Source organism: Amycolatopsis alba DSM 44262, from assembly GCF_000384215.1.
GTDB classification, from domain to species: Bacteria; Actinomycetota; Actinomycetes; order Mycobacteriales; family Pseudonocardiaceae; genus Amycolatopsis; species Amycolatopsis alba.
In genome coordinates this window covers 519,045-575,183 of record NZ_KB913032.1, presented here as the reverse complement: position 1 = coordinate 575,183, position 56,139 = coordinate 519,045, and the positions used below count along the sequence as shown (strand labels likewise).

The window sequence follows — 56,139 nt, the reverse complement described above, 5'->3', positions numbered from 1 at the left end:
GTTCACCATGCCGAGCCGGAGCGCGTCCGACGGCAGGTGGGTCTCGCCGAGGAACGCGAGCTCGGCGAGGAGGTCGGCGCCGAACCCGGAACGCAGGATCTCCAGCGCCGCCAACGGGAACGGCACGCCGACGAGCAGTTCGGTGATCCCGATCCGGCTCGGGCCGTCGGCGAGGACACGGCGGTCGCAGGCGGCGGCCAGCACCGCCCCGCCCGCGATCGCGTGCCCGTTGACGGCCGCGACCACCGGACCGGGGAAACCGAACACCGACAGGAAGGCGTCCGACAGCGCGGGCAGGAAGTCCTCGATGTAGCCCGCGCCGCCGTCGTGCACCCGCCGCAGGTCGACGCCCGCCGAGAAGATGCCGCCGGTACCGGTCAGCACGACGCCGCGGAAACCGCCGAGCTGGACGTCTTCGAGCCGGACGGCCAGTTCTTGACAGAACTCCGTGTCGAGGGTGTTCGCTTTGCCGTGCTGGAGGGTGACGACGGCGATCCCGCCTTCGTCGTCCACGCGGATCGAGGAGGTGGCCATGCGCCCGACCGTACCCGAGCCCGCGAAGATCTACAGTGGACCGCTAATCGTCGAGGCGCACGGTGATCGTCGGGCTGAAGGACCGCTTGCGGTTCCAGCCGGACTCGGCGCCGATGCTCAGCTGGATGGCCTTGTCGGCGGGCGCCCAGTAGCCGGTGCGGACGAAGTAGGCGTCCATCGCGCACAGCCTGCTGCAGGACTTGCGGTTGCAGATGGTCTCCCAGCCCCACTGCCTGCCGCTCTCCTCGACGCCGTTGCGGCGGACGAACAGATGCGGGTTGCCGATGTCACGGCAGTAGGCGCTGCCCTCGGAGATGTAGAGGACACCGTCGATCTTGTAGAAGCGCTTGTTGTCGAGAAGCGTCACCTGGCCCGAGGCGGCGAACCCCACCCTGCCGCCTTTGGCCGCGGTCATCGTCCAAGCAAGGGAGAATTCCTGCACCGGGATCTCGAGTGACTGGGTCATGGTCACGTCCCCGCTTTCTGCTCGATGCGGCTTCTTTCCCCTGAAGATAAGGATTTCTCAGGGAGTCCCGAAGGTGAATGCGAACTTTTCACCCAATGAGTCGATGATCGGAAAAATCAATGGTCGCATGCGCATGAAACACCGATTACCGGCGCTAATGGGTGAAGGTCGCCACGGCCAGTGAAAACCGGTGCCCACCAAGGAAGAAGTTTTCGTCTTCCCGGTGGACCCCGGTGATTTTCCGGTGCGGAAACGCTCTCAGCTGGTGATGTCCTTCGTCGCGAACCGGCGGCCGGCCAGCAGGAAGAACACCGTGCCGTATAACGCCGCAGACAGCATGCCGTTGGCCATGTTCGTCCAGTCGATGTCGGTGGAGATGAGATCCATCCACGAGAACGCGAAATGCGTCGGCAGATAGTCGCGGAGCCCTTCCAGCGCGGTGATCTGGTCGAGGATCTGCGAAACGATCGCGACGATCACCGCGCCGCCGACGGCACCCAGCGGGGCGTCGGTGGCGACCGAGAGCAACATCGCGAGCCCGGCCACCCACGCCAGCTGCAGGATGATGTAGATCGTCGCCAGCCCCATCGCCACGAGGCTGTCGCTGAACGACACCGCGTCCCCGGTCGGGCTGATCGCGTCGCCCGCGCCGTACCAGATGACGCCCACCAGCAGCGCCACCAGCGGTAACAGGATCAGCGCGGCCGCGGACAGGATGCCGGAGACGATCGCCTTCTGCCGCAGCACCCGATGCCGGGGGACCGGCATCGCGAGCAGGTATTTCAGGCTCGACCACGACGCCTCGCTCGCGATCGTGTCGCCGTAGAACAGCGCCACGATCATCGGGAGCAGGAACGTCCCGGAGACGAACAGCGCGAGCACCACGAAGTTCGGCGCGCTCGCGGTGGCGAGGTCGACGAACCCGCCGCTGCGGCGGTTCGGGTTGGCCTGCCCGATCTCGAAGGCGATCACCAGGATGAACGGCAGCAGCGCGACGAACCCCAGCATGAGCTGGGTCCGCCGTCGTTTGAGCTGCCGTTTCAGCTCGACGCCGAGCCGCAGCGTCCGGTCGGCGCGGTAGCCTGCCACCGCCCCGTCCGGGCCGACCTCGGTCCGTTCGTGCGACGCGACCTCGGTCAGCTCCAGCAGTGCCGCCGGATCGGTGTGCACGCCGTGATCCGCCCGTGTCACCGGGCCGGAACCATTGGTCTTACTCACCCTTCGAGTCCTCTCCGACCAGCTGCAGGAACGCGTCTTCCAGACGGCGCCGCGGCCCGGCCTGCTCGACCGCGACCCCGGCCCGCACGAGAGCGGCGACCGCCTCGGCGCGCGCGAGACCGTCGAGATCCGCGTGGACCAGTTCACCGTCGACGTCGACGCCGGAAACGCCGCCGACCTTCCGCAGCGCTTCGGCCGCTTCGGCGGGCTTGTCGACCCGGAAGGTCGCCTCGCCGCTGGACGCGGCCAGTTCGCTGACCTCACCCGAGGCGACCAGCATGCCGCGGTGCATCACGACCACGTGCGTACAGGTCTGCTCGACCTCGGCCAGCAGGTGGCTCGACACCACCACGGTGCGCCCGGTCGCCGCGTAGCGCTGGAGCACCTCGCGCATCTGATGGATCTGTGGCGGGTCGAGCCCGTTGGTCGGTTCGTCGAGCACCATGAGCTCCGGCAGGCCGAGCATCGCCTGCGCGATCGCGAGCCGCTGCCGCATGCCCTGGCTGTAGGTGCGGACCCGCCGGTTCACCGCGTCGCCGAGACCGGCGATCTCCAGCGCCTCGGCGAAATGCGCCTTGTCGTCCGGGCGGCCCGTGCTCGCCCAGTACAGTTCCAGGTTTTCCTTGCCGGACAAGTGCGGCAGGAAACCCGAACCCTCCACAAAGGACCCGATCCTGGACAGCACCGGCGCGCCGGGCGCGATCAGGTGGCCGAAGACGCGGATGTGGCCCGCCGTCGGCGTGATGAGGCCCATCAGCATGCGCAGGGTCGTCGTCTTGCCCGCGCCGTTCGGCCCGAGCAGCCCGAGGACCTGACCGGGTTCGACCCGGAACGACAGGTCCTTCACGGCGACGAAACCGCCCGCGTAGGCCTTGCGCAGTCCTTCGATCACCAGCGGCGTCTTCGCCAGGCTCTCGTCGACGTCGTGCGCGCGGCGGCGGCGGAACGCGGCGATCACCGTGATCGCGATGCCCGCGAGGAGCGTCCCGCTGATCCCGAGCAGCTGCGCGATGGGCGCGCCCGCGCCGACCGAGGTGCCGTGGACGACCGGGACGCCGAGCCGTCCGCCGTCCGCCAGCTCGATGCGGAACACCGCGGGTTCCACCGGCGTCGCGAACGACTGGTCCGTCGTGCCGACGACCAGCCGGAGCGTGTGCCCGGCGTCCAGCGGCCGCACGATGCCCGGCAGGGTCACCGTCACCTCGACCGGGCTGCCGTCGGCGGGCAGGCCGGAAACGCGGAAGGGCGCGACGGCGTTGGCCGGAAGCGTGCGGACGCCTTCCGAGTTGACGTCGTAGAGCTTTGCGAAGAGAACGGCTTCCTTCTGCGGGGCAGCGGCGGCCGGATCCGCGGAGATCCGCAGGCGGACCGTGGACGAACCGGTCACGACCGTCTGCGCGTCGAGCGGCCGCGTCGCGAACTGCGCCGCCTGACCCGGTGGGTCCACACTGAACAGTCCGGACAGCCGGGACGAGCCCGCCACCGCGCCGTTCAGTCCGGGGATGCCGCTCACCGCGGCGGGGTTGCCGCCCGCTGGCCGGACGACCAGCTGAGCCGGACCCTCCAGAGTGAACTGCTTCCGTTCGGTGGGGTCCCCGGTGGCTCCCGGATACGCCGGTGTGGTGACGGTCCGGACCGAAGGGGCGCCGTTGGCCCGCAGCGTGCCCTGGATGTCGTAGCTGAAGCCGGTGCCGGGGTCGGTGCCCTGGCCGGTGAGGGAGAACTTGAGGAAGTCGGCGATCTGCGCCCGAAGTTTCTGCCCTGGCTTTCCGCCGTCGTGGCCGCCGGTGTACCAGATCGTGCGGACCTTGCCACCCGCCGCGGCGATCTGCCGGGCTGTCGCGTCGGACTGGTCCAAGCCGAACAGGGTGTCGCTTTCGCCCTGCACCAGCAGGGTCGGCACGGTGATCTTGTCCGTCACGGACGCGGGGGAGACGCGGCGGAGCAGGTCGACGGTCTTCTGGCTCGCCTTGCCGGTGGTGGCGAGTTCGGTGTACGCCTGGCAGACGTCGGCGGTGAACCGTCCACAAGGGTCGGCCGGACCGGACGGCGGCCGCTGTCCGTTCGGGCCGCCGGTCGGCAGGGACTGCGCCGCCGCGCCCGTGCCCTGCGACGCACCGGATTCACTCGTCTGGTCACCGGCTTCGGGCGCGTCGTTGGCGGGGGAGCCGCCCTGCGCCGCGCCGGAACCGGCGGAGAAGAAGATGCCTGCCCACGACCTTTTGAAAACGCCGTCCGCGGCGAACGCGCCGGCCGCCGGAGTGGTGGCGTCCGGCGCGGCCGGGGTGGCGGCGTTCGGGAAAAGACCCTGCGCGAGGTCGTTGTAGGTGATCACCGGCGCGATCGCGTCGACCCGTTTGTCGGTCCCGGCCAGCAGCAGGGAGAGAGCGCCGCCGTACGAAGCGCCGGACACGGCCACCTTCGGGTCGCCGTTCTCGCTGAGCACCTCGGGCCGCGAGGCCAGGTTGTCGATCAGCTTGCGGGCGTCGGCGACTTCGCGGTCGGGGTCGTTCAGCGCGATCTTCCCGGTGCTGCGGCCGAAACCGCGCGCGGACCAGGTGAGCACGACGAAACCCTTTTCGGCGAGTTCGCGGGCTTCCGTGGCGACACTGTTCTTGTCGCCGCCGAAACCGTGGGCGAGCAGGACGGCAGGAGCGGGGGTCTGCTCGGGGAGGTACGTGGTCGTGTCGATCTTGACGACCTCGGAGGAGCCCGTGGATTCGGGCAGGTCGAGGGTCGCTTCCTGGGTTTTGACCGCGGACGGGGCGGGTTCGCTGTTCGTCCACACGACGGCCGCGGCGGCCAGGACCACCACGACCGCGGCGAGCGCGGTGAGCTTCGCGCCTCGCGTGCGAGGGAGCGGGATTCGGGGCACGGAATGACCGTATTTCACTGAACCTGAGAGTCGCTCGTCCAGTTCACGTGGACCACACAAGGGTGGGGTTGTCCCGCCATCAGAACGGGTACTCAAAGAGCGGAAAGAGGTCAGTGTGACGGGAGTTACGCGACCATCTTGGTGACAAGGGCAACCTTAACTGGCGTCATGCGTACAGACAGGTCAAACTGGACCGGCTGTGAGGGGAGTATTCCTTCGCGGCGGTGTCGTCAGCACGGTGGTCTTCGCGGGCCCCCGGCACCGTCGGCCGGTTTCGCACCGGCGGAAGAGACCTCCGGTTAGTTGCTGCTGTGCACTATCCGGAGGGTTGGTTACATGTCTGTTCCCCTGTGGCTATGGATCGCCACGATCGGTGGTCTGCTCGCGCTGATCGCACTCGACCTGATCATCGTCGATCGCAAGCCGCATGAGGTCACCACCGGTGAAGCCGCCCGGTGGGTCATCTTCTACGTCGCCGTGGCGGTCGCCTTCGGCATCGGTGTCTGGGTCTTCGGGGGACACGATCCCGGCGTCGAGTTCTTCACCGGCTACATCACCGAGTACTCGCTGAGCGTCGACAACCTGTTCATCTTCATGATCATCATGACGTCGTTCAAGGTGCCCGCGATCCACCAGCACCGCGTGCTGCTGATCGGCATCCTGCTCGCGCTCGCCATGCGCAGCGTGTTCATCGCCGTGGGCGCCGCGCTGATCGCGCAGTTCGTCTGGGTCTTCTTCCTCTTCGGCGCCATCCTCATCTGGACCGCGGTCAGCATGATCCGCAACAAGGACGAAGACGAGGAATACGAAGAGAACGCGCTCACCCGCTGGGTGCGCAAGCTCTTCCCGGTCACCAACGAGTGGCACGGGCACAAGTCCTTCGTGAAGAAGGACGGCAAGCGCTGGATCACCCCGATGTTCCTGGTGATCGTCGCGATCGGCAGCGCGGACCTGCTGTTCGCCGTCGACTCGATCCCGGCGATCTTCGGTATCACGCAGGAGGCCTTCCTGGTCTTCACCGCCAACGCCTTCGCGCTGATGGGTCTGCGCCAGCTGTACTTCCTGCTCGGTGGCCTCGTCACCAAGCTGGTGTACCTGTCCTACGGCCTCGCGGTGATCCTCGCCTTCATCGGCGCCAAGCTGTTCCTGCACGCGCTGCACGAGTACGGCGCTGTGCCGGACTGGCTGGACATCAACAACTGGGTCTCCCTGGGCGTCATCATCGTGGTCCTGACCGTGACGACGGTGGCCAGCCTCGCGAAGGCGAAGAAGCTGGAAGCCGCTGAGCAGGACTCTTCGGTCAGTAGTTAGAACTGCTAAGGATCGGGTACCGTCGGGGCCGTGCGCCCTGTTGACATCGAAGCCCTGACGGTCCCCGGCAGCCCCGCGCTGCGCGGCGACCTGCTGCTCACCGCGGTGAGCAGGCCTGATCTGAAGACGAACAGCTACCGCGGTGGCCTGCGCAGGGTCAGCCTGGACGGGGGCGGCGAAGCGCCTTGGACCCACGGGACCAAGGACTCCGCCCCCGTCATCTCTCCGGACGGCAGGTGGGTCGCCTTCCTCCGCGCGGGGGAAGGCGCCGGTAGCCAGGCCAAGCCGCAGGTGCACGTGATCGCGGCGGCCGGGGGCGACGCGAAACGGATCACCGACCTGCCCCTCGGTGCAGGAGCCCCGGTCTGGGCGCCCGATTCCCGCCGGATCGCCTTCGTCGCCCGCGTGCCCGAGCCGGGCCGCTACGGCACGGAGAACGCGGACGGCGAAACCCCGGAGCCGAGCGAAGAAGCTCCGCGGCACATCACGAACCTCTTCTACCGGGTCGACGACGCAGGTTTCCTCAACGATCGCCCACAGCGTCTGTTCGTCGTGGACGCCGTCGCCGCGCTGGACGAGGACGGACCCGCCGATCTCACGCCGTTGACCGACGACCGGGCCGACGTCGAGCATCCTTCGTGGACTCTCGACGGTGAGTCCGTCCTGTTCGTCGCACCCCGTGACTGGGCCGTCGAGGACACTGTCCGTTCGGACGTCTACGCCGTGCCCGCCGCGGGCGGCGAGCCCCGCACGCTGGTCCGCACCCAGGGCACCGCGGCCAAACCGGTCGCCGCCCCGGACGGTTCGATCCTGTTCTACGGAACCGAATTCCCCGGCCTGGAGGAGATCGCCCGCAACACCGGCCTCTGGCGGGCGCCGTGGCCCTCCGGCGACGAGCCTTCGTCCGCGCGGCGGCTGACCGACGTCGAAACGGTCGACTGCGACATCGCGGCCGGCTCTCCGGTCGTCCTCGGTGACGAGGTGCTCGTCGTGGTCCGCACCCGCGGCGCCGCCGAACTGCGCGCCGTCCCGCTCGACGCCGAACTGTCCGAGCTGAAGTCGTTGCGGTACCTGGCAGGCGAGTTCGCCGCGGTGAAGTCGTTCGTCGCCGACGGCGCGCGGATCGCCGCGGTGATCGGGACGCCCGAGAGCTCCGGCGAAGTCGTCCTGCTGTCGGACGAGGAACCCCGCACCCTCACCGACTACTCGAAGCCGTTGCGGGACATCGGGATCCGGCCGCTGGAAGAGCTGGAAGCGACCGCGCCCGACGGCTACCCGGTGCACGGCTGGATCGTCCGGCCCGAGGGCGAGGGGCCGCATCCGGTGGTCCTGATGATCCACGGCGGACCGTTCGCGCCCTACGAATGGAAGGTCTTCGACGAGGCGCAGGTGCTCGCCGACGCGGGCTACGCCGTCGTCCTGGGGAACCCGCGCGGTTCCGCGGGCTACGGCGAAAGCCACGGCCGCAGCATCGTCGGCGGTCTCGGCACCGTGGACGCGGACGATCTGCTGGCACTGCTGGACGAAGCGCTCAAACTGTCCGATTTGGATGGTGACCGGGTCGGCGTCATGGGCGGCTCGTACGGCGGCTTCATGACCAGCTGGCTCGCCGCGCACCACGGCGGCCGGTTCCGCGCCGCGTGGAGCGAGCGCGCGGTCAACGCCTGGGACTCGTTCCTCGGCAGCTCCGACATCGGCTGGTTCTTCACCGGGGGTTACGTCGGCGACGATCACGACGAGCTTCGCAAGCGCAGCCCGCTGTACCACGCGGGGAAGATCGACATCCCGTTCATGGTCGTGCATTCCGAGCAGGACTGGCGATGCCCGCTGGAGCAGGCGCAGCGGATGTACGTGGCACTGCGGCAGAACGGTGTCGCGGCGGAGTTGCTGCTGTTCCCCGGCGAAGGGCACGAACTCACCCGTTCAGGGCAGCCGCGGCACCGGGTGCAGCGGTTCGACGCCGTGCTGGAGTGGTGGGGGCGCCACCTCGGATCCTCGTGAGTGATGAGGCCGGTTAGCGCTGGTACTCACTGTGGTGCGCGGGTGGCGGTGTCGTGTCCGGCGGGACGTCTCGCGTGTCCCAGCTCGGCCGCGTGAGTCGTCCGTTCAATCACGCGTGTCGTCCGTTGGCTCACGCGTGTCGTCCGGCCAGTCACGCGAGATGGCCGGTCCGGCATTGGGGTCGTGAGTGGCGATTCCGCGGTCGTCGGGCTCGACGGTGAAGGATTTGGGACGTTGAACGTCCTGATTCCTTCACCGTCGCGGGCTCACGCCGGTCTCGGTTCTTGATCAACTGGAGTTGCCCCCTGGGAGCGGACACCCTGATTCCAGACGTTGGTCTGGAGGGAGGATGTCCTGGTGTCTCGCAGGTCGAAGTATCCGGAGCAGTTCCGTCGTGACGCGATCGAGCTGGTCAACACGAGTGACAGGCCGTTGCGTCAGATCGCTCGTGAGCTGGGGGTCAATCACGAGACCCTGCGGTCGTGGGTGAATGCCGCCAAGCAAGCCGCTGAAGCCGGGCCGGCGGAGGATCCCGCAGTCACCGACGAGGTCCAACGACTGCGGAAACAGGTCGCTGAACTGCAGAAAGAGAAGGAGATCCTGCGCAAAGCAGCCGCCTATTTTGCCAAAGAGATGGATCGATGATCTACCGCTACCGGTTCATCTCCGAGCATCGCGCCGAGTTCGGCGTGAAGCGGCTGTGCCAGGTTTTGGGTCTGCGCCGGCAGGGCTTCCACGAATGGGCCGCCGCCGAAGCCGTCCGGGAGGCCGCCGCGGAACAGGAGCGGGAACTGATAGCGGTGATCGCCTCGATCCACGCGCAGCACCGAGGCGCCTATGGGCAGCCCCGCATCACCGCGGAACTGCGCCGCCGCGGACACGTGGTGAACCACAAGCGAGTCGAGCGGTTGATGCGGGAGCAGGGCCTGACCGGGATCACCCGCCGCAAACGCCGGAGCCTGACCAGACCCGCCGCCGCTGCGGTGACGGCGGTGGCGGATGTGATCCGCCGCGATTTCACCGCGCGGGAGCCGGGGCAGAGGTTTGTCGGGGACATCACCTACCTGCCCACGTTCCAGGGCTGGCTTTACCTGGCCACGGTGATCGATCTGCACAACCGTGAGGTCGTCGGGCACGCGATGGGCGATCACCTGCGCGCCGATCTGGTCTGTGACGCGATCACCCTCGCCGGCGCACGCGGCCTGATCGGCCCCGGCGCGGTGTTCCACTCCGACCGCGGCGTCCAGTACACCTCCGGCCAATTCCGGGCCGCGCTCACCGAGCACCGGATCAGGCCGTCGATCGGACGGACCGGATCCTGCTACGACAACGCCGTCGCCGAAGCGTTCTTCGCCACCCTCAAAACCGAGATCGGCACCACCATCTGGCGCACCCGCGACCAGGCACGACACGACCTATACCGCTACCTCCACTACTACAACCACAACCGTCTACATTCGACACTCAACCACCGAACACCCCACGAAACCCGAACCAGCTACCATCAGCAACAAGCCGCGTGAAAACCCCGTGTCCGGCAACCGGGGGCAACTCCACAACGGAGGATCCGGGGCACTCACCGTCCCCCGTCACGCCGCCATCCGGTACAGGCTTCACTCGGCACCGAGACCGAGTGTGGAGGATTCAGGACGTTGAACGTCCCAAATCCTCCACACTCGACCACCAGTCGCACCAGTGGGTAGGTAAAGGACCCGTCCGACCGAAGGTCGTGCCCGTGACCGATGGCTCTGCGCGACGCCGGACCCGGCGGCACCGACCGTGTGGATTTTGTTGCGTTGGATGAGCAGAAATCCGCACAGTCCCGCGAGACCGGTCCCGTCGAGACGGGCTTAGCGTGACACCGCTTCTCTCATGCTGGTGTTCCTGGGGCGATCACGCGAGATCGCCGCCTGAGCACGAGTGATCGCCCATCTCGCCCGAACACGACACCTTGACCTGCTCCTCAAGAAGAGCCGGCGTCACGACAGAAGCGTGTAGTTCAGTTCCTCGCACACCCGGCCCAGCGGGACGTCGAGCCCTGGGTGGTCCAGTGGGAGAAGGACGTCCGGCGCGACCGGCAGCGAGTTCCCGGCGGGCGGGTCCCACAACGCGAGCGCGGGGCCGCCGGAGTCCATGGACGATCGGTACCAGACACCGTCGAGGTCGCCGAAGGCGGCGCGGATGGCGCGCGCCCAGGCTTGGGTGATCTTCTTCGGGCCGCTGGAGATCTCCTGCGAGGCGCCGACGCGGGTCGGCCAGAGGCCGGCGAGGTCGAGCAGCCGCAGGGTGCGGGTCGGCCGGACGACGACCAGCCGCGGGCCGCGGGATTTGCGGTCGACCGTCGACGTGGTCTGGAAGACCTCCGCGATGCTCGTGCGCACGGTGAGACCGAAGTAGAGGACGCCGTTTCCGGGGTCGGTGACCGGGCGCCCGCCGCGACCTGGGGTCTGCGGGTCGAAACGGCCGTGCGGGAGCGGGCCGCTGTAGCGGAACGTGTTCCACTGCTGGGGGTGGTTGCCGTGCGCGGTGAAGATCCTGACCAGCCTGGTGCCGGGGTGCACCGTCACCACGTCGTTGGTGCGGTGCAGCTCCTTGACCAGGACAGAGCGCGCGGGCGGCAGGGGAAGCCGGGCCATACCTCGGGAGTCGTCCGTCCTTGTCGGGTGATCTTGCTCGTTGGGGTCAGCCTACGGCCTACCCCCGACTGAAATTTTCCGTCGTCGGGCAGAACACCTTAGAACGGCGAACCAAGAGTGGCTACCAGTCTTGCAACATGTTCGGGGTCTCCGCCGGAGAGCAGCCACTGGCGGGGAGTGGCGGGGTGGTCGTTGATCACCAGATCGGACTGCGGGGTGCTCATGAACGCGGCGACGACGAGCGCGGGCTGGTCCTCGGGCACGGCCCGCAGTACGACCTCCAGGCCGGGCAGCACGCCCGAGCCGGTGAACTGCCAGGAGGGCAGCCGCCAGCCTTGGTCCTTCCAGCCGGTGAGCCTGCCTTCCTTCAGGCGGTGGCGGATGCGGCTGTCGTCCACGCCGAGGGCTTTCGCCGCCTCCAGCACGCTCAGCGCGGAGTCGGCGAGCACGGCGTGCGCGGCGACCGTGCGGGCACGGAAGTCCGGTTCGTCCTCGCTGCGGGGGGAGAGGTCGAGGCCGACGTCGGTCAGCGCGGCCCGCTGATCCGCCGAGAAGTAGTGCGACGGGTCGGGGTTCGGCGGGGAAAGCCTCCGCGCGGCGTCCTCGACGAGGGTCAGGAACTCGTCGGCGTCGACCTTGAGGCCCGCCTTGGCGAGGACGTTCTCGAGCGCTATCGACATAGCGCCTAGGGTAACTCGTCTGTGCGGGTTCGTGCGGTCTCATCTCGGTTTCGTGGGGGAATTCACCAGAGATGAACACAGAGTGCACGGAATCACACACGCGCAGTAGGCAATATCGCAACAGTGTGCCCGGATCGAGCGAGCTTGTCCAGGAACTCGGCTTGACAGGTCGTAAGAGGGAATTTACCTTCCGAAAGGTAATCGATTTCTTACCACCGCTTCGGAGAACCCGGCTGGTGTGGGGCCGGCTTGGGGGAACAAGGGGGTGGGGCGTTCCTGGGCGGCCGGTGCGGACCGGCCGCCCAGGCACGTCGTGCGCCAGGGATCTCCGAGGTCAGTCGCGCCGTGAGCTCCGGCGCACGATCAGCTTCGCCTGGAGCGTGGTCGTCGTGGCCTTGCGGGTGCTGTCGCCGATCCGGGCCAGCAGCAGTTCGGCGGCCACCCTGCCCACCTCGTTCGCGGGCTGGGCGACCACGGTCAGCGGCGGATCGATCAGCGTCGTCCACGGGGCGTCGTCGAACGACACGATCCCGACGTCCTGTCCCGACCGCAGCCCCCGCGAAGCCAGCGCCTCCAGGACGCCGATCGCCATCGTGCTGTTGCCGACCAGCAGGGCGTCCGGCGGTTCGGGCTCGTCGAGCAGGCTGAGCGCGGCGAGCCTGCCGCCCTCGGCGCGGAACTCGGCGCGCCGGGTCAGCGCGTTCCCGGCGCCGACGGCGTCGGTGTAACCGGCCAGCCGGTCTTCGGCCGTGCGCACCCCCGGCGGCCCGCTGACGCAGGCGACCCGCCGGTATCCGCCGTCGAGCAGGTGCCGGGTCGCGTCGCGGGCGGCGAGCCGGGTGTCGACCAGCACCTGGTCCCCGGTGTTCTCCAGCAGCGGCCGGTCGACCGCGACCACGGGTGTGCCGCGTTCGGTCAGCCTGTCGACGTTGGTGGCCCGGCCGGTGGGGGAGAGCACCACTCCGGCGACCCTCTCCTGGAGGGCGACGTCGATGTAGCGCCGCTCCTTCTCCTCGTTGTCGTCGGCGTTGCACAGCACCACCGAGTAGCCCGCGGTCTGCGCGATGTCCTCCACGCCGCGGGCGATCGCGGTGAAGAACGGGTTCTCGACGTCGGAGATGATGAGCGCGAGAACCGCGGTTTCCTGACGGCGCAGATTTCGCGCCAGCCCGTTCGGGTGATATCCCAATTCCGTGGCGGCCGCCTGCACCCGTGCCGCGAGCACCGGGTCCACAGTGGACTTACCGTTGAGTGTTCTCGACACGGTCGCCGTCGAAACCCCGGCCTTCGCCGCCACGTCGTTGATGGTGGCCACCGTGACCTCCCCTTCTGCAGGTGTCTTGACACCTTCGCACGGGAAGAATAGCTTGACCGACAATCGTTACCATCCGCTGATCGCGCTACTCGTGTGGGAAAGTTCGGGGGTGTCGTGGGCGAACCGGGCCTGGTGCTCGGCATCGACATCGGCACATCGAGTTCCAAAGGTGTCCTCGTCGATTCCCACGGCACCGTGGTGGCGCGAGCATCTCGCCGACACGATACCGCACGGCCCCGTCCCGGCTGGTTCGAGCATGACGCCGAAACCGTGTGGTGGCAGGACTTCCTCGTACTGGCAAGGGAACTTTCGGCGGGTGCCGGGGATCATCCCATCATCGGAGTGGCGGTCAGCGGGATCGGGCCGGTACTCCTGCCCGCCGACGCTTCCGGGAAACCGTTGCGCCCGGCGATCCTTTACGGTGTCGACACCCGCGCGTATGACGAAATCCGCGAACTGAACCGGGAATTCGGCGAAGAATCCATTGTGGAGCGTGGCGGGAGCGCGCTCGGCTCGCAGGCCGTCGGGCCGAAATGGCGGTGGCTGGCCAAGAACGAGCCGGACGTGTTCGAACGCGCGAAGCTGTTCTTGATGGCGAGTTCGTTCCTTGTACTGAGGCTGACCGGCGAGTACGTTCTCGACCACCATTCCGCGAGCCAATGCGACCCGATGTACGACCTGCGCGAAGCCCGGTGGGCACCGGACCGGGCCGCCGCGATCGCCCCCGGCGTCGAGCTGCCCAGGCTCGCGTGGCCGACCGAGGTAGTCGGCTCGGTCACCGCCTGGGCGGCCGCGGAAACCGGCTTGCCGCAAGGGATCCCGGTGACGGCGGGTACGGTGGACGCCTGGGCCGAAGCGACCGGCGCCGGCGTCACCTCGCCCGGCGACACGATGCTCATGTACGGCACCACGATGTTCCTGATCCAGGTGCTTTCCGATCCCCGTCCCGGACCGGGGCTGTGGACGACCCGCGGCGCGTTCCCCGGCACCTATTCACTCGCGGCGGGGATGGCCACGTCCGGCGCGATCACCGACTGGTTGCGGGAGCTCGTCGGCGGCGAGTTCGCGGAGCTGACCGCGGCGGCGGGCAAGATCCCGGCGGGGAGCCGTGGCTTGCTGATGCTGCCGTATTTCGCCGGAGAACGGACACCGGTACCGGATCCGGACGCGCGGGGTGTCATCGCCGGGCTCACCACTTCCCATGACAGCGCCGATCTGTACCGCGCGGCGCTGGAAGGGACGGCGTACGGAGTGCGGCACAACCTCGAAGCCATGCGCGAAGCCGGTGGCGGCGCCCGGCGCTTCGTCGCCGTCGGAGGCGGGACACAGGGCGGCGTGTGGACGCGGATCGTCAGCGACGTCGCGCGGATCGAGCAGGAGATCCCGGCGGAAACCATCGGCGCGGCGTTCGGTAACGCCGTTCTCGCGTCCGTGGCACTGGGGCGGGAGCCGGATGTCGAAGCCTGGAACCCGGTCGCCGAGATCGTCCGCCCCGGTGCGGACGCCGACGTCTACGACGAGTTCTATCCGCACTACCGCGCCCTCTACAGGTCCACAATGGACATAGCTCACTTCTTGGCGCGGAAGAACTCCCTCGCCTGAACACCGGCGAACTCCCGGCAATCCCGGCTCAGGTGGGCCTGATCGGCGTAGCCCGCCGAGAACGCCAGCGAGGCGAGATCCGGCGCTGTCGCCGCGAGCCTGACGGCGCGCTGGAACCGGGTGACCCGCAGGTACGTCGCCGGGCCGTAGCCGACAGCGAGGGTGAACCGCCGCCGCAACTGCCGTTCCCCGGTCGTGAACCGCTCCAGTGCGGCGGAAACCCGCGAGACGCCGCCGTCGAGCCTGGTGATCAGCTCCGAGACCTCCCGGTCCGCGCCTCCTGCCCGGCGTTCCGCGACGATGTCGGTCAGCGAAGCGGCACCGCCGAGCACCCGCTCGGCGAGCAGTTCGCCTTCCTTACCCCAAAGGTCGCCGAGAGGGACACGCTGATCGCGCAGTTCGTCGGCACCCAGCCCCAGGACGGAACCGGCCCTGCCAGGGGCGAACCGGACGCCGGACGCCCGGACGCCCGGCGGTGTCTCCCAGGTCCAGGCCGTGGTGTCCGGCCCGGCGACGAACACCTCGCCGCCGCATCTCACCAGGTCGACGCAGCCGTCGGGCACGATCCGCTTCGGCGCCTCGCCCGTGTCCTCCCACTGGCAGCGCACCACGTCCCGCAGGAGGCCGGGTGCCGTCGTCTCCCGATACACGGTTGCCATGATGCCCCCGTGCCACGACAGAATCAGGCCGTGCCCGAAGCCGAGATCGATTCACTGGCCTGGATCCACGTCCGCGACCGCCGCCTGCTGTCGGTGCGGACCGAGGGGAAGACCAAGTTCTACCTGCCAGGAGGCAAGCGCGAGCCGGGGGAGGGCGACGTCGGCGGGCTGTGCCGGGAGATCAGGGAGGAACTCGGCGTCGAGCTCGACCCGCGGAGCTTCCGCTTCTTCGCGCTGCTGAACGAGCAGGCCGACGGCTACGCGGACGGCCGCCGTGTGCGCATGACCTGTTACACCGCCGACCACCGTGGCGATCCGGTGCCCGGCCGGGAGATCGCGGAGTCCGCCTGGCTTTCTTCGGCCGATGCCCATCTCTGCCCGCCGGCGGGCAGGCGGATGCTCGGCATGCTTGCCGACGCGGGTCTCGTCGACTAAGGCTGTATCACTCAAAGTGAGCTGTTCGGCTCACTCTGTTTACGCCGATCGCCCCATGACCAGGCGCTCTGCACTCAGCGGGACACCCAAAAGGGTGAATATCGGGTTTCTTCCCGATAACGGCTAACGCGGAGTCACCTTCGAACGAGAAGTAGTCGACGCACTCGACGGAAGTGCGCTCGGACGAGAGAAGACCTCTCCATGGGTGTTCCCACCGCGACCCCTCCGGCATCGGCGCCGGGGCAGGGTGCCCCTGGCAGGCTGAAGCCGCTCGGGACCGTCGTGGTCGTGCTGGGCGTGATGGCCGTCGCCGTCACCCTGACCAGTTACGTGCTGCCGAAGGCCGCCAAACCGGTGCAGAGCCCGCCCGTGCCGCAGGCCGAACAGGTCGAGCAGGCCGCGGCCGCCGTGCGCACCGTGACGCACCTCGTCGTCTACGAGCTTTCCGGCGCGAAGGGCGCTCAGAACGTCACCTATGTCGCGCAGGGCTCGGAACTCATGCAGAAGACCGAAGTCGCCGCGCCGTGGAGCACCACGTTCGAGCGCGCTAGCCAGGAAGGCCGCGACGAGTTCTACAGCCTCTCCGCGCAGGGTTCGGGCAGCGGAGCGTTGCGCTGTCGGATCCTCGTCGACGGCGAGGTCGTCAGCGACCACGCGGCCCCCGCGCCGGGCGCGCCGGTGACCTGTACGTCCTAGACGGCAGGATCATCCGCATGACGGATGGTGCGATCGAGTTCGGCCCGGTGCTCGCCGTGGTCCTGGCCGTGCTGGCGATCTTCGGCGCCGTGGTGGTGCAGTTCGGGCGGCTGGGGCAGGGCAAGGCGGTGCTGTTCGCGGCCGCGCGCGCCGTGGTGCAGCTCGCCGCCGTCTCGCTGGTGATCGTCGGGATCCTGAAATCGGGCTGGCTGACCGGCGGGTTCGTCCTGCTGATGTTCGCGATCGCGGCCATCACTTCCGCACGCCGGATCGGCGTCGCGAAAGACCTTGCGTGGGTCGCGCTCGCCATCGCGTCCGGCGTCGTGCCGGTGCTGACGCTCGTGCTCGCGACCGGGGTCATCCCGTGGCGGCCCATCGCGATCGTGCCGATCGCCGGGATCGTCATCGGCGGCGCGATGTCCGCGACCTCGCAGGCGGCGCGGCGGGCCCTGGACGAACTCGTGTCCCGGCACGGCGAGTACGAAGCCGCTCTGGCGCTGGGTTTCCTCCGCCGCCCGGCCGCGCTGGAGATCTGCCGCCCCTCCGCCGGGCAAGCGCTGATCCCCGCGCTCGACCAGACACGCACGGTCGGCCTGGTGACCCTGCCCGGCGCCTACGTCGGAGTCCTCCTCGGCGGCGCCGGGCCACTGCAAGCCGGAGTGACCCAAGTACTCGTGCTCATCGGACTACTGGCCGCGGAAGCCGTCGCCGTCCTGGTCGCCGTGCACCTGGTCGCGGCAGGCCGGATCAGCCGAAAGGCGACTGAAGATGCGACGTGTCGTTGAACCGCCGCACCATCCAGTTGTCGCCCGACACCACCAGGTGCGAGATCGAGCCGTTGTCCGCGCCGAGGAACGCGAACCGGTTCTTCGCGGCACTGGCCTGAGCGAAGACTTCGCCGATGACACCGCCATGAGTGAACACGGCGATCCGCCGGTCCGGGTTGGCGGCCGCGAGCCTGCCGATGGCCGCCTTGATCCGGCCGCCGAACGACTCCATCGACTCCGCGCTCGGGATGACGTCCCAGCGCTGTTCCCGCCACAACTCCTCGACGATCGGGTGGCCTTCGTGGGTGTAGCGCCGGAAGAGCCCGTTCTCCCAGTCACCGAGGTGGATCTCCCGGAGGTCCGCTTCGACCTCCGGCGTGAGCCCGAGCTTCGCCGCCAGCGGTGCCGCGGTCTGCGACGTCCGGCGCAGCGTCGTCACGTACAGCGCGGCGATCCGCTCGTCCGCCAGACGGCGGCCGACCCGCTCGGCGTGGTCCCGGCCGTCCGGCGCGAGGTCCGGGTCGGCCTGCCCGTCGACGAGGTCGAACGGATCGTCGCCCTTCGCCGGGGCCGATTCGCCGTGGCGGACAAGGAAGATCTCGGTCGCGCCCGGAGGGGGTGAAAACCGGTGCTGGCGGTACTCGACTTCCTGCTCAGGGGTGCTCATACCCGGACCCTACCGAGCTAGCCCAGCTGTTTGTCGACGAAGCACCAGCGCCAGGTCTCGCCGGGCTCGTGGCTGCGCATCACCGGATGCAAGGTCTCGTGGAAGTGCTCGGTCGCGTGTTTGCCCGGCGAAGAGTCGCAGCAGGCGACGTTCCCGCATTTGACGCATTGCCGCAGGTGGACCCAGGTCATCCCGCTCTCGACGCAGATGGCGCATACGTCAGGCGAGCTGGGTTCGACGGCGGGCCACTCCTTGGTGAGATGTTTGCACGATCCCGCCGTCGCGGCGGGGGTGCGCAGTTCCCGATCGGAGTCCGGCACGGTCTCCTCCTCCCTGTCCAGCATGGATTCTTCGATGTCGAGGCGTTCGAGGATCCGGCGCAGGACATCATCATCCGCCATCCCGGAGTCCCGCGCCTCCAGGAACGTCTCCCGTTCGACTTCGAGCAGCCTCAGCCGCAGGCGGCGATAGGCGTCGCTCGGCGTTTCGGTCAGCGTGCTTTGCCTGCCGAGCTCCTCCCAGGCCGAGTCCGAGCGGTGCTGGAGCCGGCTGCGCAGACGTTCGACGATGTCGTCCGGGTCGTCGGCGGTCCGGATCTTCTCCAGTTCGTCGAGCGCGGCCCTGGTCATGTTGTTGAGCACGGCCGCCTCCTGCAGCGCGTCCTCGGCCGGGTCGGGCGGCGGCAGTTTCAGGCGCCGGACCAGCACCGGCAGCGTCGTCCCGTGCAGCAGCAGCGTCCCGGCCACGACGACGAACGCGACCAGCACCAGCACGGCCCGCTGCGGCGTGTCGGCGGGCAGCACGAATGCGGCCGCGAGCGTGACGACCCCGCGCATCCCCGCCCAGGCGATCACCGCCGAGTACCGCCAGGGCCAGGCGTGACGGCGGAACGTCCGCCGCGCCAGGCCGATGCCCACCATCCAGATGATCCGGGCGACGATGGTCGCGGCCAGGGTGGCGGCGCAGATCAGGATCAGTTCCGGTGCGCTCAGCCCGCTTTCGCCGACCTCGGTCATGATCCGGCGGACCTGCAGGCCGATCAGCAGGAAGACGATGTTCTCCAGCAGGAACTGGATGGTCTGCCAGTTCAGCCTGCTGGCCAGCCGGGAACGGCCCGAAAGCATGCTCGGCGCCTTGTGCCCGAGGATCAGTCCCGCGACGACCACGGCGATCACGCCGGAGCCGTGGATCGCCTCGGCGGCGATGTAGGCGACGAACGGGACCACCAGCGAAAGCGCGGTGTCGGTGACCGGATCCTCGAGGCGGGTGCGGATCAGCGCGGCGAGCGCGCCGACCGCGAAGCCGATCACCAGCCCGCCGCCCATCGCCAGCAGGAAGTCCCCGCCCGCCTGCAGCAGGCTGACCGAGCCCGCGATGGCCGCGATGGCGGTTCGCAACGCGACCAGCGCGGCCGCGTCGTTGAACAGGCTCTCGCCCTCCAGCAGCCGGGTCAGCTTGCGGGGCATCCCGACCTTGCGGGCGACGGCGGTGGCCGCGACCGCGTCGGGCGGGGCGACCACCGCGCCGATCGCGAGCCCGGCGGCGAGCGGCAGTCCGGGGATCACCAGCCACGCCACGACCCCTACCGCGGCCGTGGTGAAGATGACGAGCCCCACCGACAGCAGCAGGATCGGCCCGCGATTGCGGCGGAAGTCGATCAGCGACGTGCGGATCGCGGTCGCGTACAGCAGCGGGGGCAGCAGCCCCAGCAGGACGACCTCCGGGTCCAGTTCGTATTCCGGGATGCCAGGGACGTACGAGGCGACGACCCCGACAGCGATCAGGCACAGCGGTGCCGACCAGTCGAGTTTCCGCGCCGCGGCGGTGACCAGGAGGACGGCCACCACCAGTGCCACGAGTTCTACCGCGATCTCCACGCCGCTCATCATCACCCGGAAGCCCCGGTGCGCGCGCACCGAGGGGGCGGCTACCGCTGTTCGATACGCACCAGGTTCCCCGCCGGGTCGCGGAAAGCGCAGTCGCGTACGCCGTAGGGGTGCTCCAGCGGTTCCTGGACGACGTCGGCACCGGTCGCCTGGATCCGGTCGAAGGTCTCGATCAGGTCCGAAGTGGACAGCACGATGGTCCCGTACGTCCCTTTGGCCATCAGTTCGGCGACCGTGGCGCGTTCCTCGCCGGTGAGCTCCGGATCAGCGGCCGGGGACCGGAGCACGATCGACGTCCGCGGCTGTCCCGGCGGGCCGACGGCGACCCGGTGCGGACCGTCGTCCCGCACTTCGAAGCCCAGGATGTCGCGATAAAAGGAGAGCGAAGCTTCGAGATCGTCGGCGGGGAGGAAGGACGCGTGAATCGACAGGATCATGCGACTCAAGGTAGGTCGGGGCGCGGCGATGCCGCTTCTCTATTCCTGATCGGCCGCATGACCTGTTTGACGACGCAGCCGGGCATGCCGCGGCCCTCTTCCGCCGCTTGCTTGCGGTAGGCGCTTGGCGAGATCCCGACCAGCTCGGAGAACCGCGTGCTGAAGGTGCCCAGCGACGAGAAACCGACGTCGAAGCAGACCTCGGTGACCGACATGTCCCCGCGCCGCAGCAGCATCATGGCCCGCTCGATCCGGCGGGTCATCAGGTAGCTGTAGGGCGATTCACCGTAAGCGGCGCGGAATTCCCGGCTCAGGTGCCCGGCCGAGACGTGCACGCCGCGCGCCAGCGCCTCGACGTCCAGCGGCTGCGCGTAGTCGCGGTCGATCCGGTCGCGGACGCGCCGCAGCATCGCGAGGTCTCGCAGGCGCGGGCCTGGGTCACGCTGTCCGGTCACCCGGAAAGCGTAACCCACGCCTGAACGCGGAAAGGCCCCCTTCGCCGGGCGGCGAAGGGGGCCTTGGACAGCGTCTAGACGGTGATCTTGTCGACGTTGGGACCGCCGTTCGCCGTGGTGGCGACCGCCTTGATCTTGTTGGTCCCCGCCGCCAAGGTCATCTTGACGGTTCTCGTCGTCCAGTTCGGCCAGGCCCCGGTGCCGCCGAAGCCGACACCGGACGCGCCGATCGAGCCGTTGACGGAGAAGTCCAGCGGCCGGTCCGCCGCCGTCCCGTTGGCGTACCGGACGACGACGTCGTAGGTGCCCGCGGCCGGTACGTTCACCGTCCACTCGACCGAGCTGCCCGCCACGTTGTCGTAGTTGACGAACCCGCTGCCGGTGAACCCGGCGTGGTTGGACTCCACCGCGCCCTGGACGACCGTGGCGTCCTCGGCCTGGTAGTCCACCGGGTTGTTCGGACCGGGGCCCGAACCGTCGGCCGGAACGGTCTGCGTGCCGGTGTTCCAGCCCGAGACCCGCACCGAAGGCTTGGAGCCCTTGAGGTCGGCCGTGCGGTACTTCGCGGTCAGCGTGGTCGTTTCACCCGGCCACAGGCTCACCGCGTTGTCGTTCCACTCGACCGGGAGCACCGGCTTGCCCGAGGCGTCCACGACCTTCGAATCGACGTAGAACGCCGGGAGCTTGCCGCCCGAGGTGTTCTTCAGCGTCACCGTCGTCGTGGTGGTGCCGTCGGCACCGGCGACCGACTTCGCCGTCGCGCTGACGGCGGACTGGCCGAGGTTCTTCAGCCCGGACAGATCGGCGTAGGCCGACTGCGGCGTGTAGTACCAGTCGCTGCCGCCCCAGTTCAGCGTGTCCGCCTTGGTGGAGAGCCAGTACACGTTCCGGCTCACCTCCTTTCCGGACGAGTCGGTGAGCACCAGCTTCGCCAGATAGGTCGACGAAAGGCCGCTCACCGCCGGGACGGTGACCGCGGTGGCCTTGGCGCCCAGCGCGCCGACCGACAGCCCGGTCTTGGTGTTGCTGTACTTCTCGGTGCCGTCGAGGTTGTACAGCTTCGTGGTCGCCGTCAGCCCGCTCGCCGCGTTCGACGTCTGGTTGATCACCACGACCGAGCGGTTGTCGTGCGAATACTGGATGTGCAGCGGCTCGTTGGCCTTCTTCGCCCCGTAGTACGCGCCGTTCTGGTCCATGTAGGCGTCGAACAGCTGCCAGTGCAGCGAAGTCCACGGGCTGTTGAGCATCCAGTAGATCAACCCGGTCGACGGGTTGGACGAGTCCGTGTAGTTGCGCGAGTGCGACTCGAACTCGGCCCGGACGTTCTCGTACTGCGAGAGCTGCGCCTTCCGCACGAAGTCGTTCAGGTCCGCGGGCGCGCCGTAGCGCTTGGTGAGCGCGTTGCCGAACAGCTTCAGGTTCCCGAAGGTCGCCGAGGACGAGCGGTGGTACTGCGCGGCCGACGGGTTCTTCCACATCGTTTCGAGCTCACTGGCCGACATCATCCGCTTCAGGGTGTCCATCGTCGGGATGTCGACGCCCGCACTGGTCTCGGAGTTGAAGCTCCACGCGCCGCCGCGGTCCTTCTGCGACTTGTCGTACCAGTACACCGGCGGCACGTAGTCGTACGGGCCGTTCATCTTCATGCCGGAAGCGCCGGTGATGGGGGACGGCCTCGCGGACGCCGCCGGGATCACCGGGGGAGCGAAGTCGGCCGCCTTCATCGCGTCGAGGTAGCCCTGCTCGATCCGCTTGTCCGGCGCGAAGTCGCTGCCGATGTGGAAGGAGATGACGCTCGGGTGGTCACGCAGGCGCTCGGCCTCGGAGAACATCGACGCCTTGGCGATCGGGTAGTCCGACTCGACCCACGGCTCGCCCTTCTCCTCGCCGTTGACCTGGCCTTCCCACTTGTCGCAGCATTCCCAGCCGGGCATCGTCAGCACGCCGAGGTCGTCGGCGATGTCGAAGAACTCGTCCGGTTCGATGTGGCCTTCCAGCCGGACCGTGTTGAGCCCGAGGTTCAGCACGTACTTGAGCTTGTCGGCCGCCGCGGTCTCGTTCCAGCGGAGGAACAGGTCCGGCGTGTAGCCGCCGCCGCGGATCAGCAGCGGCTTGCCGTTGACGCTGTACTGCCGTCCGCCGCTGGAGTTCAGCGTCGCCTTGACGTCACGGACACCGAACTTCGACTTCGCGGCGTCGGACGCGGCGCCGCCGACACTCGCCGTCAGGTCGAGGTCGTACCGGTGCTGGCTGCCCATCCCGGCGGGCCACCACACGTTCGGGTTGTCCAGGCCGACGACCGGGAAGGTGACGGTCTTGCGTTCCTTCGCGGCCAGCGAAACGGTCTGGCTGACCGGCTTGCCCGCGACCGTGCCGGCGACGGTGGCCTGCACCGCGTTCGCCGAGTCGTTGCGGACGTCGGCCTTCGCCGTGAGATCCGCGTGGTCGAGCGCCGAGTTCAGCTTCTGGATCACGTGCGCGCTGCGCAGCGCGACCGGGCCGCTGCGCCGGACGAGGACGTCCCGCACGATGCCCATGTTCTGGTCCGGCGGGGTCTGCGCCCAGTCGATCCAGCCCATCGAGAGGTCGTTGTTGGGATCGTTGGGGTAGACCTTGAACGCGATGCTGTTGGCGCCCTGGCGGACGTTAGCGGTGATGTCGAGGTCGTGGCGGGTGTAGGCGCCGTTGACCTGGTCCTTCGTCGCGATCTTGGTGCCGTTGACCCAGACGTCGGCCTTCGAGAGCACGCCGCTGAAGTCGAGGTACGTCCGCTGCGAGGTGTCCTCGACGGTCAGGTCGGTGCGGTACCACCACGGCACGGAGAACTGCGCCGTCGGGACGTTCTTCATGTTCGTCGAGTAGAACGGGTCGGCGTACTTGCCGTTCTGCAGCAGTCCGGCGTAGACGGTCGAGCGCGACGACACCGGGTACCAGCCGGTGGTGGGGAAGCCCGGCTTCGACACCGCCGAGTCATCGCTGACCTGTGCCGAGGACTGGATCACGTAGCCGGGGATCGGGGTGGCGTTGCCCGCGGCGGCGCCGACGGACAGCGGCACGGCCACTTCCGCGCCGGTCGCGGCGGGAGCGGTGGTCACCCCGCAGACCGCGGCGGCCAGCGCGGTGACGGTCAAGGCCAGTAACGGGATCCGGGTTCTCTTCTGCCGAAAACTCACGAGCGCGCCTCCTTGGGCACACGGCGGCGGACCTGGGCGGAAATTGTTAAGAAAGTTCCCTAACAATGTTGGAGGAGATAGTAGCCGCCACTTCGCGCGGGGAACAGACCCTTACACCGGGTTCGTCAGTGGTCAGCCGACAGGCGCGACGTAGCTCCACTGGCCGTCGACGCGGACAAAGCCGCTGTTCTCGTGCATGCTGCCGGCCCGGCGGTCCTGCCGGTAGTGCGCCCGGAACTCGACGGTGCCCTCGTGCTCCAGCAGGCCGCCGCCGGTCTTGCCGAGGATCTCCAGGAACGTCCAGCGCTGCCCTGGGTCGAGTTCGAGATCCGCGGGCCTGGTCTTCGGATGCCAGGTCCCGGTGAGGTACGCGGTGTCGCCGACGGCGAACGCGCTGAACCGCGACCGCATCAGGAGTTCGGCGGTCGGCGCCGTCGCGGTTCCCCGGTGGAACCGGCCGCAGCAAGCGCCGTAGGGCTCGCCGAGGCCGCACGGGCAACGGGATTCGTCAGTGATCACAGGCACGTCGCTGATTGTGTCACCGCTGTTCGGGTCATCGCGCCGTCGCGGGGACTTCGAGGTCTCGTGCCTGCTTGAGCCAGCCGGTGAACAAGTCGGCGTCGATGTCGTCGACCGAACGCAGCTTGACGTGCGCCATCTCCCGCGCGCTCGCTTCGAGCCTGCCGGACTCGTCGTCGACGAGCTGCCCCTTCCACAGGGCGAAAGTGACGTACGACGAGTACGCCTTCACCAGGCAGACGAGGTTTTTGCCCACGGCTTCGCCCGCGCTCCAGGTGGGGGAGGCGTGGTACATCGTCTCGATGGAGCCGGGGAGGGCGGCGTTGACGATCGGGCGCAGCGCGGTGGCGACCTCGCGCAGGCCCTCGGGCAGGGCGGCGAGGTAGTCGTCGACGTTCGCGAACTTGGCCATGAGTGGATCCCTTCGGTCGGTGTGCGCTCAGCTAACCGTCCGAAGGTTCAAGTTGTCAAGACAAAAAAATTATTCGGTGACTGATGACTCGCTGTCGAGCACGCCCCACCAGAGGAAGTCACGGGCACGGGTCGCCGCGACCAGGTGCTGCCTGCCGCGCAGCTCGCGGCGTTCCTCTTCGGCCTGCGGCCCGGCGCCGTTCTCGTGCGCGTTCTCCAGTACGAGCACAGTCTGGAAGTCGAGCCCCTTGGCGCGGTGCACGGTGCCGATCTTGAGCTTGCCGTCGGCTTCGCCGGTGTATTTCTCCAACGTCAGCGTGGGAATCCCCGCCGCGCGCAGGATTTCGGTGCACCGGGGCAGATCCTTGTGCTGGAAGACGATCAGCGCCGAGTGATCCCGGCGGCCCGGCAGCCCGCGGACGGCGTCGACCAGCGCGCCGGGAAGATCGCGCGAGGTGCCGCGCCAGGTGCCGGTGGTTCCTCCGGCGCTGGCCGACTCGGCCGCGCGCAGGGCGACACCGTCCGCGCCGTCGAGGTCGTCCACCCGGTTCTTCGCGTCGAAGCGCTGCGCGAAGCCCAGCACCTCGGCGCGGTTGCGGTAGTTGACCTTCAGGATCTCGCCGCGGCCCTGGACCGGGGATGCCGGCGTCGGACAGCCGCCAGCCGCCGGGATAGACCTCCGGTGAAGGTGCGCTCGATCAGCTGCCTCGCTTGGGTTTCGAGCCGCCTTCTGACGTGTTCGCTCCTGCTCGCAGGTGGTCCGTTCCGTTCGGTGGCGGGATCAAGGTGCGGGGAACTCGACGGCGACTTCGACGGCGGTCTCCAACGTCGCTTCGCTCGGCCGTCCGGTGACGGGAGCGGACTCGGCGATCACGACCAGCTTCTTGGTCAAGCGGGAGTCGTAGTTCTTGCCGGTGAACCGGGCTCCGTGCCGTGCTTCGCCATAGAGCGCGACATTGCCGCTACCGTCCTTGTCGATGAGCCGTTTCAGCTCGCTCGCCTCACCCGCTTTCGGCATCTTCACCCACGCGACGGACACGGCGATGGTGTTTCCCGCCCCGTCGGCGACGGTGACGATCATGCGATCGAGATCGATACACGGATGGCGCAGGAAGAATCGCTGGACTTCGCCGAAGGAATGCGGTCCGCATTTCAGTTCCCGCTTCGCTGTTTTTCTGAGCTGGCGCCAGCCCAGCCGTCGCCATGCTTCGGAATGACGGCCCTGCTGTGCGGATTTCTTGCTGGAACTCTTGCCTTTGAAGGCCTGGCCCGCCGCGGAATCCAGAGAAGCAGCGCTTCCTCCGCCTATTCCGCTGGTGGCGGCCACGACCACTCCCGCCGTGGCCAGCGCACCCGCACCGTACTTGTATTTGACCCAGCGGCCGTCCGGGCCACGTGGCTGATTCACCATGATGCGTTCCGTCCCCTCCCAAGTCCGGAACGGAGGATCTTGCTCCGGAGGGGGAGAGAGAAACGAGGGCTTCTGCGCGAATACGCCCGAATGGCGCAGTGGATCTTCGGGTTTCCGCCGGTGCTGAACAGTTCCGGGCATGGTGAGGGGCCCGTCGCCGGTGTGGCTGACGGGCTCCTCGGGGTCGTGCAAGGTCAGACGCGGTGGAGGGTGTTGCGCCGAGATCTTCGGAGCGGGTCCAGATACTGGGGCGGGATGAACTCCGGTAACCCGTCGACCGCCATCCGAACTTGCCAATCACCATGATGAATCAACCGATGATGAAAACCGCACAGCAGCACCAGATTGCGGAGGTCGGTGGGTCCGCCGTCTGCCCAGTGATCAATATGGTGGGCATGGCAGTTCTTGGGTCTTCGATGACAACCGGGGAACGCGCAGCCTCCGTCGCGGATGTTCAACGCCCGCCGCTGTCCCGGCGTGACGAACCGCCGTAGACGCCCCACATCCAGCGGCTCGCCCGCGGCACTCAGCACGACGGGGAGCATGAGGCAGTCGCAGGCGGCCATCCGGGCGTCGCGGGCGGTCATCGTCCCGACAAAATCCAGGCACGCGGTCCCGAGACCGGACTTCAACTCATCCAGGCCGATGGTGACGTGCACCAAGGTGCGATACCCGCTGGTGCCGGGCTGGTCCGGGCACGCGATCGCCAGATCCAGAAGTTCGGCCCACGCGTCACCCTGGCGTTCGGCCTTGGTCCGCAGATCCGCCTGACCGAACTCGTCCACCGGGCGCGGTGTCGCGTACGCCTCCAGCGCGGCCGCCGTCCGGGCCCCGAGCTCGTCATCCAGCAACCCGTTCAGCTTCCAGAACCCGTCTTTGCGGCGTTCCAGGGTGACCTCGCGGCGAGGCTCGGCAGGTTCGGGCTCTTTGGGCTCGTTGCCGTCGGGGTCGAGCCAGCCGAGCAGGTCCTGCTCGGCCTTCGCCAGCTGCCGAGGCCCGGCGTCACGAGCGAGGGTCGCGAGGATCTTCTCCGCACACTCCCGATCCTCGACCGACGTGTCCGCAAAGATCCTTCTCAGGATGTCCAGGATCTGCTGGATCCGCTCGTGCCCGACCAGCCCCTCCGCCGCCACAGCGGCAGTGGCGGGCGCGAACGCCGCAACCTCACTGCCATCCAACGCCCGCGTGGGGTTCAACGCGATCGCCTGATTCACCACCGACCGCGCCTCACCAAACGACAACCCCGCCACATCAGCAAACCACGTAATCGTGGACCCATAGCCGTATAAGTCTTTCGCGCCCCGAGACTCCACCTCCGCCAGATACCGCCCCAGGCCGGCGCAGGCGACCCGCATCACCTGCAAGAACTGCCGCACACCATGCGCAAGCTCCAGCTTGCCGGCACGCCACAACTCCTGCGGCAACTCGGGAAGAAAGGTCTCGGACACACCTCCATCATAGCAGAAACTATCGAACATGTGTTCGTATAGAACTGTTCCAAAATCAGTGTTTCCGACCCGACACGCTGGGCTGAGGTCTGGCGGGATGGGCGCTGTGAGTGATGGCATCGGACCTTGCGATTCCACGCAAGAGTAAGTCCAAGCCGGCGCGGGGCTGTCGCCGAAGCGAAGGCGCGGAGGCTGGCGTTGACCGGCCCGGACGACCTGCTGAAGCTGTTCACCAAGGCCGAGCCGGACCGTGAGTCGACGAATGTCCGGAACGGTAGTCGACCTAAAACGGTGGTGTCGGATGTCGCGGGCGAGGTCGATATCAACGTGCCACGGGGAGCGGAAAAGCACGTTCGAGCCGCAGGTCGTGAAGAAGCAGCAATTACGGCTTACCGAGGTGGATGATATCGTGTTTTCGTTGTATGCGAAGGGAATGACAACCGAGGACATTTCGGCACATTTGCCGAGATCTACGGATCCTCGGTCGGCAAAGAGACGATCTCGCGGATCACCGACAAGGCCGTCGTCGAGATGCAGGACTGGGCCGGTCGGCAGCCGTCGAAGAAGTGGCCGGTCAAGTTCGATGGCATGTTCGCACGGATCCGACGCCGCCAAGCAGAACCAGTCGGCCGCGGTCGAGAAGCCAGTGAAGATGATCGGCGAGTTCGCCGTCCGGCGGCAAGTCCGACGACAGCAGCCACAGTGACATCCGGCGGATGGCTCCTGGACGGCGGCCTACCGGATCCCCGACCTCGAACGCACGTGATGGCCTTAGGTCAAGTAGCCGAGTCACAAACGCGGCGCTTCCACCGTGATCGCCGGAGAGCCGAAACCCGCACCTGCTCGCACCAGCGCATCATCGCGCAGCGCACACCTCACCGCGAGGCAAGTACGCGCGTGCCGAGCACGCTGTCACCGGTGTGAGCGTGTGTTGTCCCACTGCCATGGGGCTGGTGCCCGATTTGAGGCAGAAGGTCTGTCGCGGCCGTATCTGCGCTACTCCCAGGACACCATTGCCTCTCCCCGGATTCCGATGAAGACTCCCGGATGTCGGGCTCGGAACTGTCCTGACTAGGTCTTCCTGGCCCGCGCCACGAGGTGGTCGCGGAGGCGGGCGTGCCGGAACTGGTAGGTGGTACCGGACTGGCGGAGGATGCCCAGGCGGTGGGCGTCCTTGAGAAAGGCGGTCAGCCTCCACGGGAGATCGTCGGTCGCGGCGAGCCGGCGGCGGGTACGGAAATAGCCGCCGAACGCTGACTGTGAGTACGACATCAGTCCGAGCGTCGCCGCAATGATCACCATGACACCAAGCCCGAACCGGCTGAAGTCGAATAGCAGACCGAGCCCGACCAGCGGTAGTGCGAAGAGCGCGCTGACGAGCACCATCGTGACGATGGCGCTTCGACGGCCTGCCGCAGCACCGCCTTCCCTGGTCTGCCGGTGGTTACGCCGGGCACGGCCGCCAGCTCGTGGTTGAAGAACATGAGCATCACGAGGCCGGTGATGCTCACCATGATGCATAGCTGCCCGAGGACGAAGTCCCAGGTGTAGCCGACCTTGACTATCAGGTCCTCGCCAGGCGGCGGTATCGCTATCCCGCCGGGCCTGCCGGGACCATGTCGCCGCCAAGCGCCAGGCCGAGGAGCAGGATGAAGGCCCAGCCGCCGACACCGCCGACGACAGCCCACAGCACGATGTGCCACGACTTGGCGTACTCGAGTACATCCTCGGACAAGCTGCCGGTCAGCTTTCGCGGATGTCCCTTCGGCAGGATCGGCCTGGTCACGATCACAGCTGCGGGAACGACCAGCAGCACACCGAGAACGGCGAGACCCACCTGGGATCTTGTGTCGGCGCCGGTGAGCCACCGGAAGCGAGGACCGCGGCAGTCCACCAGAACAGGGCGACGACACCGCTCCACGCGCTGAGTCTCGCCGGTGTGTTCTCTCTCGGTAACTGCCACCACGCGAAGTCCTGAGTGCGCATCGTGGTCAGCGTGCCGGCGAGGAACGTGAGCCAGCGCTCGGCCTTCTCCCGCGGCCATCGCCGGGTTGGCGGTCGCTGCGGATCGTGGAAGCCGGGGCCGTCCTCGAACGCGGTGGGGATGACCGCGTCCAGCAGGTGGTTTTCGATCGCGTCCTGGTCGGGGAACCTCCTGGTGTCCAGGAGCTCATCTGGGTCGCGGCCGGGGTTCGCGTACACGGCTCGCATGAGCGACACCATGAGCGGGGTGCTCGACGCCGAGGCAACGGCGTCGGATGGTGCTTTGGCGAGGTGGCCCAGCAGCGCCGTCCAGCGGGGCAGCCCACCAGGCGGGACGCACCGGCGAAGGTGGTCGGCAACGAGCGGCGGCGACAGCGGCACGGCACCGACCACTGCCGTCGAGCCGATCGCGCCGCCCGCTCGGGCGACTGCTTCCCTGTATTCCTCCTGTCGGCAGGTGAGAACAACCGGGTCGCCACCGCGGACCGCTCGGGAGATTTCACGCAGGGCGGTTGCGCGATTCTTGGCGGCGATCTCGTCGAGGCCGTCGAGCACCGGGAACACGTGCCGGTTGGCGACCAGCCGCCTCGCGACGCTGATCTTGATATCCGGGTACTCCTCGACGACTCGCCGTGCTGTCCAGGTCTTCAGGTGTTCGCGCTCCGGTTCCCACGACGCGACGGGCAACAGCACCGGCACCGGTTCGTCGGCTCGCGCCGTGTCGAGTAGCTCGAGCAGGAGGAGGATCGCCAACGAGGTCTTGCGCTACCTGCGCCGCCGAGGATGACGAGCCGTCTCCGCCGCAGGCCGCGGAAGGTACGGGTGAAATCGGCCAGGTTGCCGGTGTCGCCGGCCACGTCCGTCCCGACGTTCTCCGGGTGGTCGGCGACTTCGCCCCACATCGCCCGCCAGCCCGTGGGGATGGGTGTCGGGTCGACGAGCCCTCGCAGGCCGGCCTCATGCCGCCACTGTGCGTGGACCGCGAGCGCAAGGGCCCGTGCGCCCACGTCCGCAGCACCGGTGACGGAAGACTGTCCGCTGAACTCGTTGTGCGTCTCGCCAGCCATCCCCACCCCCTCGTGACTCGCGTCGTGGCACGGCCAACGGTATCGCCTGATCCGCCATCTCACAGTGGGCGGAGGTGGGCCCGACCGTTACCCGGAGACCTGATTACTCGGCCCCTGGGCGGCTTCCCGCTCATCAGCTCTTCGCCGATCACCCACGAAGCGCTTGCGGAGCCCCGGCCCACATACCGGGACACGAAATATCACCGCCGCCAGGCCGTTGACCCGTGGGAACGAGCAAGGTCACGGAAGGGAACGGCGATGAGCACAAGCCTGGACACGTTCACGCAGGACTGGCAGGGCTGGAAGACCCAGCGCGAGCGCGATCTCGCCGACCCGCTCGGCTGGCTCGCGCTGGTCTCGCTCGACTGGCTGGAGGACAAGCCGCGCGCGTATGAGGGGCTGCCGGGGCTGTGGTGGCAGGACGCCGACGCGGCGTACCTCGACCCGCAGGGCGCCGACCTCTCGCACGACGGCGAACGGCTCACCGGTGTCCGTCGCTTCGAGCTGGTCAACAGCGGTGCGACCACTCGTGTCGTCGCCGGGGACATCGAGATCGAGGTGGCACGCCGCGGCGGGTATCTGATCCGGGCGCACGACCCGAAAGCGCCGGTGCTGAACGCTTTCCGCGGTGTCCCGGCGTATGAGCCCGACGCGGCCTGGGTGCTGTCCGGGACCTTCGAAGCTTTCGACGAGCCGCAGCCGACCACGGTCGGCGCGGTCGTCGAAGGCCTCAGCCACGTTTATGTCGCCCCTGGAATCGTCCGTTTCGAACGCGACGGCGTGGAACACACGCTCACCGCGTTCAACGGCAAGAAGGACGGCCTGCTCATCCTGTTCACCGACGCGACGAGCGGCGTCACCACCTACGCCGCGAACCGGTCGCTCGCGGTGTCCCCGCCCGGCGAGGACGGTTCCGTCGTCCTCGACTTCACCCGCGCGACGAATCTGCCGTGCGCGTTCACCGACTTCGCCACGTGCCCGTTGCCGCCGGCGGGCAACGACCTGCCGTTCGCGGTCGAAGCGGGGGAGAAGCTGCCCTACGAGCGCACACGCTGAACCGTCGCGAGCGCCGTCATCGCCTCCTGTTCGCGCTGGGCCAGTTCGGACAGGACGGCGGACGCGTCGGCCAGGTGCCGGGCGTCGCCGGTTTCTCCCGCCTGTGTGAACAAGCCCGCGACTTCTGTCCATAGTGGAGTGACATCGCGGTACTTCTCATATGCGGTGCGGAGGACGGCGTCGTCGACGAAGGCCGTTGCTTCTTCGAGAAAGTCGCGGTAGATCCGGCGGAAGAGCGCGCCGCCGGTCCCCGCCCGTTCCATCAGGACGGCGACCTGCGGGAGATCACGGGCGGGATCGCTGCTGCGGTCCAGCCATTTCCGCACCTGGACGGCGGCCTTGCCGATCCCGCGATACCCGAGGTTGGCGATGGGCGGATTCAGGAACTCCGCCGCGTTGGCCCGCACGGCCGTGCGGATGGCGTCGGCGAGCGGGACGGGAGGCCCGTCCGCGCCGATGGTGAACGAGCGGTTCTTCGCCGTCATCGGCCCCTTCTCGCCACGAGCGCGCTCCAGGCTCACCAAGGACGTCGACACGGAACCACCCTGCTGCGCGGTGTCGACGAGAAAGGCCTTCTTTGCGTCATAGCCGTACAAGGCCGCGAAGTGCCCTCCAAAGTGGACTTTCGAGGTGAAGTACTCGAGGTGGTACGAGTCGAGCTGAAGGCCGACGGGGACACCGGCGTCGATCTGTTCGGCCACGTTCCGCCACGCCGTGCGCGCCGACGTCGTTTCCTTCACCCGCAAGGTGAGTCCGAGGCGGTCGGCCAGCTTCCGCGTGATCTCGGCGGGTTTGGCCCGCCCGCCGAGGAACGGGAACGGCAGGTTCTTCCCGTCCCAGTAGATGAAGCCGAGACCTTCGCCGAGCCCGAACAGCATCGGCTCGGACAGCTCGACCCCGGCGTGTCGCAGGAGGACGTCGAGAGTGCTGGTCTCGCAGTGCTCGCCGCCTTCGGTTCGGATGCCGTCGAGGATCACGCGGTCACCGGCCAGGCGATCTCGGTGCGGTACGCCTCGGGCGCGACCGACGGTCCGGGCGCCACCAGGTACAACTCCTCGGCGGGCCCGGTCGGGACGCGGTCGCGCTCGGCGATCCAGCGGCCCAGCGATCGGTAGGCGGTCTCGACGTCTTCGTAGTCACCCTCGTGGATCGTCGCCGCGAGCAGGCCACCGGGAAGCTCGGCGGGGCCGATCTCGCCGTCGTCGCGCACCGATCCTTCCACCGGGACGAACAGTTCGACGGTCAGCTCGTCGGGATCGTCGGTGCGGTAGCGGGTCCCAGGTGGTCCGGACGGCGTGACCCCTTGAGCGTCCAGCGCCGCGAACAGCCGCGCGTACGCGGGACCGATCAGCTCGGCCAAGCCGCTCAGCGGGGTCCGGATCGTCAGGAAGGCGATCCGCTGCGGCGTGCGCACGCGCTCGTAGACATGCAGCCACCGCGTCGGCTCGGCGAGCACGGAGTCGAGCCCGCCGCTGATCGCCGCGAGTTCCGCGGCCCGCGCGGCCACCCGGTCGTGATGCCGTTTGATCGCGGCCTTCACCTCGTCCGGGGACCCCGCGTCGAGGATCCCGGCGATCTCCGCCAGCGGGACCTCCAGTTCCCGAAGCCGCCGGATCAGGCCCGCGCGCGCGAACTGCTCCAGCGAGTACCGGCGGTACCCGGTGCCGGGGTCGATCCTGGCGGGCACCAGCAGCCCGAGCCGGTCGTAGTTGCGCAGCGCGCGGACCGACAGCCTGGTGGCGTGCGCGAACACGCCGATCGGCATCAAGGTCGTCATGGGATCAGCCTGAACCCTCTCCCAGGGAGAGGGTCAAGCCGGTCCCTCACCCCAGTGACAGCCGATCGAGGTCCGGGGCGGAGGCGTGGTCGTTGGACAGCTTGATCGTGTTCGCCCCCGCCTTCAGCTCGACCGGAACCGAGGTCGTGAGCTGGGTGTTGTTGCCAGAACCGTCGACCTTCACCTCGATCGGAGTGCCGTCGTCGACCGTGACGAAGTACGAGCGAGGTCCGTTGACGGTGAAGTCGAGGTAGAGGGTGTACTGCCTCGTCTCGGGCACGGTCACGTCGTCGAACCGCACGAAAGCGTCCGGATCGCCGCCGATGTTGCGGACCTTCTGGCCGCCCGAGCACACCCCGCAGCTCGTGACGCCCGCGCTGCCGACGTCGTTCGCCGAATCTTCGGCCTCCCGCATGAAGACCCGGTCGGCCGGTCGTGGGCTCACCCGCACCGGCTTGCTCACGGATTTCGCCCGGCCGAGAAGGTCGAACGACGCGGTGACCGGGATGTCGGCCGCGGTGACGCCTTCGGGGGAGACCAGCGTCCACGAGGCTTCGAGCTCGTTCCCGACGCGCATGGACGCCGCCGTCGCCGGAGCGCCCTGCAGGCTCCAGCCGGCCGGGACCGCCGGGGCCATGGTGACCTTGCCGATCGTGTCGTCGGCGTCGAGCCGCAGTTTCGCGGTCACCTTCAAGGACTGCCGTCCTGGGGAAAGCCATTGGACGCCACCGGGTTCGACGGTCAGGGTCGTCTTCGGCGTGTAGGACGACGGCGGCAGGGGAGCGATCGCGATCCGGTCCAGGCCCGGCCCCGACGTGGCGTTGCTGAACACCTTGACGGTGTTGGAACCGGCGTTCAGCGCGACGGGGATCGCCGTCGAGACCACGGTTCCCGGCGGGCCGGCGTCGATCGCGGTCTCGACGGGAGCGCCGCCGTTGACACTCACCGCCACCGACGTCGCGGGGCCGCCCGTCGTGTCGAGCTGGAGCCGATGGCTCCCGGTTTCCGCGACCGTCACCCCCGGATAGGTGACCGAGTTGCGCCGGCCGCCGCCGAGGCCGGTGACCTGGAACGATCCGGAGCAGGGGGAGCACCAGCCGAGCCGGGCACGGCCTTCGTGGTCGTTGCGGAAGGCTTCGGCCTCCAGCGGGACCTGGGCGCCGAAGACGGAACTCGGGTAGCCGGAGGCCACCTTGATCTCGTCGATCCCCAGTTGCCGGTAGAAGGGTTTCGCCTGCGGGCCGGACCAGGTGTTCAGCACTTCCAGCTTGATGAAGCGGGTCTGCCGTTCACCGAAGTCGATGAACTGCACTCCGCGAGCGCTCGGCATCGCCCCGGCGCGGACCGGTTCGCCCCAGTTCCGGCCGTCGTCGCTGACGTAGACGCGGTAGTCCTGGATCCTCGACGAGTCCTCCGGCCTGCCGAACGATTCGCGCGCGTGGGTCGGTGACATCTCACGCTGGTTCACCGCGAGGTAGGTCGCGCTCCGCCGCCTGCCGAGGTCCAAGGTCAGCGAGACCGGTTCCTTGCCGTCCGCGTCCCAGTAGTTCTCGAAGTTCCCGTCGACGAGATTCGACGCCGGATGCCCCGCACGCGCGGACGAAGCCGTCGCCTTGATCGTGTGGGAGTCGAGGAAGTTCCGCTGCCCGGCCGTCTCCACCTTGAACACCGTGTCGTAGGTGTCCCAGTCCTTGATGTCCACAAGGGTCAGATACCCGGCGGATTGACTGAAGCGCAGTGGTTTGCCGGTGCGCACATCGGACACCCTGGTCACTTTGTACCCGTTGTCACGCAGGCGGAGCAGGTCGGTGCTCGGACGAGTGACCACGTGGAGGTACTGCGTTCCCGCGCCGGGCTCGACGGTGATGACGCCGTGCGCGCCGTCGTTCCAGAAGCCCGGCTGCATCCCGCCGTACATGTACCCGCCGCCCTCTTTGCCCTGCAAGGAGGATTTGATCGGCGGTACCCAGCTCGCCATGAAGTTGTTGTACGCCTCCTGCTGCGGCGGGAACTTCCCTTTCACCATCGGGGTTTCCGCCATCAGCGACTTCATCGACGAACCCGCGTTGGTGATGTAGCGGCCGGTGGACAACCGGAAGTCGACGGCCTGATCGGTGCCGTCGTACCACCAGCCGCCGTTGGTCGGCAGTTTGTAGTCGGCCTCGGTCAGCCGCGGCATCGGGGTGAACGCGGCCTGCGGGTAGTCGTACGGCGGGGTGATGCCGGTCTTCTGCTCGTTGCTGACCGTGTCCATGATCGGGGTGTCCTCGTTGTTGTTGCTCAGCAACCAGGACGGGCGTTTCTCACGGACCTGTTCGTAGAGCTTGTTCTTCTCCCAGTACTCGTTGTCGTTGTCGATCCAGAACCCGGCGAGGTCCGAGTAGCGGTCCATGACCTCGTGGAAGAGGTCGTAGCTGTACTCGCCGAAGCCGGGGCGGGTGGTCAGGTCGACCTGCTTGCCCTTGTAGGCGGAGTACGCGGCGGAATCGAGCGACTCGACGCCGGTTTCCTTGTGCCATTGGGGATCGTCGGTCATGTAGAGGATCGTCCGGACACCCTTGGCGTTGCCTGCTTTGACGAGTTCGCCGAGGAGGTCGCGGCGCGTGGAGCAGCTTCCGGGGATGGCCGACGGCCACGGCCGCGCGTAGCCCAGCCTGCTGTGGAAGGTGGCGAGCACGATGTAGGAGGCGCCGAGTTTGCGGGCCTCGTCCACCCAGTAGTCCGCGCTCCAGCCGCCGTCGGTGACCGCGCGTTCCCAGGCGGCGCAGTCGGTCTGGCGGGGTGCGGTGAACATGCCCCAGTGGAGGAAGAGTCCCGCGGTGGCCTCGCGCAGCCATTGCTGGCGGGGATGGTGCACCTCCGCGCTCGCCGGCGGCGTGGTGAGCAGGCCCGCCAGCAGGGCGAGGACCAGGGCGAGCCAGGCGGTGCGGTGCGCTCGAACTCTCATGACCATCCGCTCTCATCCAGGGCGTGGTTGCCGAGAGATCCGATGATTGCGGCAGAAATCCGATGGGTCAAGCCCCGGTGAGCGGGACGAGCCTTGAGTCATCGGAGGTATCTCGTGGCGAAGCTCCCTCGTCTGCAGTACGAGGGAGCTTGCCGGGGTGGCTCAGATGTTGAAGCCGGGATGCGTCGCGAAGGCGTTGTCGATCACGAGGTTCCCGCGCTGGCGGGCCCGTTCACGCAACGCCGACGTCGTCCGGGCGCCCTGGGCGAAGAACCACCACAGGTAGAGCGCGCCGTACATCCAGGCGCCCTCGTAGCCCCAGGTGGAGTCGGCGCCGCTCTTGCCCGCGCCGAACACCGAACCCGCCGGGAAGCTCGCGTTGTGCGGCTTCCCGCCCTGGTGCCGCGATTCGTGGATCAACGTCTCGGCCCGGCCGGGAACGTCCTTGGAGTACCAGAAACCCAGGTACAACTCGATCCGGTCGTCGACGAACGCCCCCTTGAACGAGCGCGCGATGGCGCTGCCGTCGCCGCACAGCGAGCGGAGGTCGTCACAGTTGTCGCGGACGTAGCGGCGCGCCCAGTTCAGCATCGCGCCGGAGTAGGCGTCGTTCTGGTAATCCTGTGCCGAATAGGTCAGCAGGTAGCACGCGTTGAACGTCCGGGCCAGCGGCTTGTCGGTGTTGCACGCGTCTTCCCAGCCGAAGCCGTCGTCCCAGTAGTCCTTGTTGCCCGCGAAGCCGTAGGTGTTCCAGAAATAGTCGATGTAGGTCTGATTGCAGATCGAGGCGCCGTAGAAATTGTCCCCGGTCACATTCTTGTCAGGCACGGTGTAACTGCAAGTGGCCATCGGAGATCACCTGTCTGTAGAAGGAATTCGTTCGGTTCAGGAGCGCGGCGGTTCGGGCGGCGGCACGTCGTCGGCCTGCTTTTCCTTCACGTACCGGCCGCCGACCGCCTGCGGGACACCGCGGACGTCGACTCGCCGGATGTTCAGCAAACGCTCGTCCTCGGTGCCGCTGAGCGCCTCGCGCACCCGTGCGGTGAGCTCGGTGTCACCGGTCTCGGCGATGGCCTGGACCGCCGCGCGCCGCACCGTGAACACCTCGTGCCGGACCTGCCGCAGCAGCAGCTCCTTGGCCGCGTCGTCCTCGGCGGATGCCAGGCGTGCCAACGCTTCCACGGCGGTCGTGCGGATGATCACCTCTTCGCCGACGGTGCTGATCCCGTGTGCCGGGTCGTCGGAACGCTCCGGCGGGATCGGCCGGCGCAGGACGTTCTCGAGTACCGGAACGGCGGCCGTGTGCCGGAGATCGGTGAGCAGCTGGACCAGACCCCAACGCTCCAGGTACTGATCCTCGGCCAGGGCGTCGTACTGCTCGCCGAGCGCCGGGACGACGTCGTCCGCGCGCTCGCGAAGCCGGTCGAGGCTCCGCTGGTAATTGCGTTCGGCGTCCTCGCCGGACGCGGCCATGGTTTCGGCGGCCTGGGTGACCAGTTCGCCGATTTCGCTGTTCGAGAAGCTTCCCAGCCCCGAACTGCCGGGACCTGCTTCGAGGTTGTCGCCACCCGAGCCCAAGGACGGGGTATCGGGATTGCGTGGGGTCGGCATGAGGTTCTCCTTCGCAGCGGCGGTGATGCTGACGGAAGGAAGGAACGCGATACCGGGTGGCAGATACCTGGATTTCGGAAAAATCGCCCCATCGGGCAGAACGGGATTTTCACCGCGGGAATCCGAAAAGGATTTTGCTCACCGGAACCTGCCCGGTGGGCGAAAAGCCCTCACGGATTCCCGCTCGTGATCAATGGCGGACGTCGATGACGACACGGTTCGGTGACGTCAGGGTGAACACGCTGACCGGCGTCCTGGACCGGACGCCGAGACCGATGGACAAGGTGCCTTCGTAATCGCCGGTGACCGCGACGGCCATGACATTGAGCAGATTCCGGGTCCGGAACTTCTGCGGACCGGGATAGGTCGGATTCCCGGCGTCGTCGTGCGCGGCCGCCGGAGTCGCGGCGACCGCGATGAAGTACTCCCCGGTCAGCCAGACGATCTCACCCGAGCCGTCGGCGATCAGCTCGTCGACGAGGTCGTACCGGACGGCGGGCGCGGGCCCCGCGGTCAGGTCCAGCACGACCCGGTCGAAGCCGGGGTTCTGACCGGTGCGGATCCCCGTCATCGCGGGAATCGTCTGGGCCGCGACGGAAGCGGGCGCGATCGCGGCGATGGCGCCGGTCAGCATGAGGGCGGTGGCGGCGAGCGCCCCGAGCGCGCGCCGGAGGGTGAGATTCATGGCGACGACCTCCTGTCGGAGAGTTGGTTCCGGAAAGACGCCGAGGATGGCGAGAAGGTTGTATTCTTCGCCTTATCGTTACTGATCGCCGAATAGTCGTCGAGCGATCTCGAAATCGGCGGGGAAATGGTTTTTCGCGCGCTCCGCCAGCCATCGCAGGTAGCGGAGATCGCTTTTCGCGGACGCGATGAGATGAGTGAATCGCTGCCCGACCGCGACGTCCTCTCTGAAGGTGTCGTACTGGGAGCCGAAGACGCATTGCACGTCCGTGGTTCCGCCGCTCCAGCACAGTGCACCGAGCAGATACTGCTCGACGACGAGGTTGAAGTCCTCCAGCGGCGCGAGCCGTTGCCAGGCAACCCGATTCTCGCGCGCCTCGACCATGCGGACGGCCAGATCGGCGTAGTGCCGGAGAAGAGGAACGGCTGTGCCGCCAACGATTCCGGTGCACAGTGCGGCGTCCCCGGTGTAGCCGCTGAACTCGCGCGGCAGGAAGCCGCCCGTGTGCCGGATCGCGGTGGCGACGGCGGCAGGCCGGTAGTAGCCCGCGTCCGAAGCCGGTGCGTGCTCCGGGTTCTGCGCGACGATCTCCCCGTCGAGCCCCTCGGCCGGGAATCCGGGCCAGAGGAACACGTCGTTGTCGATGTGCAGGAACGGTTCGCGTTGCTCGCGGTACGCGTGCAGCTTCCCGAGCGCCCACCAGGACGGGTCCTGCCCGGCGAGCCCGTTCAACGAGAGCGAGACGTCGTCGAAGGGCAGGCCCAGCCCGTCGACGAGCAGTTCGTGACCCCTGTCGTCGGTCACCAGCGCCGTCGTGGGGAAGAGGTGGGACGCGAGCCGGAACGACAGGATCCAGGAAAGCGCGTGGAAGAAGTCACTCGGCCAGTGCCTGCCGTGCCGGCGCCGGTACGGGATGCTCCAGAAGGACCAGACCGCCCGGCGGATCGGCCGCGCGGCCTGGTCGCCCGGACGGACTACCCGGACACGTGGGGGACGCCAATCCGGTTCGACGATCTCGCCGTACCCGCGGCGTTCCGGAGTGGTGGGCGCGAGCAGATGGCCGCCGATGGCGACCGCCGTGAAGGAGTCATATCCGTAGTACGGCATCGCGGTGTGGTTCGGGCCGCGGCACGGAAACGTTACGACAGCCTAGCGGCGGAATCCGCTTAAGTAGAGCACCGCGACTGCTGTTGCCGTGCCGAGCGTCGTCACGATGAAGGATCCGGTGAGTACATAGAGGCCGCCGACGCCTGCCAGTGAAGTCTTGATCAGCTTGACAATTCCCTCGTGTTCTCTGCCGGAGCCGTCTTTGGTCATTGTCGAACCCTCCGTGTGTGGTGTACTAGTACACCGTAGGGCGCGACGACCGGCGAAAACCCTCGCCGGTTCTGATCTTTCACGGTCAGGAGGAGTTTCTTGTCGTCGAGGGCGGGCTCTCCGATAGCCGACCGTTGTCCTGCCGCGCCGCGAATTGTCGATCATTGCCGCGAATGGTGGAGGGCATCGTGACAATCCAGCTGGAAAGGGACCGTGTTTCGTGTTCCGCGGCCGTCGTCGAAGCCGCCCTGCGGTGGCTCGCGGTCCGCAAGGACGGAAAGCCGCTCAGGTTCTTGCGGTACGCGATCGAAGACCCGGCGAGCGAGTCGGCCGCCGTCCTTGGTTGCCTGGTCCGGCCGACGGAGTCGATGATCACGGCGTCCCCGGAGGTGCGGGCGCTCGCGGTCTGGGGCCTGATCCTCGATGAGATAGAGAAGATCGGCTCGACGAACGAGTCCCGGCGCCGCAACGTTCTGGCCGCCGCTTTCCGGTTGGACGGGAGAGCGGAGTGGAAATCGACCCTCGATGACCGTTTCGGTCAGCTGAAGGACCTGCCAGGGGTGTTCGGGGATCCGCCGCCGAGCACTACGACGCCGATGCACAAGGCGTGGCGACGCGCGATGAGCGACAAGCTCGCCCCTTGCCTGGCAGAGAATCTGGAGATACTCGAAGGCGAAGCCTGGCGGCCTTATGTCGAGATCGCCCGTGCCTCGAACGCGATCCCGGAACCACGGGCGCCCCGCGGCCGCGTGCCCTCGGACGGAGCGCAGCCCGTGTTCGCGGAACGCTTGCTGGTGGCCGTGGAAATGCGGTGCAGAACGGCATATCGCCGGCTGACGGTGCGAAACGTCATTGCTCGGGAGGACGGCGTCGAAGGTTACATGGCGCGGGCTCTCACCGGAGAGACCGACGGTCTCGCGTCGATCCCGATCAAAGCGATCTTCGGCTGCCACGTCGAGACTTCGCCTGGCGCGCAGCCGGGAGATCCGCTGGTCGTGGAACTGAGTTTCCCGAAACCGCTGCGCAAAGGCGAGCGTCACGAGTTCATTTCCCTCGCGTGCGATGACGACCTCGACGAGGAGCGGAAGTGGATCAACGTCGACGTCGACCATCACGGAATCGCGCCGGGTGTGGTCGATGCGGATGGCCGGGTGACCGGCGGCCTGAGCATCAGTGTCACGTTCGACGATTGTGTCCCCGACGCTTGCTGGTGGTATGCGGAACAGACCGAGTACGAACGCATGGTCCGGCCGCCCGCCGGTGATCGGCATCTGCTCGAAATCCGGCGAGGAGTCGTCGAGCACACGTTCCTCGAGCCCTGTCATCCACGAGAGGAGTACGGAATTGCTTTCCGCTGGCCGCTTGAAGCGGGGCCACATCGGAGCCCGACGTGGCCCGCCTCGGTCTCCGGCTAGTTGCCGGTGTTCCCGCCGCCCTTGCCGTCATCGCCGCGCATCGCCATCGAGAAAACCTCCTCAGTCCAGTGGATGTGTGATCGCGGCGAACCTACATCACTGAGGGTGATCGATGGTGACAGGGTGTGTCTTTACGTGATCCGGGATCCGCTATCGTGACGATGTTTCCCTCTGGACCTAGGGCCGCCTGGACCCCGCGGCCCTATCCCGGCGCTACTTGCGATCCCAGAACACCTCACGGGTCTTCCACTGGGAGTCGGTGACGCTCCCGACGACGCGGCCCCGGTCGTTGATAAAGTGGGCCTTACTCTCCTTGCCGCCGGGCAGGCCGGCGAGTCGCCTGCGTTCACCGTTCCGGAACCAGACGGTCGCCTCGCCTCGGATGCTGCCGACCACGGTGCCTTTCGCGTCGACCCCTTCGGCGACGGCGCTCAGCTGGTCGTCCGGCAGGACGGTGAGGGTGCCGTCGGGGGCCCACAGCAACAGCCAACGGTCGTCCGGAGGATAGCGATTGTTGCTCCCGATCACATAGCCGGTGCTGCTGACGGCGTTGATCCAGAGCAGCTGGTTTTCCCTCCATTCCAGACGGCGCATCGTGCCGTCGCGATCCCAGGTCACCGGCGTGTCGCGGGCGCCGAGGTTCTCGCTGATGAACCCCGCGGAGACACCGTGCCCGTTTGTCCGGTCCGGCGAGCTCGCCAGGTAGTCCGGCGCCAGCCGGGTCATCGGCCTGCCGTCCACCCAGCGGACGGCATGATGGACCTTGTCGTGGCCGGCGGCCACGCCCGTGATGATGCGGCCGTCATCGGGGATGGCCTTGGCCCAGGTCCAGTCGCCGCCGGGCAGCGTGCCCAGGTCCGTGACCTTGCCGTCCGGGTCCCAGCGGAAGCTGCCCATCCAGTAACCCGACGTGATCCAAGTGCCGACGACGACACCGTTGTCGCTGATCCCCATCGGGCCGGCACCGTAATAGCCGGGCGGTAGCTGCATCGTGGTCACCCTGCCCTCGGCGTCCCAGCGGGCAGCCGCGGAACCGGTCGGAGTCGCCGCGATGCCCGTGGAAACCCCGTATCGGTTGATGTGACTCACGATCCCTTGGCCGTCGCCCTGTGTCGGCAGCGCGGTGATCCTGCCGTCGGCGTCCCAGCGCACCGGATGACGGACCGGCGGATCGAGGCCCTTGGACGACAACCCCACCATCACACCAGCGTCGTTTACCGCGCTGACCGAGCTGTAGTCGTCGCCGGGCAACGGATCGAGCGTCACCGGTCCGACCGTGTCCGCCTGTGCGGTCCCGGTCAACGTGCCGGTGGACATGACGAGAGCCGCCAACAGCGACAACACCGGTCTTCGGCGGCCGTGCACACGATTTCTCAACATGATTTCTCCCTGAGTCGGATGTGGTCATCCAGGTCCGGAGAACGGTAACGCAACCGCTTCGTGAGTTGTGCTCACGTGGCGATGGTCCACACGAAAAGACGACGAACTTTCCTTGCTGCCCAAGGCTTTGTGGTTCAGATGGGCACGTTGCGAGTAGGAAAAACGCGCCCGGAACAAGGGAGGACTGGTGAATGTGAAGGAGGTTGCCGGAAAAGGTGAGGATAGGTCGGCGGTACGCGAATTTCGAGAAATATCGGTGCGTCACGGCAACAAATCAGGCGGTGCGACTCAGTGGGCTACACGTGGCTACGCTCGTGGCACGAAGGCGATCGGTCGGTAGTCACAGCGATGCCGTCCTGAAGGCCCCCTTCGGGACGTTCATCGTCTCAAAGGGGGCCTTCAGGACGTCCGGGTCAGGCATGCTGAAGATGAACGCTGTTTCGGCTCACCAGCCGCGTTCGCGCCACTCCGCGAGCTTCGGACGCTCGGTGCCCAGCGTCGAGTCGTCCCCGTGGCCGGGATAGAACCACGTCTCGTCCGGCAGTTCATCGAAGATCCGCGACGAGACGTCGTCCAGCAGCGACGTGAAATCCGAAGGCGAACCGGTCTTCCCGACCCCGCCTGGGAACAGCGAGTCGCCGGTGAACAGGTGCGGGTGCCCGGCGGGGTCGCGATACAGCAGCGCGATCGAGCCGGGGGTGTGGCCGCGCAGGTGGATCACCTCGAGGACGACCTGCCCGACCTTGACCGTGTCGCCGTGTTCGACGAGGAAGTCCGGCGGGATCGGCAGCGGTTCGGCGTCCAGCGGGTGGGCGGCGGTGTTCGCGCCGTTCGCGCCGGCGACGGCGCCGAGGGCCTGCCAGTGGTCCTGGTGCTGATGGGTGGTCACGACGGTCCTGAGCGCGGGCCGCTCGGGGCCGTGGCCGATGAGGTCGGAGATCCGTTCCGGATCGTTCGCGGCGTCGATCAGCAGCGCCTCGTTCTCGGCGCGGCAGACGAGCAGATAGGCGTTGTTGTCCATCGGGCCGACCGACAGCTTCGTGATGGTGAGCGCGTCCAGGGTGCGGCGGGTGGCGTCACCGCCGGGGTCGACATGCCCGGTGTAGGTCTCCACGATGTTCACAACGCACACGGTAGTCGTTCCCCTGCAATCGGTTCCACCCGCACAGGCGCCGCACAGGGTCAGGCCGTAGGCTCGCGTCGCCCTGCCAGCCGAACCACAGGACGCCCGTGCCCGACGCCTCACCGCGCGCCCCGCGCAAGATCAGCTGGGACGTCCTTCGCGTTGTCGCCGTCTTCGCGGTCATGCTCGGACACGTCACTCATCAGGGTGCTCTCCTGCACCCGGAACTGGTGGGGTACCCCTTTCGGGTCACCGCTCAGTTCGGTGCCGCCATCCTTCTGGTGATTTCCGCCTTCTTCGTGTGCGCGAGCCTTCGAAAGGGTGAACCTCGGCGGTGGCTGTGGAACCGGGTCGCGCGGCTGGTGCCCGCGTACCTGGTGGCGGTGACCGTCACCTATGTCGTCGCCCGGTACGCGACGATCCGGTTCAGCGGCCTGCCGTTCCCGCCCGGCCTCACCGGATTCCTGTTCGGCGTTCCGCAGGGCCCGCCGTCCGACCCGTCGCCCTGGTACATCCCCACCGGCGCCGATCTGCTCGCCAACCTGGGCATGGTCCAGGAATGGGGCTGGCGGTACGAACTCTTCTACTACCTCGACGGCGCCTACTGGACGCTGCCGGTCCAGCTCATCGCCTTCACCGCCGCAGCCCTGCTGTGGCCACGCCGCTGGCGCACCCATCGGCTCACCGTCGGGCTGCTCTGGGCACTGATCCTGGTGCCGCTCTTCCTCCGGTTCGTCGTGTTCGACCCGGCTTCCACGCCGAAGCTCGTGGAGACCTTCTACTACGGTCTCGGCCTGCACCGCGTGCACGTCTTCGCCATCGGGATCGCGATCTGGCTCTGGGCGAAACGACGGCTGGCGCACTGGCACGTCGCGCTCTTCGTACTCGCCGCCTGTGCCGCGCAGGACCTGCAGGTCTTCCCGTTCCACCAGGCCCTGCCCAACGATCCGGAGCGCTGGCCGTCGGCCGTCGGCTTCGCGATCATGCTGGTGCTGGTGTGCCTCGCCGCGCGCGGGCCGGACTGGCGGTTCCCTGGGCTGTCCCGGATCGCCCCGGCTGTCACCTGGTTCGCGGGCATCTCGTATGGTCTTTATCTGGTGCATCAGGAACTCGGATACATCCTGGCCCGTGCCCTGCTGAACGTCGGTGTCCCCGGCTGGCTGCGTCTCCCCATCGTGCTGGCCGCCGCCGTACTCGGGGGCTGGGCGATCACCGCGGGCGTGGAGCGGCCGGTCCACCGGTTGCTCACCGCTCGCCGGGATCGACGCGAGAAGCCTGGAAAACCGCAGGTCAAGGACTCGGATCCGGTTTCTGTCGGTGGTGCCTCGTAGCATGGAAGCGGCCGCCCGTGCAGCTATCGACCGGGACGGCGACCGCAGCTGAGAATGAACCTGAAGGGACCCTGGCGTGGCTGATCGCCTCGTTGTTCGCGGCGCCCGCGAGCACAACCTCCGCGGTGTGGATCTCGACCTGCCCCGCGACAGCCTGATCGTGTTCACCGGTCTGTCCGGGTCCGGAAAGTCGAGCCTCGCCTTCGACACCATCTTCGCCGAAGGGCAGCGGCGTTACGTCGAGTCGCTGTCGGCGTACGCGCGCCAGTTCCTCGGCCAGATGGACAAGCCGGACGTCGACTTCATCGAGGGCCTCTCGCCCGCGGTGTCGATCGACCAGAAGTCCACCTCGCGCAACCCGCGCTCGACCGTCGGCACCATCACCGAGGTCTACGACTACCTGCGTCTGCTCTACGCCCGCGCCGGCAAGGCGCATTGCCCGAAGTGCGGCGAGGCGATCAGCAAGCAGACCCCGCAGCAGATCGTCGACCAGGTGCTCGCCATGGAGGAGGGCACTCGCTTCCAGGTGCTCGCGCCGGTCGTGCGCGGGCGCAAGGGGGAGTACCTCGACCTCTTCGAGAACCTGCAGCAGCAGGGCTACGCGCGCGTCGTGGTCGACGGGACGATCCACCCGCTCACCGAACCGCCGAAGCTGAAGAAGCAGGAAAAGCACCAGATCGCCGTCATCATCGACAGGCTTTCGGTGAAGACGAGCTCACGGCAGCGGCTCACCGACTCGGTCGAGACGGCGCTCCGGCTGGCCGACGGCCTGATCGAGCTGGAGTTCGTCGACCTGCCGGAGAACGACCCGCATCGCGTGCGCGGGTTCTCCGAGAACCTGGCCTGCCCCAACGGCCACCCGCTGGCGATCGAGGATCTCGAGCCGCGCTCGTTCTCCTTCAATGCGCCCTACGGCGCCTGCCCCGAGTGCTCCGGTATCGGTGTCCGCAAGGAGGTCGACCCGGAACTCGTGGTCCCCGACGACGAGATGTCCCTCGGTGAGGGCGCCATCGCGCCGTGGGCGGGCGGCCAGAGCGCGGACTACTTCATCCGGCTCCTCGAATCGCTTTCGGAGACCATCGGCTTCCGGATGGACACGCCGTGGCGCAAGCTGACGGCGAAGGTCCAGAAGGCCGTCCTGCACGGAGTCGACGAGCAGGTCCACGTCCGCTACAAGAACCGCTACGGCCGCCAGCGGTCGTACTACGCGGCCTTCGAGGGGGTCATCCCGTTCCTCGAGCGGCGCCAGGAGCAGACCGAGTCCGAGTACATGCGCGAGCGGTACGAGGGCTACATGCGCGAGGTGCCGTGCCCGGCCTGTCAGGGCACGCGGCTCAAGCCGGAGATCCTCGCGGTCACCCTGGAGCACAAGACGCAGGGTGACCGGTCGATCGCCGAGGTCTGCGCCCTTTCGATCGCGGAGGCCTCGCAGTTCCTCGACGAGCTGGAGCTCGGCAAGCGCGAGCAGGTCATCGCCGGCGCGGTGCTCAAGGAGATCCAGGCGCGGCTGCGCTTCCTCCTCGACGTCGGGCTGAACTACCTCTCGCTCGACCGCGCCTCCGGGACGCTGTCCGGCGGTGAGGCGCAGCGCATCCGGCTCGCCACGCAGATCGGTTCCGGTCTGGTCGGCGTGCTGTACGTGCTGGACGAGCCGTCGATCGGACTGCACCAGCGCGACAACCACCGGCTGATCGAGACGCTGGTCCGGCTGCGCGACCTCGGCAACACGCTGATCGTCGTCGAGCACGACGAGGACACCATCCGCTCCAGCGACTGGGTGGTCGACATCGGCCCCGGCGCCGGTGAGCACGGTGGCCACATCGTCCACAGTGGACCGTACAAGAAGATCCTGAAGAACAAGGACTCGATCACCGGGGCGTACCTTTCGGGCCGCAGCAAGATCGAGGTCCCGGCGATCCGGCGCCCGGTCGACAAGAAGCGTCAGCTGACCGTCGTCGGCGCGCGCGAGCACAACCTACGCGGCCTCGACGTGTCGTTCCCGCTCGGCTGCCTCGTGTCGGTCACCGGCGTCTCGGGTTCCGGGAAGTCCACGCTGGTCAACGACATCCTGGCGACCGTGCTGGCGAACAAGCTCAACGGCGCGCGCCAGGTGCCGGGGCGCCACACCAGGGTGAACGGGCTGGCGGGGGTCGACAAACTGGTCCGCGTCGACCAGTCGCCGATCGGCCGCACCCCGCGGTCCAACCCGGCGACGTACACCGGCGTCTGGGACCACGTGCGCAAGCTGTTCGCCGCGACCACCGAGGCAAAGGTGCGCGGTTACCAGCAGGGCCGGTTCTCCTTCAACGTCAAGGGCGGCCGGTGCGAGGCCTGCGCCGGTGACGGCACGATCAAGATCGAGATGAACTTCCTGCCGGACGTCTACGTCCCGTGCGAGGTCTGCAAGGGCGACCGCTACAACCGCGAGACCCTCGAGGTGCACTACAAGGGCAAGACCGTCTCCGACGTGCTGAACATGCCGATCGAGGAGGCGGCCGAGTTCTTCGAGCCGATCAAGGCGATCCACCGGCACCTGGCCACCCTCGTCGACGTCGGCCTCGGCTACGTCCGGCTCGGGCAGCCCGCGCCGACGCTGTCGGGTGGCGAGGCGCAGCGCGTCAAGCTCGCCAGCGAGCTGCAGAAGCGGTCCACCGGCAAGACGGTCTACATCCTCGACGAGCCGACCACCGGTCTGCACTTCGAGGACATCAGCAAGCTGATCGGCGTGATCAACGGGCTGGTGGACAAGGGCAACACGGTGATCGTCATCGAGCACAACCTCGACGTCATCAAGACCTCGGACTGGATCATCGACATGGGCCCCGAGGGGGGTTCCGGCGGTGGCACCGTGATCGCGGAGGGCACGCCGGAGTTCGTCGCTTCGGTGGACGAGAGTTACACCGGCGAGTTTTTGAAGACCGTTCTCGCTTAGGGACTCGTGAGTGGTAAGGACGGATCTGTATTTGCTTGCCCACTGGTGTGGCTGGTGGTCGAGTGTGGAGGATTTGGGACGTTGAACGTCCTGATTCCTTCACCGTCGAGCCGACAGGCGCGGAATCGCCAGCCTCGCTCAGGTCAGGCGTGGGTAGGCGAATACGGGTTGGCCCTAACCGTCCTTGCCACTCACGAGGTCCAGCACCGGTGACGCGGGCCCGTAGTAGAAGGCGCGCAGCCGGTACGAGGCGCCCTCTTCGCCCGGCATCGAAGCGAGCCCGGCCGAAGTCGTCCCCGGATCCGAGACTTCGATCGGCACGAACCCGTCCGCGCCGGGCTTCTTGATCTCCACGAGGAAACCGTCCTCGTCGCTGGAGTGGTCGGTCCAGCTGAACCGCACCATGTCCTCCGGCGCGGGCTCCGCCCGGAACGCCGCCGGAGCAGCGGCCTGGCCGTCCGTGCGCAGCGAGACCGGTGGCCCGGCCGCGGCGGCCGAAGCGGGACCGGAAACCGTAACGGCGCCCGACACGGCACCGTAGAAGGGCCGGATCCGGTAGTAGAACCGCGTTTCCGGCATCAGATCCGGATGCCGGTAGGTCGTCTGCCTCGGCGGCACGAACTGCAGGATCGTGTACGGCCCCTGTGGATCGGTGGTGTATTCGACGATCCGGCCCGCGACGTTCGCGTCGTCGTCCGGCCAGCTCAGGTCGACGTTCACCGGATCCGTCAGCTTCGCGGTGAAACCGGGCTCCTGTCCGCATCCCGACACGAAAGCGACCGCCAGCAGCACGGCCGCGAGTTTCCTTGGCACGCCTCATCCCTCCCGTGAATCAGGCGGCGGCGGAATCCGGAGGCGTCAGCATACGAGCGCGTCCGGTGATCGACAAGACCCGGTTGAACCGCGTCGCCGCGTCGTCCGTGTGGGAGGCAAGAGGAGGCGGTCATGGAGAACCGAGGAGAGGCCGGTGCCGATGCACAGTTCGATCGCGGCGCGCGCCGAACGATCCACTCTGCCCCTGCGGGTTGCAGTACTGTCCTCGCCGACCCAGAAGACCGTCGGGAGGACTCGAGTGGCGATCGGAGGCTGGCGGCCCAAAAAGGCCAAAGGCGAGGACTTGGTCCGGCACTTGTACGCCGAACACGGGCGAAGCCTGCTGGCGTACGCGACGAGGCTGACCGGGGACCGCGCGGCCGCGGAGGACGTCGTACAGGAAACCTTGGTCCGGGCGTGGAAACACGCCGAAGACCTGCAGAACGACGCGAAGGGATCGGTCCGGGGCTGGCTGCTCACGGTCGCCCGGAACATCATCACCGACCGCGCGCGGGCCAGGGCGGCTCGGCCGCCGGAAGTGCCGGAGCCCGAAGAGGGCGCGCCGACTCCGGCGGTGGAGAAGGACCATGCGCAGAGTGTCGTGGATTCCATGGCCGTGCTCGGCGCGATGGACGGTCTTTCCCCGGAACATCGTGAGGTCCTGGTGGAGATCTACTACCGGGGCCGGACGGTGGCCGAAGCGGCGCAATCCCTGGGGGTGGCCCCAGGTACCGTTAAGTCGAGATCTTATTACGCGTTACGGGCACTGAGAGCCGTGATGTCGGGAACCGGGAAGGAGGTAGCGCGATGAGTGCGGTGGGACACGACCAGGGCCAGCTCGCCGCCTACGTCCTCGGCGGGCTCACCCCGGCGGAAGCGGCCACTTTCGAGACACATCTGGCGAACTGCCCCGCGTGCCGTCGCGAGGTGCGTGAGCTGTCCGAGCTGCGGTATCACCTCGACGAGGTGCCGCCGGAGGCGTTCCTCGACGGACCTCCGGACGGAGGCGACCTGCTCTTGCAGCGCACGCTGCGTCAGGTTCGCGAGGAAGAAGGAAACCAGGAGCGCAAGCCGCGGCGGCTCCTCGCCGTGGCCGGTGCGGCCGTGCTGGCCGTCGTGGCGCTGGGCGCGGGGGTGCTGGTCGGACGGCAGACGTCGCCCGAACCGTCGACGGTGGCCTTGCCGGTGCCGACGGCGACGGCCCCGGTTCCCGGCACCCGCGATCTCGCGGCCACCAACCGGGAAACGGGTGCGCAGCTCGCGGTCCGGCTGATCCCGGCGGCGGGCTGGGTCCGGCTCCACGCCAAGGCGGACGGCGTCCGTGAGGGCGAGAAGTGCCAGCTCGTCGTGGTGACCAAGGGCGGCGAGCGGGTCAACGCCGGAAGCTGGCTGGTTTCGGCAAAGGGGCAGCGCGAGGGCACCGGGATCGACGGTTCGGCGCTGGTCGCCCCCGGCGACGTGGCCTCGGTCGACGTCGTGACCATGGACGGCCGGAACCTGGTGTCGGCGCAGGCATGACGGGCGCGCTCACGGGTCGTGGAGGCGGTCGGTACCGCTTCCACGACACGTGGGTGCTTCCCGCTTCACCCAAGGCGGTCTTCGACGCCGTCGTGGACCTCGCCGCGTATCCGTTGTGGTGGCGTGACGTCCGTTCGGTCAGCCAGGTCGACGAGGACACCGCCGAACTCGTCTGCCGGTCCAGGCTGCCGTACGCGCTGACCGTGCGGATGCACCGCGACCGGCAGGACGAGCACGAGGGCCGCGTTCGGGTCCTGCTCAGCGGCGACCTCGAAGGGATGCTGGCGGGCGCACTGACCGCGGTGGGCGGTGGCACCCTGCTGGAGATCACCCAGGAGGTCGAGGCGCGGAAACCGTTGCTGCGCAAGCTCGATCGCATCGCCAGGCCGGTCTTCCGGATCAACCACGCGCTCATGATGCGACGGGGGCAACACGGCCTGCGGGGCTATCTGGGGCGCTAGGCTCCGGCCATGCGAGTCGCCACCGTGCAGCCGTTCACCGTCCCCGCGGACCTTTCCGCGAACATTGCCGAACACGCCAGGCTCCTCCGGAACGTGGAGGCCGACCTCGCTGTCTTCCCTGAACTTTCCTTGACCGGCTTGGAGTTCGAGGCGCTCGCCGCGGATCCGGGACTCTGGCTGACGCGGGAGGATCCGCGCCTCGCACCGCTCCGGGACGCTTGCCGGGCGAGCGGTGCCCACGCCGTCGTCGGGCTTCCGCTGATGGAGGACGACCGGCGGTACATCGGTTCGCTCGTCCTCGGGCCGGACGGCGAAACCTTTGCCACCTATGCGAAGCGGAACTTGCACGACAGCGAAGAAGAGCTGTTCGACGCCGGCGAGCGCCAGGTGATCCTCGACGTCGGAGGCAGGCGTCTCGGCCTCGCGATCTGCCTCGACGCCGCGAACCCGGACCACTCACGGGAACTCGCCGAGGCGGGCGCCGACGTCTACGTTCTCAGCGCGCTCTTCGGCGACGGGCAGGAACAGCGACTGCTCGACCAGGTCGGTGTCGCGGCCGGGCACGGGATGTGGGTGGTGCTGTCCCAGTATTCCGGCAAGACCGGCGGGATGGCCGCGTTCGGCGGCAGCGGCGTGTGGAAGCCCGGAGGTGCCGCCGAGGTACGCCTCGGCGGCGAGGTCTCCGAATGGGCCTACGCGACGATCACCTCCTGAGCCTTCCTCTCGCGCAGGACCACAGCCGCGACGAAGGCGGCGAGAGCGAGCAGCCCGGCGCTCAACGCGTACGCGGTCCGATAGCCGCCAGTGAGCGCTTCGGGCATCGCGGTGCCTTCGGTCAGCAGTGAGCCGGTCCGGGACGCGGCGGCGGTCGCGAGCACCGCGGTACCGATCGCCGCCCCGATCTGCTGGGTGGTGTTGATCAATCCCGAAGCGACCCCGGCGGCGACGCCGGACATCGCCAGCCCCATCAGCGCGGGCATCGCCGCGCCGAACCCGACACCCATCAGGACGAGCGCGGGCAGGACGTCCGTCGCGTAGTTCCCCGCTGCCTCCACCGTGGCGAGGAGCCCGAGCGCCAGCGCGACCAGCGAAAGCCCGGTCACAAGGACCGTTCGCGCTCCGAAACGGTGGTTCAGTTTCCCGGCGAAGACCAGGGACATCACCGCGATCGACACCGGGGCGGGGAGGAAGGCGAACCCGGTGCTCAGCGCGTCGAGCCGAAGCACCCGTTGCAGGTACAGCGCGGTGATGAACTGGAAGCCGAACAGCCCGGCGACCATCAGGACCATCACCGTGTTCGCCCCGGACACCGCCCGTGAGCGGAAGAGCCGCAGCGGCAGCAACGGTTCGCGCGCTTTCGCCTGGCGGAGCACGAACCCGGCGAGCAGCAGCAGTGACACCGCGAGCAGCCCGAGCGTGCGGCCGTCGGCCCAGGTGTACTCCTCGGCCTTGACGATCGTGTAGACCAGCAGCATCAGCCCGCCGGTGACCAGCCCGGCGCCGGCGACGTCGACGCCGCCGCGCGGTCCGGTCCCGTGGTCGGGTTCGAGCAGCCGGACGGCCAGCGCCAGCGCGACCGCGCCGATCGGCAGGTTGACGAAAAACGTCCAGTGCCAGTCGAGCAGCTGGGTGAGGGTGCCGCCCGCGATGAGCCCGATCGACGCGCCCGCGGCCTGGGTGAAGCTGTAGACGCCGATGGCCTTCGCCCGCGCCCGTGGTTCCGGGTAGAGCGTGGTGATCATGCCGAGTACGACGGCCGAGGCGAGCGCGCCGCCCGCGCCCTGCAGGAAGCGGAACACGAGGAGCTGCGTCTGGTCCTGCGCGATTCCGCAGAGCAGCGAAGCGAGGGTGAACACGCCGAGCCCGGTCAGGAAGACCCGTTTCCGGCCGATCACGTCGCCCAGCCTGCCGGACAGCAGGAGCAGCCCGGCGAACGCGATCAGGTAGGCGTTGACCACCCAGGCGAGGGTCGGCGGGGTGAAGCCGAGGTCGTTCTGGATCGCGGGCAGCGCGACGGCGACGATCGAGCCGTCGAGGACGACCATCAGCGAGACGGCGCAAAGCACTGCAAGAGCGAGAGCGCGCTGTGACATGGTGAATTCCTTGAGTTTCCCCAGGTGATGCCTTGGTGCATCACTTGTAACAGCGCCCATCTTGTGTGACTCTGTTCCCTGCCGGAAGGAGGCACTTTCATGTCCCAGGGGAACAGCGATGTGACCGCGCAGGCCAGGGTGGTGGACCCGGAGAAACTCGAGGTGTGCACCGTGCTCGAGGTGATCAACCGGATCAGCGGCAAGTGGGCGATCGGCATCCTGCTGGAGGCCACCCGCGGTCCGGTGCGCTTCACCGAACTGGAGCGGTCGGTGGAGGGGATCAGCAGGCGGATGCTCACGCTGACGTTGCGGAACCTCGAACGCGACGGCTTGCTCGTCCGCACCGTGTACCCGACTGTGCCGCCGAAGGTGGAGTACGAGGCCACAGCGATGGCGAAGGAGCTGTACGCGTCGCTGAGCGGCTTGCTGACGTGGGCCGAGCGCCACCGCGACTCGATCGCCGCGTCCCGCGTCGTCTACGACGAGAGGGTCACTGCCTGACGTGCACCGCTCGCTGGACGTGCGAGCACAGCATGTCGAAGTACCACTTGTGGAACGGCAGGTCCGTGCTGTTCGTCGCGGACCAGCTTTCCCACAGGCCGCCCGGACGCAGATAGCGTGACGTGTAGGCCGTCCGGAGGTCGGCGTCGATGTGGTGCAGGGCCGCGAGCGCCCACGCCTGGTCGTAGCGCAGGTCCGGTCGTGCGAGGTAGTGGTCCAGATAGGACACGAGGATCTCGGCGTCGGCGAGGGTGCCGAACCGCGCCAGCGCGAAGCAGTAGCCCTGCCCGGCGAAGACCATCCCGCTCTCCAGGAGCAGTTCACGCAGGCGCCCGCGCCACGCGGTGCGGCGATCGACGCCGATCAGCCAGGCGGCGGTGATCCTTTCCCGCCAGCCGGCGTCGAAAAGGAACTCCAGGTCCTCGTCGGTGATCCGCCGCGCGTCTTCGACGAGGTCGCGCAGGAACGGCTCGCCGTCGGGGCCGCTCAGCATCCCGGCGAAGTTGCCGTGCAGCAGCTTCGAATAGCGCGCGGGCACGTAGCGGTCGATGGCGTCCGGCATGCACTGGAGTTTTCCAGAAAAGAAAGAACCGCGGTGCGAGGACGGGGGACCCTCGCACCGCGGTTTCCTTCTCGCCGGGCGTTACGCGTTCGCCGCGGCCTTCTCCCGTTCGCCGTCACGGTCCTCGTGGGGATCCGGGGCGTGATCGTCGATCAGGGTGGCTTCGTCGAACGGGGCCTGGCCGCTGAAGACCCGGTTCGCCTGGTCGCGGTCGAACTCCTTGGTCCACGTGCCGACCAGGACGGTCGCGACGGCGTTGCCCGCGAAGTTGGTCAGCGCGCGGGCTTCGGACATGAACCGGTCGATGCCGAGGATGAAGCCGACGCCGTCGACCAGTTCCGGCCGGTGTGACTGCAGTCCGCCTGCGAGGGTGGCGATACCGGCACCGCTGACGCCCGCCGCGCCCTTCGACGCGATGATCATGAACAGCAGCAAGGAGATCTGCTCGCCGACGCCCAGCGGCTGGTCCTGCGCGCTGGCGATGAACAGCGTCGCCATCGTCAGGTAGATGGCCGTGCCGTCGAGGTTGAACGAGTAGCCGGTGGGGACCGTGATGCCGACGACGGGCTTGGAAACCCCGAGGTGCTCCATCTTCGCGATCAGCCGCGGCAGGGCCGACTCGGACGACGACGTCGACAGGATCAGCAGGAACTCGCGGCCGAGGTACCTCAGCAGGGTGAAGATGTTGACCCGTGCGCCGAGCCACAGGACCGTGCCGAGCACACCGAACACGAACACCAGGCAGGTCAGGTAGAAGCCGATCATGATGACGGCGAGGCTGCGCAGCGCGCCCCAGCCGGTCTCGCCGACCACCGCGGCGATCGCGCCGAACGCGCCCACCGGGGCGGCCCACATGATCATCGCGAGGATCCGGAACACGAGCCGCTGGATGTGCTCGATGCCGCGGCGGATCGGTTCGCCCTTGGTGCCGAGCTTCTGGACGGCGAATCCGGCGAGCAGCGCGACCAGCAGCGTCTGCAGCACCTGGCCTTCGGTGAAGGCGGAACCGAAGCTGGTCGGGATGATGCCGAGCAGGAAGTCGACGGTGCCCTCGGCGCCCTCGGCCTGCGTGTGCGCCTTCGCGGCGGCGGCGGGGTCGAGGTGCAGGCCCTGTCCAGGGTGCAGGAGGTTGCCGACGACGAGGCCGATCGCGAGCGCGAACGTCGACATCATCAGGAAGTAGCCGAGCGACAGCAACCCGACCTTGCCGACCTTCGCGGCCTTCGCCACCGATCCGATGCCGAGCACGATGGTGCAGAAGATGATGGGGGAGATCATCATCTTGATCAGGTTGACGAAGCCCGTGCCGAGCGGCTTGAGCTCCTTGGCCAGATCCGGCGCGGCGAACCCGACGATGACGCCGAGGACGACCGCCGCGATCACGGCCAGGTACAGGTAGTGCATCTTGTCGCGGCGTCGGGGCGCCGCTTCCGGCGTTGTAGGCACCTTTGCCTCCAGCTCAGGGGGTGTCCGTGGGATTGCCGGTCACTATCACCCGCGCAGGTGAGCTGGGTCACGGTTGTGTTCATTGAGTTCGCGCGAGTGGTTTCCGGGTAATTCCGGCCGGGCGCGCTGAGCGGCCCCCGGACCGGTGTGCTGGTATGAGCGGGTGCCCTCGACGACGCGGATCCGGACCAGGCGCGGCAGTCTCGCCCGCCAGCTGCTGATTCTGCAGCTCGCGGTGCTGTTCGTGCTCGTCGCGGCCGGGGTGGCCTTCGCCTATCTCGATTCCGTCCGTGCCACCGAAGACCGGGCGCGGGACAAGGTGACCGCGGTCGCCGAAGCGGTGGCGGACGCGCCCGGTGTCCTCGCCGCACTGTCCACATCGGAACCCAGCCGGACACTGCAGCCGTTCGCGCAGAGTGTCCGCGCGGATACGGAAGTGGATTTCGTGACCATCATGGACACGAACGGGATCCGCTACACGCACCCGAATCCGGAGCTCATCGGCCAGCCGTTCATCGG

Annotated in this window: 54 protein-coding genes and 1 pseudogene (2 of these 55 running past the window's edge); 19 read left to right on the top strand and 36 right to left on the bottom strand. The window is 67.9% G+C overall.

Annotated elements, in window-relative coordinates; genetic code table 11:
- The 4 genes from AMYAL_RS0102545 to AMYAL_RS0102530 all read right to left on the bottom strand — a co-directional run.
- On the bottom strand, positions 1–534 hold the 5' portion of the coding sequence (locus AMYAL_RS0102545; RefSeq protein WP_020629728.1) for an enoyl-CoA hydratase/isomerase family protein. It extends 237 nt beyond the left edge of the window; 534 of the gene's 771 nt are visible here — the first part of the coding sequence; the start codon lies at positions 532–534; its stop codon lies off the left edge, out of view.
- A 43-nt stretch (positions 535–577) separates the two neighbouring features.
- Entirely contained in the window at positions 578–1,000 is a 423-nt protein-coding gene (locus tag AMYAL_RS0102540; protein WP_026466680.1) for a hypothetical protein, read from the bottom strand.
- 258 nt (positions 1,001–1,258) lie between these two features.
- Positions 1,259–2,218, bottom strand: a complete 960-nt coding sequence (locus AMYAL_RS0102535) for an ABC transporter permease (protein ID WP_051137497.1) — start codon at positions 2,216–2,218, stop codon at positions 1,259–1,261.
- Positions 2,211–5,111, bottom strand: coding sequence for an alpha/beta fold hydrolase (locus tag AMYAL_RS0102530; protein ID WP_020629725.1), 2,901 nt, complete (start codon positions 5,109–5,111; stop codon positions 2,211–2,213). Before AMYAL_RS0102530 ends, AMYAL_RS0102535 begins: the two co-directional genes overlap by 8 nt.
- Positions 5,112–5,429: 318 nt before the next feature.
- On the opposite strand from AMYAL_RS0102530, the gene AMYAL_RS0102525 reads away from it, so the two are divergent.
- From AMYAL_RS0102525 to AMYAL_RS0102510, 4 genes are all read left to right on the top strand, one after another.
- The gene (locus AMYAL_RS0102525) at positions 5,430–6,404 is read left to right on the top strand and encodes a TerC family protein (protein WP_020629724.1); all 975 of its coding nucleotides are present in this window, start codon (positions 5,430–5,432) and stop codon (positions 6,402–6,404) included.
- Positions 6,405–6,434: 30 nt separating this feature from the next.
- Positions 6,435–8,405: a S9 family peptidase gene (locus tag AMYAL_RS0102520; RefSeq protein WP_020629723.1), complete on the top strand. Its 1,971-nt coding sequence runs from the start codon at positions 6,435–6,437 to the stop codon at positions 8,403–8,405.
- A gap of 357 nt (positions 8,406–8,762) precedes the next feature.
- Complete coding sequence (locus tag AMYAL_RS0102515) at positions 8,763–9,050, top strand: transposase (protein WP_020629722.1); 288 nt, start codon at positions 8,763–8,765, stop codon at positions 9,048–9,050.
- A complete protein-coding gene (locus tag AMYAL_RS0102510; RefSeq protein ID WP_020629721.1) occupies positions 9,047–9,928 on the top strand; it encodes an IS3 family transposase in 882 nt (293 codons plus the stop codon). Before AMYAL_RS0102515 ends, AMYAL_RS0102510 begins: the two co-directional genes overlap by 4 nt.
- A 456-nt stretch (positions 9,929–10,384) precedes the next feature.
- Here the strand turns inward: AMYAL_RS0102510 and AMYAL_RS0102505 are convergent, their stop codons facing one another.
- From AMYAL_RS0102505 to AMYAL_RS0102495, 3 genes are all read right to left on the bottom strand, one after another.
- On the bottom strand, positions 10,385–11,041 hold the full coding sequence (locus AMYAL_RS0102505; RefSeq protein ID WP_020629720.1) for an RES family NAD+ phosphorylase: 657 nt from the start codon (positions 11,039–11,041) through the stop codon (positions 10,385–10,387).
- A gap of 98 nt (positions 11,042–11,139) precedes the next feature.
- A complete protein-coding gene (locus AMYAL_RS0102500; protein WP_020629719.1) occupies positions 11,140–11,721 on the bottom strand; it encodes a hypothetical protein in 582 nt (193 codons plus the stop codon).
- A gap of 334 nt (positions 11,722–12,055) precedes the next feature.
- Complete coding sequence (locus tag AMYAL_RS0102495; protein WP_020629718.1) at positions 12,056–13,036, bottom strand: LacI family DNA-binding transcriptional regulator; 981 nt, start codon at positions 13,034–13,036, stop codon at positions 12,056–12,058.
- Between the two features lie 114 nt (positions 13,037–13,150).
- On the opposite strand from AMYAL_RS0102495, the gene AMYAL_RS0102490 reads away from it, so the two are divergent.
- Positions 13,151–14,638 (top strand): FGGY-family carbohydrate kinase, encoded by a 1,488-nt coding sequence (locus AMYAL_RS0102490; RefSeq protein ID WP_026466678.1) that lies wholly within the window; start codon positions 13,151–13,153, stop codon positions 14,636–14,638.
- On the opposite strand, the gene AMYAL_RS0102485 is transcribed toward AMYAL_RS0102490, so the two are convergent.
- Positions 14,605–15,297 (bottom strand): helix-turn-helix domain-containing protein, encoded by a 693-nt coding sequence (locus tag AMYAL_RS0102485; RefSeq protein WP_051137496.1) that lies wholly within the window; start codon positions 15,295–15,297, stop codon positions 14,605–14,607. The two genes, AMYAL_RS0102490 and AMYAL_RS0102485, sit on opposite strands and share 34 nt — an antisense overlap.
- Before the next feature lie 30 nt (positions 15,298–15,327).
- On the opposite strand from AMYAL_RS0102485, the gene AMYAL_RS0102480 reads away from it, so the two are divergent.
- The 3 genes from AMYAL_RS0102480 (at position 15,328) to AMYAL_RS0102470 (ending at position 17,213) form a co-directional block, all read left to right on the top strand.
- Complete coding sequence (locus AMYAL_RS0102480; protein ID WP_020629715.1) at positions 15,328–15,732, top strand: NUDIX hydrolase; 405 nt, start codon at positions 15,328–15,330, stop codon at positions 15,730–15,732.
- Between the two features lie 201 nt (positions 15,733–15,933).
- On the top strand, positions 15,934–16,428 hold the full coding sequence (locus AMYAL_RS0102475) for an MmpS family transport accessory protein (protein ID WP_020629714.1): 495 nt from the start codon (positions 15,934–15,936) through the stop codon (positions 16,426–16,428).
- A gap of 17 nt (positions 16,429–16,445) precedes the next feature.
- Positions 16,446–17,213: an ABC transporter permease gene (locus tag AMYAL_RS0102470; protein ID WP_020629713.1), complete on the top strand. Its 768-nt coding sequence runs from the start codon at positions 16,446–16,448 to the stop codon at positions 17,211–17,213.
- Here AMYAL_RS0102470 and AMYAL_RS0102465 read toward each other — a convergent pair.
- The 10 genes from AMYAL_RS0102465 to AMYAL_RS0102420 all read right to left on the bottom strand — a co-directional run bounded on the left by AMYAL_RS0102465 (position 17,176) and on the right by AMYAL_RS0102420 (position 27,602).
- Positions 17,176–17,862, bottom strand: a complete 687-nt coding sequence (locus AMYAL_RS0102465; RefSeq protein WP_020629712.1) for a histidine phosphatase family protein — start codon at positions 17,860–17,862, stop codon at positions 17,176–17,178. The two genes, AMYAL_RS0102470 and AMYAL_RS0102465, sit on opposite strands and share 38 nt — an antisense overlap.
- 17 nt (positions 17,863–17,879) lie before the next feature.
- Positions 17,880–19,748 (bottom strand): Na+/H+ antiporter, encoded by a 1,869-nt coding sequence (locus tag AMYAL_RS0102460; RefSeq protein ID WP_084702303.1) that lies wholly within the window; start codon positions 19,746–19,748, stop codon positions 17,880–17,882.
- A gap of 41 nt (positions 19,749–19,789) precedes the next feature.
- Positions 19,790–20,185 (bottom strand): VOC family protein, encoded by a 396-nt coding sequence (locus AMYAL_RS0102455; RefSeq protein WP_020629710.1) that lies wholly within the window; start codon positions 20,183–20,185, stop codon positions 19,790–19,792.
- Between the two features lie 5 nt (positions 20,186–20,190).
- Positions 20,191–20,595: a helix-turn-helix transcriptional regulator gene (locus tag AMYAL_RS0102450; protein ID WP_020629709.1), complete on the bottom strand. Its 405-nt coding sequence runs from the start codon at positions 20,593–20,595 to the stop codon at positions 20,191–20,193.
- Between the two features lie 119 nt (positions 20,596–20,714).
- Positions 20,715–23,813, bottom strand: coding sequence for a glycosyl hydrolase 2 galactose-binding domain-containing protein (locus AMYAL_RS0102445; protein WP_020629708.1), 3,099 nt, complete (start codon positions 23,811–23,813; stop codon positions 20,715–20,717).
- A gap of 132 nt (positions 23,814–23,945) precedes the next feature.
- A complete protein-coding gene (locus tag AMYAL_RS0102440; protein ID WP_020629707.1) occupies positions 23,946–24,332 on the bottom strand; it encodes a YchJ family protein in 387 nt (128 codons plus the stop codon).
- Positions 24,333–24,366: 34 nt separating this feature from the next.
- On the bottom strand, positions 24,367–24,744 hold the full coding sequence (locus AMYAL_RS0102435) for a DUF1801 domain-containing protein (RefSeq protein WP_020629706.1): 378 nt from the start codon (positions 24,742–24,744) through the stop codon (positions 24,367–24,369).
- 69 nt (positions 24,745–24,813) lie between these two features.
- Entirely contained in the window at positions 24,814–25,326 is a 513-nt protein-coding gene (locus AMYAL_RS0102430) for a 3'-5' exonuclease (protein ID WP_020629705.1), read from the bottom strand.
- A 198-nt stretch (positions 25,327–25,524) separates the two neighbouring features.
- Complete coding sequence (locus AMYAL_RS0102425) at positions 25,525–26,154, bottom strand: hypothetical protein (RefSeq protein WP_020629704.1); 630 nt, start codon at positions 26,152–26,154, stop codon at positions 25,525–25,527.
- 194 nt (positions 26,155–26,348) lie between these two features.
- Positions 26,349–27,602 (bottom strand): HNH endonuclease signature motif containing protein, encoded by a 1,254-nt coding sequence (locus tag AMYAL_RS0102420; protein ID WP_039793769.1) that lies wholly within the window; start codon positions 27,600–27,602, stop codon positions 26,349–26,351.
- A 262-nt stretch (positions 27,603–27,864) separates the two neighbouring features.
- Between AMYAL_RS0102420 and AMYAL_RS51030 the strand changes: the two are divergent.
- A pseudogene (locus tag AMYAL_RS51030) lies at positions 27,865–28,005 on the top strand (hypothetical protein); the annotation flags it as partial.
- 171 nt (positions 28,006–28,176) lie between these two features.
- On the opposite strand, the gene AMYAL_RS51025 reads toward AMYAL_RS51030, so the two are convergent.
- The 4 genes from AMYAL_RS51025 to AMYAL_RS45505 all read right to left on the bottom strand — a co-directional run bounded on the left by AMYAL_RS51025 (position 28,177) and on the right by AMYAL_RS45505 (position 30,338).
- Positions 28,177–28,395, bottom strand: coding sequence for a DUF4279 domain-containing protein (locus AMYAL_RS51025; protein WP_143267776.1), 219 nt, complete (start codon positions 28,393–28,395; stop codon positions 28,177–28,179).
- Positions 28,396–28,673: 278 nt separating this feature from the next.
- Positions 28,674–28,988, bottom strand: coding sequence for a hypothetical protein (locus tag AMYAL_RS45510; protein ID WP_020629700.1), 315 nt, complete (start codon positions 28,986–28,988; stop codon positions 28,674–28,676).
- 205 nt (positions 28,989–29,193) lie between these two features.
- On the bottom strand, positions 29,194–29,388 hold the full coding sequence (locus tag AMYAL_RS0102395) for a hypothetical protein (protein WP_143267773.1): 195 nt from the start codon (positions 29,386–29,388) through the stop codon (positions 29,194–29,196).
- A 2-nt stretch (positions 29,389–29,390) separates the two neighbouring features.
- On the bottom strand, positions 29,391–30,338 hold the full coding sequence (locus AMYAL_RS45505; protein WP_020629697.1) for an NACHT domain-containing protein: 948 nt from the start codon (positions 30,336–30,338) through the stop codon (positions 29,391–29,393).
- A gap of 572 nt (positions 30,339–30,910) precedes the next feature.
- Here AMYAL_RS45505 and AMYAL_RS0102385 point away from each other — a divergent pair.
- Entirely contained in the window at positions 30,911–31,708 is a 798-nt protein-coding gene (locus tag AMYAL_RS0102385; protein WP_020629696.1) for a DUF1684 domain-containing protein, read from the top strand.
- On the opposite strand, the gene AMYAL_RS0102380 is transcribed toward AMYAL_RS0102385, so the two are convergent.
- From AMYAL_RS0102380 to AMYAL_RS49795, 8 genes are all read right to left on the bottom strand, one after another.
- On the bottom strand, positions 31,690–32,685 hold the full coding sequence (locus tag AMYAL_RS0102380) for a BtrH N-terminal domain-containing protein (RefSeq protein WP_020629695.1): 996 nt from the start codon (positions 32,683–32,685) through the stop codon (positions 31,690–31,692). The genes AMYAL_RS0102385 and AMYAL_RS0102380 overlap by 19 nt on opposite strands.
- On the bottom strand, positions 32,682–33,485 hold the full coding sequence (locus tag AMYAL_RS0102375) for a MerR family transcriptional regulator (RefSeq protein ID WP_020629694.1): 804 nt from the start codon (positions 33,483–33,485) through the stop codon (positions 32,682–32,684). The genes AMYAL_RS0102380 and AMYAL_RS0102375 overlap by 4 nt, the downstream gene beginning before the upstream one ends.
- Positions 33,486–33,531: 46 nt before the next feature.
- A complete protein-coding gene (locus tag AMYAL_RS0102370) occupies positions 33,532–36,438 on the bottom strand; it encodes an alpha-L-fucosidase (RefSeq protein WP_020629693.1) in 2,907 nt (968 codons plus the stop codon).
- A gap of 156 nt (positions 36,439–36,594) precedes the next feature.
- The gene (locus AMYAL_RS0102365; protein WP_245192761.1) at positions 36,595–37,260 is read right to left on the bottom strand and encodes a hypothetical protein; all 666 of its coding nucleotides are present in this window, start codon (positions 37,258–37,260) and stop codon (positions 36,595–36,597) included.
- 57 nt (positions 37,261–37,317) lie between these two features.
- Positions 37,318–38,043 carry a HEAT repeat domain-containing protein gene (locus AMYAL_RS0102360; RefSeq protein ID WP_020629691.1) on the bottom strand — a complete coding sequence of 242 codons (726 nt, stop codon included), beginning with the start codon at positions 38,041–38,043 and terminating at the stop codon, positions 37,318–37,320.
- Between the two features lie 190 nt (positions 38,044–38,233).
- Entirely contained in the window at positions 38,234–38,728 is a 495-nt protein-coding gene (locus tag AMYAL_RS0102355; protein WP_020629690.1) for an AMIN-like domain-containing (lipo)protein, read from the bottom strand.
- 78 nt (positions 38,729–38,806) lie between these two features.
- Positions 38,807–39,835 (bottom strand): DUF6734 family protein, encoded by a 1,029-nt coding sequence (locus AMYAL_RS0102350; protein ID WP_020629689.1) that lies wholly within the window; start codon positions 39,833–39,835, stop codon positions 38,807–38,809.
- Positions 39,836–39,877: 42 nt separating this feature from the next.
- Entirely contained in the window at positions 39,878–40,045 is a 168-nt protein-coding gene (locus AMYAL_RS49795) for a hypothetical protein (protein WP_020629688.1), read from the bottom strand.
- A gap of 173 nt (positions 40,046–40,218) precedes the next feature.
- On the opposite strand from AMYAL_RS49795, the gene AMYAL_RS0102340 reads away from it, so the two are divergent.
- Positions 40,219–41,460 carry a hypothetical protein gene (locus AMYAL_RS0102340; RefSeq protein WP_020629687.1) on the top strand — a complete coding sequence of 414 codons (1,242 nt, stop codon included), beginning with the start codon at positions 40,219–40,221 and terminating at the stop codon, positions 41,458–41,460.
- A gap of 213 nt (positions 41,461–41,673) precedes the next feature.
- Here AMYAL_RS0102340 and AMYAL_RS0102335 read toward each other — a convergent pair whose 3' ends face one another.
- Both AMYAL_RS0102335 and AMYAL_RS0102330 read right to left on the bottom strand, forming a co-directional pair.
- Entirely contained in the window at positions 41,674–42,840 is a 1,167-nt protein-coding gene (locus tag AMYAL_RS0102335) for an HAF repeat-containing protein (protein WP_245192759.1), read from the bottom strand.
- A gap of 445 nt (positions 42,841–43,285) precedes the next feature.
- Positions 43,286–43,963, bottom strand: a complete 678-nt coding sequence (locus tag AMYAL_RS0102330; RefSeq protein ID WP_020629685.1) for an MBL fold metallo-hydrolase — start codon at positions 43,961–43,963, stop codon at positions 43,286–43,288.
- Positions 43,964–44,070: 107 nt separating this feature from the next.
- Here AMYAL_RS0102330 and AMYAL_RS0102325 point away from each other — a divergent pair, with 107 nt between their 5' ends.
- Positions 44,071–45,294, top strand: coding sequence for an acyltransferase family protein (locus AMYAL_RS0102325; protein WP_020629684.1), 1,224 nt, complete (start codon positions 44,071–44,073; stop codon positions 45,292–45,294).
- Positions 45,295–45,370: 76 nt separating this feature from the next.
- Positions 45,371–48,226 (top strand): excinuclease ABC subunit UvrA, encoded by a 2,856-nt coding sequence (gene uvrA / locus AMYAL_RS0102320; protein ID WP_026466673.1) that lies wholly within the window; start codon positions 45,371–45,373, stop codon positions 48,224–48,226.
- Positions 48,227–48,400: 174 nt separating this feature from the next.
- On the opposite strand, the gene AMYAL_RS0102315 is transcribed toward uvrA, so the two are convergent.
- Complete coding sequence (locus tag AMYAL_RS0102315) at positions 48,401–49,039, bottom strand: fibronectin type III domain-containing protein (protein ID WP_026466672.1); 639 nt, start codon at positions 49,037–49,039, stop codon at positions 48,401–48,403.
- 259 nt (positions 49,040–49,298) lie between these two features.
- Between AMYAL_RS0102315 and AMYAL_RS0102310 the strand changes: the two genes are divergently transcribed.
- The 4 genes from AMYAL_RS0102310 to AMYAL_RS0102295 are packed head-to-tail and all read left to right on the top strand — an operon-like array spanning position 49,299 to position 51,732.
- Positions 49,299–49,850 (top strand): sigma-70 family RNA polymerase sigma factor, encoded by a 552-nt coding sequence (locus AMYAL_RS0102310; RefSeq protein ID WP_020629681.1) that lies wholly within the window; start codon positions 49,299–49,301, stop codon positions 49,848–49,850.
- Positions 49,847–50,557 (top strand): anti-sigma factor family protein, encoded by a 711-nt coding sequence (locus tag AMYAL_RS0102305; RefSeq protein ID WP_020629680.1) that lies wholly within the window; start codon positions 49,847–49,849, stop codon positions 50,555–50,557. The genes AMYAL_RS0102310 and AMYAL_RS0102305 overlap by 4 nt, the downstream gene beginning before the upstream one ends.
- Positions 50,554–51,018: an SRPBCC family protein gene (locus AMYAL_RS0102300; protein ID WP_020629679.1), complete on the top strand. Its 465-nt coding sequence runs from the start codon at positions 50,554–50,556 to the stop codon at positions 51,016–51,018. Before AMYAL_RS0102305 ends, AMYAL_RS0102300 begins: the two co-directional genes overlap by 4 nt.
- A 9-nt stretch (positions 51,019–51,027) precedes the next feature.
- Positions 51,028–51,732 carry a carbon-nitrogen hydrolase family protein gene (locus tag AMYAL_RS0102295; RefSeq protein ID WP_245192758.1) on the top strand — a complete coding sequence of 235 codons (705 nt, stop codon included), beginning with the start codon at positions 51,028–51,030 and terminating at the stop codon, positions 51,730–51,732.
- Here AMYAL_RS0102295 and AMYAL_RS0102290 read toward each other — a convergent pair.
- Positions 51,711–53,111: an MFS transporter gene (locus AMYAL_RS0102290; RefSeq protein ID WP_026466671.1), complete on the bottom strand. Its 1,401-nt coding sequence runs from the start codon at positions 53,109–53,111 to the stop codon at positions 51,711–51,713. The genes AMYAL_RS0102295 and AMYAL_RS0102290 overlap by 22 nt on opposite strands.
- A 99-nt stretch (positions 53,112–53,210) precedes the next feature.
- Here AMYAL_RS0102290 and AMYAL_RS0102285 point away from each other — a divergent pair, with 99 nt between their 5' ends.
- The gene (locus AMYAL_RS0102285; RefSeq protein WP_020629676.1) at positions 53,211–53,612 is read left to right on the top strand and encodes a winged helix-turn-helix transcriptional regulator; all 402 of its coding nucleotides are present in this window, start codon (positions 53,211–53,213) and stop codon (positions 53,610–53,612) included.
- Here AMYAL_RS0102285 and AMYAL_RS0102280 read toward each other — a convergent pair.
- Positions 53,602–54,174, bottom strand: coding sequence for a DUF6000 family protein (locus AMYAL_RS0102280; RefSeq protein ID WP_020629675.1), 573 nt, complete (start codon positions 54,172–54,174; stop codon positions 53,602–53,604). The two genes, AMYAL_RS0102285 and AMYAL_RS0102280, sit on opposite strands and share 11 nt — an antisense overlap.
- Before the next feature lie 81 nt (positions 54,175–54,255).
- Positions 54,256–55,578 carry a C4-dicarboxylate transporter DctA gene (locus AMYAL_RS0102275; protein ID WP_020629674.1) on the bottom strand — a complete coding sequence of 441 codons (1,323 nt, stop codon included), beginning with the start codon at positions 55,576–55,578 and terminating at the stop codon, positions 54,256–54,258.
- A gap of 205 nt (positions 55,579–55,783) precedes the next feature.
- Here AMYAL_RS0102275 and AMYAL_RS0102270 point away from each other — a divergent pair, with 205 nt between their 5' ends.
- A protein-coding gene (locus AMYAL_RS0102270; protein WP_026466670.1) for an ATP-binding protein crosses the window boundary here: on the top strand, positions 55,784–56,139 show its start. 1,249 nt of this gene lie beyond the right edge of the window; the window shows 356 of its 1,605 coding nt (coding positions 1–356); it begins with the start codon at positions 55,784–55,786; the stop codon falls past the right edge of the window.

Excerpts from the sequence above, each read along its gene's own strand:
- AMYAL_RS0102540 (WP_026466680.1), bottom strand. The coding sequence starts at position 1,000 with ATGACCCAGTCACTCGAGATCCCGGTGCAGGAATTCTCCCTTGCTTGG.
- AMYAL_RS0102525 (WP_020629724.1), top strand. The coding sequence starts at position 5,430 with ATGTCTGTTCCCCTGTGGCTATGGATCGCCACGATCGGTGGTCTGCTC.
- AMYAL_RS0102510 (WP_020629721.1), top strand. The coding sequence starts at position 9,047 with ATGATCTACCGCTACCGGTTCATCTCCGAGCATCGCGCCGAGTTCGGC.
- AMYAL_RS0102505 (WP_020629720.1), bottom strand. The coding sequence starts at position 11,041 with ATGGCCCGGCTTCCCCTGCCGCCCGCGCGCTCTGTCCTGGTCAAGGAG.
- AMYAL_RS0102500 (WP_020629719.1), bottom strand. The coding sequence starts at position 11,721 with ATGTCGATAGCGCTCGAGAACGTCCTCGCCAAGGCGGGCCTCAAGGTC.
- AMYAL_RS0102485 (WP_051137496.1), bottom strand. The coding sequence starts at position 15,297 with ATGGCAACCGTGTATCGGGAGACGACGGCACCCGGCCTCCTGCGGGAC.
- AMYAL_RS0102475 (WP_020629714.1), top strand. The coding sequence starts at position 15,934 with ATGGGTGTTCCCACCGCGACCCCTCCGGCATCGGCGCCGGGGCAGGGT.
- AMYAL_RS0102470 (WP_020629713.1), top strand. The coding sequence starts at position 16,446 with ATGACGGATGGTGCGATCGAGTTCGGCCCGGTGCTCGCCGTGGTCCTG.
- AMYAL_RS0102465 (WP_020629712.1), bottom strand. The coding sequence starts at position 17,862 with ATGAGCACCCCTGAGCAGGAAGTCGAGTACCGCCAGCACCGGTTTTCA.
- AMYAL_RS0102460 (WP_084702303.1), bottom strand. The coding sequence starts at position 19,748 with ATGAGCGGCGTGGAGATCGCGGTAGAACTCGTGGCACTGGTGGTGGCC.
- AMYAL_RS0102455 (WP_020629710.1), bottom strand. The coding sequence starts at position 20,185 with ATGATCCTGTCGATTCACGCGTCCTTCCTCCCCGCCGACGATCTCGAA.
- AMYAL_RS0102450 (WP_020629709.1), bottom strand. The coding sequence starts at position 20,595 with ATGCTGCGGCGCGTCCGCGACCGGATCGACCGCGACTACGCGCAGCCG.
- AMYAL_RS0102435 (WP_020629706.1), bottom strand. The coding sequence starts at position 24,744 with ATGGCCAAGTTCGCGAACGTCGACGACTACCTCGCCGCCCTGCCCGAG.
- AMYAL_RS0102425 (WP_020629704.1), bottom strand. The coding sequence starts at position 26,154 with ATGGTGAATCAGCCACGTGGCCCGGACGGCCGCTGGGTCAAATACAAG.
- AMYAL_RS45510 (WP_020629700.1), bottom strand. The coding sequence starts at position 28,988 with ATGGTGCTCGTCAGCGCGCTCTTCGCACTACCGCTGGTCGGGCTCGGT.
- AMYAL_RS0102385 (WP_020629696.1), top strand. The coding sequence starts at position 30,911 with ATGAGCACAAGCCTGGACACGTTCACGCAGGACTGGCAGGGCTGGAAG.
- AMYAL_RS0102375 (WP_020629694.1), bottom strand. The coding sequence starts at position 33,485 with ATGACGACCTTGATGCCGATCGGCGTGTTCGCGCACGCCACCAGGCTG.
- AMYAL_RS0102370 (WP_020629693.1), bottom strand. The coding sequence starts at position 36,438 with ATGGTCATGAGAGTTCGAGCGCACCGCACCGCCTGGCTCGCCCTGGTC.
- AMYAL_RS0102360 (WP_020629691.1), bottom strand. The coding sequence starts at position 38,043 with ATGCCGACCCCACGCAATCCCGATACCCCGTCCTTGGGCTCGGGTGGC.
- AMYAL_RS0102355 (WP_020629690.1), bottom strand. The coding sequence starts at position 38,728 with ATGAATCTCACCCTCCGGCGCGCGCTCGGGGCGCTCGCCGCCACCGCC.
- AMYAL_RS0102350 (WP_020629689.1), bottom strand. The coding sequence starts at position 39,835 with ATGCCGTACTACGGATATGACTCCTTCACGGCGGTCGCCATCGGCGGC.
- AMYAL_RS49795 (WP_020629688.1), bottom strand. The coding sequence starts at position 40,045 with ATGACCAAAGACGGCTCCGGCAGAGAACACGAGGGAATTGTCAAGCTG.
- AMYAL_RS0102340 (WP_020629687.1), top strand. The coding sequence starts at position 40,219 with ATGGTGGAGGGCATCGTGACAATCCAGCTGGAAAGGGACCGTGTTTCG.
- AMYAL_RS0102335 (WP_245192759.1), bottom strand. The coding sequence starts at position 42,840 with ATGTTGAGAAATCGTGTGCACGGCCGCCGAAGACCGGTGTTGTCGCTG.
- AMYAL_RS0102305 (WP_020629680.1), top strand. The coding sequence starts at position 49,847 with ATGAGTGCGGTGGGACACGACCAGGGCCAGCTCGCCGCCTACGTCCTC.
- AMYAL_RS0102300 (WP_020629679.1), top strand. The coding sequence starts at position 50,554 with ATGACGGGCGCGCTCACGGGTCGTGGAGGCGGTCGGTACCGCTTCCAC.
- AMYAL_RS0102295 (WP_245192758.1), top strand. The coding sequence starts at position 51,028 with ATGCGAGTCGCCACCGTGCAGCCGTTCACCGTCCCCGCGGACCTTTCC.
- AMYAL_RS0102290 (WP_026466671.1), bottom strand. The coding sequence starts at position 53,111 with ATGTCACAGCGCGCTCTCGCTCTTGCAGTGCTTTGCGCCGTCTCGCTG.
- AMYAL_RS0102285 (WP_020629676.1), top strand. The coding sequence starts at position 53,211 with ATGTCCCAGGGGAACAGCGATGTGACCGCGCAGGCCAGGGTGGTGGAC.
- AMYAL_RS0102280 (WP_020629675.1), bottom strand. The coding sequence starts at position 54,174 with ATGCCGGACGCCATCGACCGCTACGTGCCCGCGCGCTATTCGAAGCTG.
- AMYAL_RS0102275 (WP_020629674.1), bottom strand. The coding sequence starts at position 55,578 with ATGCACTACCTGTACCTGGCCGTGATCGCGGCGGTCGTCCTCGGCGTC.